Source organism: Paeniglutamicibacter sp. GQ140 (assembly GCF_059759235.1).
Window position 1 is genome coordinate 57,523 of record NZ_JCAXDW010000015.1, and the last position, 50,401, is coordinate 107,923.

Annotated in this window: 50 protein-coding genes; 20 read left to right on the forward strand and 30 right to left on the reverse strand. The window is 67.4% G+C overall.

What is annotated here, in order from left to right:
• Positions 1 to 31: 31 nt before the first annotated feature.
• Positions 32 to 1,489, forward strand: coding sequence for a benzaldehyde dehydrogenase (locus AC6CHY_RS17635; RefSeq protein WP_498227579.1), 1,458 nt, complete (start codon positions 32 to 34; stop codon positions 1,487 to 1,489).
• 77 nt (positions 1,490 to 1,566) lie between these two features.
• A complete protein-coding gene (locus tag AC6CHY_RS17640; protein ID WP_217387037.1) occupies positions 1,567 to 2,364 on the forward strand; it encodes a dioxygenase family protein in 798 nt (265 codons plus the stop codon).
• Positions 2,365 to 2,391: 27 nt separating this feature from the next.
• On the opposite strand, the gene AC6CHY_RS17645 is transcribed toward AC6CHY_RS17640, so the two are convergent.
• Positions 2,392 to 2,985: a GNAT family N-acetyltransferase gene (locus tag AC6CHY_RS17645; RefSeq protein WP_498227580.1), complete on the reverse strand. Its 594-nt coding sequence runs from the start codon at positions 2,983 to 2,985 to the stop codon at positions 2,392 to 2,394.
• A 104-nt stretch (positions 2,986 to 3,089) separates the two neighbouring features.
• Between AC6CHY_RS17645 and AC6CHY_RS17650 the strand changes: the two genes are divergently transcribed.
• Positions 3,090 to 3,731 carry an NADPH-dependent F420 reductase gene (locus AC6CHY_RS17650; protein ID WP_498227581.1) on the forward strand — a complete coding sequence of 214 codons (642 nt, stop codon included), beginning with the start codon at positions 3,090 to 3,092 and terminating at the stop codon, positions 3,729 to 3,731.
• 118 nt (positions 3,732 to 3,849) lie between these two features.
• Here AC6CHY_RS17650 and AC6CHY_RS17655 read toward each other — a convergent pair whose 3' ends face one another.
• From AC6CHY_RS17655 to AC6CHY_RS17665, 3 genes are read right to left on the reverse strand one after another with little or no spacing between them, the layout of a single operon-like run.
• A complete protein-coding gene (locus tag AC6CHY_RS17655; protein WP_498227582.1) occupies positions 3,850 to 5,394 on the reverse strand; it encodes a tripartite tricarboxylate transporter permease in 1,545 nt (514 codons plus the stop codon).
• Position 5,395: 1 nt separating this feature from the next.
• On the reverse strand, positions 5,396 to 6,037 hold the full coding sequence (locus tag AC6CHY_RS17660; protein WP_498227583.1) for a tripartite tricarboxylate transporter TctB family protein: 642 nt from the start codon (positions 6,035 to 6,037) through the stop codon (positions 5,396 to 5,398).
• Positions 6,034 to 7,017: a Bug family tripartite tricarboxylate transporter substrate binding protein gene (locus AC6CHY_RS17665; protein WP_498227584.1), complete on the reverse strand. Its 984-nt coding sequence runs from the start codon at positions 7,015 to 7,017 to the stop codon at positions 6,034 to 6,036. The genes AC6CHY_RS17660 and AC6CHY_RS17665 overlap by 4 nt, the downstream gene beginning before the upstream one ends.
• 163 nt (positions 7,018 to 7,180) lie before the next feature.
• Between AC6CHY_RS17665 and AC6CHY_RS17670 the strand changes: the two genes are divergently transcribed.
• The 4 genes from AC6CHY_RS17670 to AC6CHY_RS17685 all read left to right on the forward strand — a co-directional run bounded on the left by AC6CHY_RS17670 (position 7,181) and on the right by AC6CHY_RS17685 (position 11,831).
• Positions 7,181 to 8,785 (forward strand): sensor histidine kinase, encoded by a 1,605-nt coding sequence (locus tag AC6CHY_RS17670; RefSeq protein ID WP_217387042.1) that lies wholly within the window; start codon positions 7,181 to 7,183, stop codon positions 8,783 to 8,785.
• Complete coding sequence (locus AC6CHY_RS17675; protein WP_217387043.1) at positions 8,782 to 9,516, forward strand: response regulator; 735 nt, start codon at positions 8,782 to 8,784, stop codon at positions 9,514 to 9,516. Before AC6CHY_RS17670 ends, AC6CHY_RS17675 begins: the two co-directional genes overlap by 4 nt.
• Before the next feature lie 117 nt (positions 9,517 to 9,633).
• Complete coding sequence (gene tcuA / locus AC6CHY_RS17680; RefSeq protein ID WP_217387044.1) at positions 9,634 to 11,127, forward strand: FAD-dependent tricarballylate dehydrogenase TcuA; 1,494 nt, start codon at positions 9,634 to 9,636, stop codon at positions 11,125 to 11,127.
• A 50-nt stretch (positions 11,128 to 11,177) separates the two neighbouring features.
• A complete protein-coding gene (locus tag AC6CHY_RS17685; RefSeq protein WP_217387045.1) occupies positions 11,178 to 11,831 on the forward strand; it encodes a GntR family transcriptional regulator in 654 nt (217 codons plus the stop codon).
• A gap of 94 nt (positions 11,832 to 11,925) precedes the next feature.
• On the opposite strand, the gene AC6CHY_RS17690 is transcribed toward AC6CHY_RS17685, so the two are convergent.
• Positions 11,926 to 12,726 carry a 3-hydroxybutyrate dehydrogenase gene (locus AC6CHY_RS17690; protein ID WP_217387046.1) on the reverse strand — a complete coding sequence of 267 codons (801 nt, stop codon included), beginning with the start codon at positions 12,724 to 12,726 and terminating at the stop codon, positions 11,926 to 11,928.
• Positions 12,727 to 12,773: 47 nt separating this feature from the next.
• The gene (locus AC6CHY_RS17695; protein ID WP_217387047.1) at positions 12,774 to 14,147 is read right to left on the reverse strand and encodes an MFS transporter; all 1,374 of its coding nucleotides are present in this window, start codon (positions 14,145 to 14,147) and stop codon (positions 12,774 to 12,776) included.
• Positions 14,148 to 14,302: 155 nt separating this feature from the next.
• On the opposite strand from AC6CHY_RS17695, the gene AC6CHY_RS17700 reads away from it, so the two are divergent.
• A complete protein-coding gene (locus AC6CHY_RS17700) occupies positions 14,303 to 15,235 on the forward strand; it encodes a LysR family transcriptional regulator (RefSeq protein WP_217387048.1) in 933 nt (310 codons plus the stop codon).
• A 25-nt stretch (positions 15,236 to 15,260) separates the two neighbouring features.
• Here AC6CHY_RS17700 and AC6CHY_RS17705 read toward each other — a convergent pair whose 3' ends face one another.
• Complete coding sequence (locus tag AC6CHY_RS17705) at positions 15,261 to 16,220, reverse strand: D-2-hydroxyacid dehydrogenase family protein (RefSeq protein ID WP_498227585.1); 960 nt, start codon at positions 16,218 to 16,220, stop codon at positions 15,261 to 15,263.
• A gap of 82 nt (positions 16,221 to 16,302) precedes the next feature.
• Here AC6CHY_RS17705 and AC6CHY_RS17710 point away from each other — a divergent pair, with 82 nt between their 5' ends.
• Entirely contained in the window at positions 16,303 to 17,436 is a 1,134-nt protein-coding gene (locus tag AC6CHY_RS17710; protein WP_498227586.1) for a hypothetical protein, read from the forward strand.
• Positions 17,437 to 17,797: 361 nt separating this feature from the next.
• Here the strand turns inward: AC6CHY_RS17710 and AC6CHY_RS17715 are convergent, their stop codons facing one another.
• Complete coding sequence (locus AC6CHY_RS17715) at positions 17,798 to 18,676, reverse strand: SDR family oxidoreductase (RefSeq protein ID WP_498227587.1); 879 nt, start codon at positions 18,674 to 18,676, stop codon at positions 17,798 to 17,800.
• Positions 18,677 to 18,779: 103 nt separating this feature from the next.
• Between AC6CHY_RS17715 and AC6CHY_RS17720 the strand changes: the two genes are divergently transcribed.
• On the forward strand, positions 18,780 to 19,151 hold the full coding sequence (locus AC6CHY_RS17720) for a winged helix-turn-helix transcriptional regulator (RefSeq protein WP_217387052.1): 372 nt from the start codon (positions 18,780 to 18,782) through the stop codon (positions 19,149 to 19,151).
• A gap of 335 nt (positions 19,152 to 19,486) precedes the next feature.
• On the opposite strand, the gene AC6CHY_RS17725 is transcribed toward AC6CHY_RS17720, so the two are convergent.
• Both AC6CHY_RS17725 and AC6CHY_RS17730 read right to left on the reverse strand, forming a co-directional pair.
• A complete protein-coding gene (locus tag AC6CHY_RS17725; RefSeq protein WP_498227588.1) occupies positions 19,487 to 19,909 on the reverse strand; it encodes an arsenate reductase ArsC in 423 nt (140 codons plus the stop codon).
• A gap of 54 nt (positions 19,910 to 19,963) precedes the next feature.
• Complete coding sequence (locus tag AC6CHY_RS17730) at positions 19,964 to 20,638, reverse strand: metalloregulator ArsR/SmtB family transcription factor (RefSeq protein WP_498227589.1); 675 nt, start codon at positions 20,636 to 20,638, stop codon at positions 19,964 to 19,966.
• Between the two features lie 46 nt (positions 20,639 to 20,684).
• Between AC6CHY_RS17730 and AC6CHY_RS17735 the strand changes: the two genes are divergently transcribed.
• Positions 20,685 to 21,425 carry an aquaporin gene (locus AC6CHY_RS17735; RefSeq protein ID WP_498227590.1) on the forward strand — a complete coding sequence of 247 codons (741 nt, stop codon included), beginning with the start codon at positions 20,685 to 20,687 and terminating at the stop codon, positions 21,423 to 21,425.
• 109 nt (positions 21,426 to 21,534) lie between these two features.
• On the opposite strand, the gene pcaC is transcribed toward AC6CHY_RS17735, so the two are convergent.
• The 17 genes from pcaC to AC6CHY_RS17820 all read right to left on the reverse strand — a co-directional run bounded on the left by pcaC (position 21,535) and on the right by AC6CHY_RS17820 (position 37,042).
• Positions 21,535 to 21,942 carry a 4-carboxymuconolactone decarboxylase gene (gene pcaC / locus AC6CHY_RS17740; RefSeq protein WP_498227592.1) on the reverse strand — a complete coding sequence of 136 codons (408 nt, stop codon included), beginning with the start codon at positions 21,940 to 21,942 and terminating at the stop codon, positions 21,535 to 21,537.
• Positions 21,939 to 22,754: an alpha/beta fold hydrolase gene (locus AC6CHY_RS17745; protein WP_498227594.1), complete on the reverse strand. Its 816-nt coding sequence runs from the start codon at positions 22,752 to 22,754 to the stop codon at positions 21,939 to 21,941. Before AC6CHY_RS17745 ends, pcaC begins: the two co-directional genes overlap by 4 nt.
• Positions 22,751 to 24,160, reverse strand: coding sequence for a lyase family protein (locus AC6CHY_RS17750; protein ID WP_498227596.1), 1,410 nt, complete (start codon positions 24,158 to 24,160; stop codon positions 22,751 to 22,753). Before AC6CHY_RS17750 ends, AC6CHY_RS17745 begins: the two co-directional genes overlap by 4 nt.
• Before the next feature lie 172 nt (positions 24,161 to 24,332).
• The gene (gene pcaG, locus AC6CHY_RS17755; protein ID WP_498227598.1) at positions 24,333 to 24,926 is read right to left on the reverse strand and encodes a protocatechuate 3,4-dioxygenase subunit alpha; all 594 of its coding nucleotides are present in this window, start codon (positions 24,924 to 24,926) and stop codon (positions 24,333 to 24,335) included.
• A 1-nt stretch (position 24,927) separates the two neighbouring features.
• Positions 24,928 to 25,761: a protocatechuate 3,4-dioxygenase subunit beta gene (gene pcaH / locus AC6CHY_RS17760; RefSeq protein ID WP_498227600.1), complete on the reverse strand. Its 834-nt coding sequence runs from the start codon at positions 25,759 to 25,761 to the stop codon at positions 24,928 to 24,930.
• Positions 25,762 to 25,819: 58 nt separating this feature from the next.
• Positions 25,820 to 27,016: a 4-hydroxybenzoate 3-monooxygenase gene (locus AC6CHY_RS17765; protein ID WP_498227602.1), complete on the reverse strand. Its 1,197-nt coding sequence runs from the start codon at positions 27,014 to 27,016 to the stop codon at positions 25,820 to 25,822.
• A gap of 239 nt (positions 27,017 to 27,255) precedes the next feature.
• Positions 27,256 to 27,891: a TetR/AcrR family transcriptional regulator gene (locus AC6CHY_RS17770; RefSeq protein ID WP_498227604.1), complete on the reverse strand. Its 636-nt coding sequence runs from the start codon at positions 27,889 to 27,891 to the stop codon at positions 27,256 to 27,258.
• A complete protein-coding gene (locus AC6CHY_RS17775) occupies positions 27,881 to 28,627 on the reverse strand; it encodes a tyrosine-protein phosphatase (RefSeq protein ID WP_498227606.1) in 747 nt (248 codons plus the stop codon). The genes AC6CHY_RS17770 and AC6CHY_RS17775 overlap by 11 nt, the downstream gene beginning before the upstream one ends.
• A complete protein-coding gene (gene phnE / locus AC6CHY_RS17780; protein ID WP_498227607.1) occupies positions 28,627 to 29,460 on the reverse strand; it encodes a phosphonate ABC transporter, permease protein PhnE in 834 nt (277 codons plus the stop codon). The genes AC6CHY_RS17775 and phnE overlap by 1 nt, the downstream gene beginning before the upstream one ends.
• Positions 29,447 to 30,220 (reverse strand): phosphonate ABC transporter ATP-binding protein, encoded by a 774-nt coding sequence (phnC, locus tag AC6CHY_RS17785; protein ID WP_498227609.1) that lies wholly within the window; start codon positions 30,218 to 30,220, stop codon positions 29,447 to 29,449. The genes phnE and phnC overlap by 14 nt, the downstream gene beginning before the upstream one ends.
• Positions 30,221 to 30,291: 71 nt before the next feature.
• Positions 30,292 to 31,194: a phosphate/phosphite/phosphonate ABC transporter substrate-binding protein gene (phnD, locus tag AC6CHY_RS17790; protein WP_498227611.1), complete on the reverse strand. Its 903-nt coding sequence runs from the start codon at positions 31,192 to 31,194 to the stop codon at positions 30,292 to 30,294.
• 262 nt (positions 31,195 to 31,456) lie between these two features.
• Positions 31,457 to 32,503, reverse strand: a complete 1,047-nt coding sequence (locus AC6CHY_RS17795; protein WP_498227613.1) for a sulfate/molybdate ABC transporter ATP-binding protein — start codon at positions 32,501 to 32,503, stop codon at positions 31,457 to 31,459.
• The gene (locus AC6CHY_RS17800; protein ID WP_498227614.1) at positions 32,500 to 33,351 is read right to left on the reverse strand and encodes an ABC transporter permease; all 852 of its coding nucleotides are present in this window, start codon (positions 33,349 to 33,351) and stop codon (positions 32,500 to 32,502) included. Before AC6CHY_RS17800 ends, AC6CHY_RS17795 begins: the two co-directional genes overlap by 4 nt.
• Positions 33,329 to 34,123, reverse strand: coding sequence for a molybdate ABC transporter substrate-binding protein (gene modA, locus AC6CHY_RS17805; protein ID WP_498227616.1), 795 nt, complete (start codon positions 34,121 to 34,123; stop codon positions 33,329 to 33,331). The genes AC6CHY_RS17800 and modA overlap by 23 nt, the downstream gene beginning before the upstream one ends.
• Positions 34,120 to 34,530, reverse strand: coding sequence for a TOBE domain-containing protein (locus AC6CHY_RS17810; protein WP_498227618.1), 411 nt, complete (start codon positions 34,528 to 34,530; stop codon positions 34,120 to 34,122). The genes modA and AC6CHY_RS17810 overlap by 4 nt, the downstream gene beginning before the upstream one ends.
• A gap of 446 nt (positions 34,531 to 34,976) precedes the next feature.
• Complete coding sequence (locus AC6CHY_RS17815; RefSeq protein WP_498227620.1) at positions 34,977 to 35,810, reverse strand: PIG-L deacetylase family protein; 834 nt, start codon at positions 35,808 to 35,810, stop codon at positions 34,977 to 34,979.
• Positions 35,811 to 36,292: 482 nt separating this feature from the next.
• Complete coding sequence (locus tag AC6CHY_RS17820) at positions 36,293 to 37,042, reverse strand: IclR family transcriptional regulator (protein WP_498227622.1); 750 nt, start codon at positions 37,040 to 37,042, stop codon at positions 36,293 to 36,295.
• A gap of 300 nt (positions 37,043 to 37,342) precedes the next feature.
• On the opposite strand from AC6CHY_RS17820, the gene betT reads away from it, so the two are divergent.
• A complete protein-coding gene (betT, locus tag AC6CHY_RS17825; RefSeq protein ID WP_498227643.1) occupies positions 37,343 to 39,547 on the forward strand; it encodes a choline BCCT transporter BetT in 2,205 nt (734 codons plus the stop codon).
• An 18-nt stretch (positions 39,548 to 39,565) separates the two neighbouring features.
• Here betT and AC6CHY_RS17830 read toward each other — a convergent pair whose 3' ends face one another.
• Positions 39,566 to 40,126, reverse strand: coding sequence for a CGNR zinc finger domain-containing protein (locus tag AC6CHY_RS17830; protein WP_498227624.1), 561 nt, complete (start codon positions 40,124 to 40,126; stop codon positions 39,566 to 39,568).
• 14 nt (positions 40,127 to 40,140) lie between these two features.
• On the opposite strand from AC6CHY_RS17830, the gene AC6CHY_RS17835 reads away from it, so the two are divergent.
• The 5 genes from AC6CHY_RS17835 to AC6CHY_RS17855 all read left to right on the forward strand — a co-directional run bounded on the left by AC6CHY_RS17835 (position 40,141) and on the right by AC6CHY_RS17855 (position 44,014).
• Positions 40,141 to 40,362, forward strand: a complete 222-nt coding sequence (locus tag AC6CHY_RS17835) for a hypothetical protein (RefSeq protein WP_498227626.1) — start codon at positions 40,141 to 40,143, stop codon at positions 40,360 to 40,362.
• A gap of 140 nt (positions 40,363 to 40,502) precedes the next feature.
• Positions 40,503 to 41,714 carry a thiolase family protein gene (locus AC6CHY_RS17840; protein ID WP_498227627.1) on the forward strand — a complete coding sequence of 404 codons (1,212 nt, stop codon included), beginning with the start codon at positions 40,503 to 40,505 and terminating at the stop codon, positions 41,712 to 41,714.
• A 61-nt stretch (positions 41,715 to 41,775) separates the two neighbouring features.
• Positions 41,776 to 42,447 (forward strand): 3-oxoacid CoA-transferase subunit A, encoded by a 672-nt coding sequence (locus tag AC6CHY_RS17845; protein ID WP_498227629.1) that lies wholly within the window; start codon positions 41,776 to 41,778, stop codon positions 42,445 to 42,447.
• Positions 42,447 to 43,103, forward strand: coding sequence for a 3-oxoacid CoA-transferase subunit B (locus AC6CHY_RS17850; RefSeq protein WP_498227631.1), 657 nt, complete (start codon positions 42,447 to 42,449; stop codon positions 43,101 to 43,103). The genes AC6CHY_RS17845 and AC6CHY_RS17850 overlap by 1 nt, the downstream gene beginning before the upstream one ends.
• A 113-nt stretch (positions 43,104 to 43,216) precedes the next feature.
• Positions 43,217 to 44,014 carry an IclR family transcriptional regulator domain-containing protein gene (locus AC6CHY_RS17855; protein ID WP_498227633.1) on the forward strand — a complete coding sequence of 266 codons (798 nt, stop codon included), beginning with the start codon at positions 43,217 to 43,219 and terminating at the stop codon, positions 44,012 to 44,014.
• On the opposite strand, the gene AC6CHY_RS17860 is transcribed toward AC6CHY_RS17855, so the two are convergent.
• Positions 44,011 to 45,189 (reverse strand): FAD-dependent oxidoreductase, encoded by a 1,179-nt coding sequence (locus AC6CHY_RS17860; RefSeq protein ID WP_498227635.1) that lies wholly within the window; start codon positions 45,187 to 45,189, stop codon positions 44,011 to 44,013. The genes AC6CHY_RS17855 and AC6CHY_RS17860 overlap by 4 nt on opposite strands.
• 196 nt (positions 45,190 to 45,385) lie before the next feature.
• Between AC6CHY_RS17860 and AC6CHY_RS17865 the strand changes: the two genes are divergently transcribed.
• Positions 45,386 to 46,816: an MFS transporter gene (locus AC6CHY_RS17865; RefSeq protein WP_217387649.1), complete on the forward strand. Its 1,431-nt coding sequence runs from the start codon at positions 45,386 to 45,388 to the stop codon at positions 46,814 to 46,816.
• 83 nt (positions 46,817 to 46,899) lie between these two features.
• Here the strand turns inward: AC6CHY_RS17865 and AC6CHY_RS17870 are convergent, their stop codons facing one another.
• Positions 46,900 to 47,778: a LysR family transcriptional regulator gene (locus tag AC6CHY_RS17870; protein WP_498227637.1), complete on the reverse strand. Its 879-nt coding sequence runs from the start codon at positions 47,776 to 47,778 to the stop codon at positions 46,900 to 46,902.
• A gap of 132 nt (positions 47,779 to 47,910) precedes the next feature.
• Between AC6CHY_RS17870 and mmsB the strand changes: the two genes are divergently transcribed.
• Entirely contained in the window at positions 47,911 to 48,831 is a 921-nt protein-coding gene (gene mmsB, locus AC6CHY_RS17875; RefSeq protein WP_498227639.1) for a 3-hydroxyisobutyrate dehydrogenase, read from the forward strand.
• A gap of 2 nt (positions 48,832 to 48,833) precedes the next feature.
• Positions 48,834 to 50,342, forward strand: coding sequence for a CoA-acylating methylmalonate-semialdehyde dehydrogenase (locus tag AC6CHY_RS17880; RefSeq protein ID WP_498227641.1), 1,509 nt, complete (start codon positions 48,834 to 48,836; stop codon positions 50,340 to 50,342).
• The last annotated feature ends 59 nt before the right edge of the window (positions 50,343 to 50,401 follow it).

Genomic DNA, 50,401 nt, shown 5'->3' on the forward strand with positions numbered 1-50,401 from the left:
CGGACAGCCACCGACCCGAAAAGGAGTCACCGTGTCATTGCTCGAGGAATCACTGTGGAGCTCAAAGATCAACATCAACGGCTGGGTGCAGGGGACGGCCGGAACCCGCGATGTCATGGAGCCGGCCACGGGAAACGTCCTGGGCAGCCTGGGCGTCGCCTCGGTCCAGGACGTGTTGCGTGCGGCAACCGCGGCCGCCCGGGCGCAGGTGGCGTGGGCGGCCAAGAAGCCCGAGGAGCGGGCCGCGGTACTGCGCCGGGCGGGGGATCTTTGGGAGGAGCACGCCCAGGAGATCCAGTCCTGGCTCGTCCGCGAGGCCGGAAGCATCCCGGCCAAGGCAGGACTTGAAACACATACCGCGGCCCAGGAATGCTGGGAGGCCGCCGCGCTTCCCTCCCACCCCCACGGCGAGGTGCTCACCTCCAACGAGGACCGCTGGTCCTTCGCCCGGCGCCGCCCCGCCGGCGTCGTCTCCGTGATCGCGCCCTTCAACTTCCCGCTGATCCTCTCCATCCGCTCGGTGGCGCCGGCGCTGGCCCTGGGCAACGCGGTGCTGCTCAAGCCCGACCCCCGCACGGCCGTCTGCGGTGGCGTGGCCTTGATGCGGATCTTTGAGGAAGCGGGCCTTCCCGCCGGCGTCCTCTCGTTGCTGCCCGGCGGCGCCGACGTCGGGGCCGCAGTGGTCGAGGCACCCGAGGTCCGGGTGGTGTCCTTCACCGGCTCCACCGCGGCGGGGCGCAAGGTCGGCGAGGCCGCGGCCCGGCACCTGAAGCGCGCCCACCTGGAGCTGGGAGGCAACAGCGCGCTGATCGTGCTTCCCGGCGCCGACCTGGCCAAGGCCGCCTCCGCCGGTGCCTTCGGTTCCTTCATGCACCAGGGACAGATCTGCATGAGCACCGGGCGCCACTTCGTCCACGAGTCGCTCCACGATGCGTACGTTGACGCGCTTTCCGGGAAGGCCCGGAACATCCCGGTGGGGGACCCGAACACCGGGCAGGTGGCGCTGGGCCCGGTCATCGACGAGCACCAGCTGGGAAACATCGACCACATCGTCCATGCCTCGGTGATGGCCGGCGGCCGGCTTGCCGCCGGCGGCACCTTCGACGGGCTCTTCTACGCACCGACGGTGCTGGCGGACCTGGCGCTGGACAATCCCGCCTTCAAGGAGGAGATCTTCGGCCCCGTCGCGCCGGTCGCGGCATTCGCCGATATCGACGAGCTCATCGAGAAGGTCAACGCCAACGAGTACGGCCTCTCGGTCGGCATCCTGGGCGAGGTGGGGATGGCCATGCGGATCGCCGACAGGCTGCACTCCGGCAAGATCCACATCAACGAGCAGACCGTCTCGGACGAGGCCAATGCCCCGTTCGGCGGCGTGGGCGCCTCGGGCACCGGGTCGCGTTTTGGCGGGGCCGCGGCGAACATCGAGGCATTCACCGAAACGCAGTGGCTGACCATGCGACCGGAGATTGCCGACTACCCGTTCTGACCGGATCTACTCCCGGCCAGAGATACCCACCCCGACATTGCTTGAAGCATCAACTAAATTTGGTGTATGCTTGTCGCATGACCACTGCAGCCGAACGCCCACCGGTACTCTTCCTCTCCCACGGCGCCCCGCCACTCGCTGACGACGCCACCTGGACCTCCCAGCTGGCCGGCTGGTCGGCGACCATGGAAAAGCCCAAGGACATCCTGATGATTTCCGCGCACTGGGAGAACGCGCCCGTTTCCCTGAGCGCCACCCACCAAAAGCAGGAGCTGGTCTACGACTTCTGGGGTTTCCCGCAGCACTACTACGACGTGCGCTACGACGCGCCCATGGCACCGGAGCTGGCCGACGAGGTCGCCCGGCTGACCGGCAACCACGGCCACCACGTGGAGCGCGACGAGACCCGCGGCCTTGACCACGGCGCCTACGTCCCGCTCAAGGAGATGTTCCCCGACGCGGACGTCCCGGTCGTGCAGATGTCGATGCCGACGCTGGACCCGCAGGGATTGTTCGAGCTCGGCCAGTCCCTGGCACCGCTGCGCGACCGCGGCACCATGATCATCGGCTCCGGCTTCACCACCCACAACCTGCGCTGGTTCAACCCGGCCGGGGGACCCGACACGACGCCACCGGCCGCCTCGAGCGAATTCGACCACTGGGCCGAAGAGGCCATGGCGCGCGGGGACGTGGATTCCATCCTGGACTTCCTGCACAAGGCCCCGGCCGCCCGCGAGGCGCACCCGCGCTCCGAGCACTGGGCGCCGCTCTATGTCGCCCTCGGCGCCGCCTATGCCTCCGGTGGCATCGAGGCCAAGACCGCCATTGACGGTTTCTGGTTCGGGCTGTCCAAGCGCTCCTGGTCGCTCACCTAAAGACGGGCTGCAGGGCCCGGTTCACCGTCAGAGGTCGCGGCGCATGATGAGCCGCGTCATCCTGCTGGCCACCGCGTCGGTGGTGCCGATGACGCGGAACCCTGCCTGTTCGAACATCGCCCGGGTTCCGACGAACGCCATGGTGGTGTCCATGCGCCCGTCCGGATCCACGGGGTGCGCCTCGATGGCCGGTGCACCGCGGGAAGCCGCGTACTCCACGGCCCCCTCCAGCAGGTGGGCCGTCACTCCCTGCCGCCGGTGACCGCTGCGCACCACGACGCAGATGATGCTCCACACCGGGACCTCGTCCACGGGACGGATCAACTTCGAGGCGGCCAGGCGGGGGATCTCGGCCCGCGGCCCGATGCTGCACCATCCGACGGGTTCGCCGTCGCGATAGGTGATGACCCCGGGCGGGTGCTCCCGCTCGCAGAGCCTGCGCATGGCGTGCTCGCGACTGCCGCCGCCGAGCTCGTTGATGTCCTTGACGCCCAGGCGGTGCGAGAGGCACCAGCAATGGGTGTCCCGCCGGGTCGGATTGATGACGTCGGCGAAATCCTCGAAGTTCTCCGGCGTGACAGGGTGGGTTTCCCACCGCGGACTCGTTGCGGTCTCGGCCATGGGACCATTCTGTCGTTTTACTTCGCGACCCGCCAAGTAGAGTCCACCGCGCAACCTGGAGACGCACGGGAATGTGACGCCCAGAGGGCATCGTTGGAACCCACATGACTGTCATCGGAATCATCGGAGCAGGACACATTGGATCCCAGGTCGCGCGCAAGGCCGTGCAACTGGGATATGACGTGGTCATCGGCAATTCGCGTGGGCCACAAACCCTCATGAACCTGGTGGCCGAACTGGGACCGCGGGCCCGTGCCGCCACTGCGACCGAGGCCGCGGAGGCGGGCGACTTCGCGGTGGCCACCATTCCGCTGGGGAACTACACGGACCTTCCCGTCGAAGCGCTGGCAGGAAAGATCGTGATCGACACGATCAACTACTACTGGGAGCGCGATGGCCGAATACCGGCGCTGGATGACGGTGAAGCCACGACTTCCGGCTTGGTCCAGGAACATCTGAAGGAATCCCGGGTGGCCAAGGGCTTCAACCACATCCTCGCCGCGGAAATCACGACCACCGGTGCACCGACCGGCATCGAAAATCGCCGTGCCTTAGCCACCGCGAGTGACCACGAGGACGCGGCGGCGCTCGTCACCCGACTGTACGACGAATTCGGCTTCGACACCGTCAACATCGGCCCGCTGGCCGAGAGCTGGCGGGTGGAGCGCGACCGCCCGTCCTACGTTGTGCGGCAAAACGCGGAAGAACTGACGGCCAACCTGGCCAAGGCGCCGCGGGTCATCTAGTTCGGCCCAACGCTTGGTTGTATAACGGTGGCCTTGTCTGTTAAGAAATGGGAGGTCGTCACAGTTGGACCGTGACGACCTCCCATTTCAGGATGTTTCTAGTTCGGGATCTGAGTGCCTAGACGCCGATTCTGTCGGAGTCGAATTTCGGTGCCTGGCTCCTTGCCGCCTTGCTGTGGCGCAGGTGCTGGATACCGGTGATCAGCAGGGCGATCACCAATAGTCCGTAGAGCACCAGGGTGACGGGGCTGCCGACCAGGATCGACAGGTCGCCTTCCGAGACGGTCAGCGCGCGGCGCAGTTCCGTTTCGGCCAGGGGGCCGAGGATCACCGCGATCAGCACGGGCGCGAGCGGGAACTTGTAGCGGCGCATCAGGAAGCCCAGCAGCCCGATGGCCAGCAGGATCCACAGGTCAACGATCGATGAACTGATCGCGTAGACGCCAAGTACCGAGAGCACGGTGATGCCGGCGTAGAGGTAGTGCCGGGGAATGAGCAGGAGCTTGGCCCAGAGCACGGCGAACTGCATGTTCAGGATCAGCAGGATGACCAAGCCGATGAACAGCGACGCGAGCAGCGTCCAGACCATCGGGCCACTGCGTTCGAACAGCAGGGGACCTGGCTGCATTCCGTACTGCTGGAAGGCCGCCAGCATGATGGCCGCCGTCGCCGAGGTGGGAAGGCCCAGTGCGAGAAGTGCGCCCATGGCGGTGCCGGCGGTCGCGTTTGCCGCCGCTTCCGGGGCGGCAACGCCCCGGATGGACCCGCTGGTGCCGAAGTCGGTGTCGCCGTTGCGGGCAGCGAGCTTCTTTTCGGTGCCATAGGCCAGGAAGGTGGGGATCTCGGAACCGCCGGCGGGGATGACGCCGAACGGTACACCGAATGCCGTGCCACGCAGCCAGGCCGGAAGCGCCCGCCGGATGTCCCGCAGGTCCAGGCGGGGCTTGCCCTTGGACTCGACCCGCGTGGCCGCATCGTCGCGGTGGATGCGCGAGGCAATGTGAAGGACTTCGCCGAGCGCCAGCAGCCCGACGGTGATTACCACGATTGACATGCCGTCGAAGAGCTGCGGCAGGCCCAGCGTAAAGCGCGCCGTTCCCGACGGTCCGTCAACGCCGACCAGTGCGAGGACCAGACCCAGTCCCAGGGACAGCAGGCCCTTGACCACCGAGTCGGAAACCACGGAGGAAATCGCGAGGAACGCGAAGACTGCCAGGGCGAAGTATTCGGCGGGGCCGAACGCCGTTGCCATCTTGACGAGCACCGGGGCGAAGAAGACCACGACCGTCGTGGCGATGAGTCCGCCGATGAAGGCACCCATGGCGGCGGTGGCCAATGCCTTGGCAGCCCTGCCGTCGAGGGCCATGCGGTGGCCTTCGAAGGTGGAGGCGATGGCCGATGAGTTGCCGGGCGTGTTCAGCAGGATGCCGGAGGTTGAATCCCCGAAGAGCCCGCCGTAATAGACGCCGGCGAACATGATGAATGCCGCGGTTGGATCCAGTGAAAACGTGATGGGCAGCAGGAGGGCAACGGCCATGGCCGAGCCGAGACCTGGCAATACGCCCACCGCGGTGCCGAGGACCGCACCGATCAGCACCCACAGGAGATTCATGGGTGTCAGGGCCGAGGCGAACCCCTCCATGAGCATGGTTATGGATTCCATGTCAGATCAGTCCTTCCAAGAAGCCGGAGGGCAGGTTGAGGCCGAGGCCGGCGTTGAAGGCCAGCTGGATGACCGCGGAAAACAGGATCGAGATGCTGATGTCGAAGAGCGGGCGCTTGCTGCCCAGTGCACGGCAGACGACCCAGAAGAGGCCGGCGGCGCTGAGAATCCAGCCCAGGACGGGCAGCGCCACAATGAATGCGGCCACGCCGCCGATGACCGTGCCCAACGTCTTCCAGTCCGAATAGGCTTTTCGCTTGCCGGTGGCGGAGGGCGGTGCGGTGGGGCCATAGATCGACTTGCCCTCGGTGTCGCCCAGGTCTCCGAGCATGTCGCTGGAGAAATCGGGGTTGTGCCCCTCGCTGTCGGCGTGCGGGAAACGCCTGGTGCGCAGGATCTGGATCGTGTGGATGGCCGCCATGAGGAAGAGCAACACGCAAACGATGGTGGGGAAGAACTGCGGCCCCGGAACGCTGGTGCCCATCACCTCCATGGTGGCGGTTCCGTAGCTGAGGAAACCGGCAAGGGTGAAGACCAGTGCCGGGACGATCAGTTCGCTGCGACCCGACCAGAAGCCGGTGATTCGCACCGGGTAGTCCTCTGTCTTCCGCCCGGTAGCGGGGGAATCTTCTATCGTCTTCACAGTCCCAGCCCTTCCACGATGTCCTTGGTGATGGTGACCTCGGAGTCGATGAACTCCTCGAATTCGTCGCCGGTCATGAAGCTGTCCGTCCAGCTATTGCGTTCAAGCGCTCCCTGCCAGTGCTCCGTCTGGCGATACTCGGAGACGATGTCCACGAATTCCTGCTTTTGCTCCTCCGTGATGCCCGGGGCAGCGGCAACGCCGCGCCAGTTGGCCATCGAGGCGTCGACGCCCTGTTCCTTGAACGTGGGAACGTCGACCCCGGGGAGGCGTTCCTCCGAGGAAATCGCCAACGCGCGCAGGGTTCCGGCTTCGATCTGGTCGGCAACCTCGTTGTAGCCGGAGATGCCGCCGACGGTGGTCCCGGAAAGCATGGAGGTCAGCGCCTCGCCGCCGCCGGAGTAGGCGATGTAGTTGGTCTTGAGCGGATCAATGCCGACCTTCTGCGCGACCAGACCCGTCAGCAGGTGGTCGATGGACCCCAGCGAACCGCCGGAAATCGATGTTCCGCCCGGATCTTCCTTCCAGCGCTTGATGAAGTCATCCAGCGTCTGGAACTCCGATTTGGCCGGTACCACCAACACGGCGTAGTCATCTGCAAGCCGGGCGATGGGAACGATGTCGTCGAAGGTGGACTCGGAGTCGGCGAGTTCGATGGCGCCGACCATGACGCCGCCGGTGACCATCAACATGTCGTGGCGACCGTGCATCTGGACGAACTGGCTCAAGCCGATGGTTCCGCCGGCACCCGGCACATTGACGACCTGCGCGTTGTTCACCACGCCACCGGACTTCAGGGCCTGCTGCGACTCGCGGGCGAACCCGTCCCAGCCGCCGCCGGGTGCCGCCGGGGCCATGAGGACGAGTTTCGAACGCGCGGTCGCCTCGCCTCCGCTTGCGGCCGCATTGACCAGTGCCAGACCCGCCACGACAGCGACGACGGTGCCGTATAGCGTCTTCTTGATTATGCTCTTGCTCATTTTCATCCGTAATCTCATGGGTGGTGGACCGGGTGTCATTGGCGGGTCCCTCGACCACAAAGGTGCCAGAGAAGTGATCTGAGGCACAGCGAAAATGTGCTTTAGTTCATAAGAACAGTAAAGAAAACAAAGTCAACGAGACCTGGAAGAGGCCTGGATCGACGTGCATTCCCTATCGAAAAACCGCCGCCGTGCGCAGCTGCTGGCGTTGCAGTTGGGGATCGTGCTGGGGCTGATGGGCGCGGTCTCGATTGTGGTCCTGGCTTTCGAGGACCACCGAACACAAGAGGTGGCCTTCGACCGTGTCCACACCGTGGCCGTGCAAATGGCAGCCCAGGAGACTGTCCAGGAGCATCTGGGGAAGCCCCGGGCCACGGAGGTGATAGCACCCATCGCGAATCTGGCGACGGCGGTCTCGGGCGTCCGGTATGTGACGGTGGCGGATCTGGCAGGAATTCGGGTGGCACACCCGGATCCGGACCGCATCGGGGAGCCCGTGTCGTCGGACCATGACCCGGTGCGCGCCGGCGAGTCCTTCCGGGGAACGGAGGACGGCCCGCAGGGCGTTACTTTGCGGGCCAAGGAGCCTGTGTGGTTCGACGGTGAAGTGGTCGGTACTGTGTCCGTGGGGATCCTGCAGAGCGATATCCGCGGTGAGCTGCTCGACGTCGTGGGAACGGTTGCACCTTGGATCCTTGGGGCCGCGGCGCTGGGAACAATTGCCTCGGCGTTGACCGCGAGAGTGGTACGCCGACGGATCTACGGAGTGGAGCCGGAGGCCGTCGCGGGCTTGCTGCAGTCCCAGCAGGCGCTGCTTTTCAGCGTGCATGACGGTGTCGTGGGTGTTGACACTGAGGGAAGATTGACCCTGGTGAACGACGAAGCGCGGCGGTTGCTGGGGCTGGAGGGCGAGGTTGTGGGTGCAAAGGCCGCCGACGTGCTCGACCCGACCGTCCACGCCCAGCTCAGCAGCGAGGCCCCGGAAGCAGAGGAAACGCAATTCGTCCTCTCGGGGGAACGCATCCTGGTGGCAACCCGCCGAGAGGCGTTGGCCAACGGCAAATCGCTGGGCCGGACCTTGACCCTGGTGGATCGGACCGAAATGGAAGCCACCTTGCGCGAGCTGAAGGGCCAGCGAAGCCTGGCCGATGCCTTGGCGTCGCAGGCCCACGAATTTTCCAACCGATTGCACGTGCTGTCCGGCTACCTGTCCTTTGGCGAACCGGGGGAGGCGGCGGAATACCTGCAAAGAATCAGCGGCGCGACCCTCGGCGCCGAGGCCGGTAGCCTTGGGGACCCGGCCCTCTCGGGACTCGTTGGCGCCAACGCGGCCAACGCGCGGGAAGCCGGGGTGCGATTGGTGGTCGATCCGGAGTCCGGCACCGAGCCGGATTGGCGCGCCGATGAGGACGCCCTGACGGTGGTGGGCAACCTGCTGAGCAACGCGATCGAGGCCGCCGGCGACGGGGGGCAGGTGCGGCTGTTGCTGAATGCCGGGGCGAAGGGACTGCGGATCTGTGTGGAAGACAGCGGCCCGGGCATCGCCCCGAGCGCGGTCGAGGAGGTCTTTAGGCGCGGGGTGAGCAGCAAGCCGGGGGCCGGAGTGCAACACGGTATCGGGCTGGCGCTGGTCGACCGGGTCATCAGGCGCCGTGCCGGCTCGGTTGAAGTGTCCTCGGGCGACCTGGGCGGGGCCATGATCACCGTCGAATGGAACTGGCTGGCAGCAACGGTGCTGCCGGGAAGCGAAGTGGGGGAAATTGCATGATCAGGACGCTGATTGTCGACGACGATCCGGATATCGCACGCCTGCACGCCCGCTACGTTGACGCGCTGGACGGTTTCGAGGTGGCGGGCGTGCTCGAGCGCGGCGGGCCGGTCCTGGCGTTCCTCGAGGAGCAGCCCGTTGACTTGGTGCTTCTCGACGTGAACCTCCCCGACATGGATGGCCTGCAGGTGCTGGAGGACCTGCGCGGCAGCGGGCACGAGACGGGAGTCATCATGATCACCGCCGCCAGCGAACGCGACACCGTGCGGTTCGCCGTGGGTCGTGGAATCGACGACTACCTGGTCAAGCCCTTCACCGTGACCGACTTCAACCGTCGGCTCGAGGCATTCCGGGTCGCCCGATCCGAGGCCGCCCCCGAAGTCGGACCCATTCTGGACCAGGGGGATATCGATTTCATGCTACGAGCGGGCGAGCCGGAAGGCCGGGCCGCGAGCCGCGGCGCGGCGGCCCCGGTCGACTCCGGCGCGCCGCTTCCCAAGGGATTTTCCCAGCCAACGGTCCAGTTGGTGGGCCAGGCGCTGCGCGAGGCGGCAGGCAGGGGCGGGGCCGGCGACATGTCCGCAGCCGAGGTCTCCGAGGGCTGCGGAATCTCGCGGGTGAGTGCGCGGCGGTACCTGGAGATGATGACTGGCCGCGGGCTCGCGGAGTTGCGGCCCAAGTACGGCGCGCCGGGCCGCCCGGAACACCGCTACCGCTGGATCGGGGAATAGCCGGGCTGAACCGGACGAGCACCTGGAGGATGTCGACCCTCTGGCGCACTCTGTATATTTGTGTATACACTCGTATCCAGAAGGCTCCGGACGGGGTCGAAGACAGGGAGGCTCGCGATGAGCAGCACGGTAAACGAAGCAGGCAACGAACACGTGGCAGATGTCATCGTCGTGGGCGGCGGCAACGCCGCCTTCACCGCGGCACACGCCGCGGCGGTGCGCGGACGCAAGGTGCTTCTGCTCGAGAAGGCGCCGCAGGAGCTCTTCGGCGGAAACAGCTACTACACGGCGGGCGCGACCCGCATCGCCCACAACGGCATCGATGACCTGCGCGACTTCATCGAATACGACGACCGCCACGCCGTCAGCGAGGTCCCGCCGTACTCGGCCGCCGAGTACGCCGCCGACCTCGTGAAGGTCACCGAGGGGCGCAACGACCCGGAACTGACCGAGGTCCTGGTCAATGAGGCAGCACCGGGCCTGCGCTGGCTCCAGGGTCTGGGCCTGAAGTACCGCCTGATGTACGAGCGCCAGGCCTACGAACGCGAGGACGGCAGCTACCTCTTCTGGGGCGGCCTGCATGTCGGAAACGTTGGCGGCGGCGAGGGCCTGATGGCCGACCACGTTGCCGTGGCCGAGAAGCTCGGCACCGAAGTCCGCTACGGACAGGACGTCTTTGACCTGATCCTCGAGGGCGGCGCCGTCAAGGGCGTGAAGGTCCGCGCCGAGGACGGAAGCGTGCAGGAACTGCGCGCCGAATCCGTGGTCCTGGGGGCCGGAGGCTTCGAATCCAACCCGGAAATGCGCCGCAAGCACCTCGGAGAGGGCTGGGAGAACGCCAAGATTCGCGGCACCGCCTTCAACAACGGCGACATGATCACCGCCGGCCTGGCCGCAGGAGCGGCCAAGGGCGGGGACTGGGGAACCTGCCACTCGGTGCAGTGGGATGCGTTCACCGCCAAGAACGAGTCAAACCGCGAGCTGACCAACCGCTTGACCCGCCAGAGCTACCCGCTGGGCATCATCGTGAACAACCGCGGCGAGCGCTTCCTGGACGAGGGCGAGGACTTCCGCAACTACACCTATGCCAAGTACGGCAAGGTCATCCTGCAGCAGCCCGACTCGATCGCCTACCAGATCTTCGACGCCACGCTGCGCCCGATGCTGCGCACCGAGGAATATGACATGCCCGGCATCTCGGTGGAATCCGCCGACACCGTAGAGGAACTGGCGGCGAAGATCGGCGTGGATCCCGCGGCCCTGGCCAAGACCATCACCGACTACAACGAATCGATCGATACCTCCAAGCCGTTCGATCCGAACGTCAAGGATGGCCGCGCGGCAAACACCGTGCCGCGGAAGTCGAACTGGGGCCACCCGCTGGTCACCGGTCCGTACTACGCCTACGGGGTCACTTGCGGCATCACCTTCACCTTCGGCGGCCTGAAGTCCGATACCCACGGCCGCGTGCTGGACGAGGCGGGCGAGCACCTGCCCGGGCTCTATGTCTGCGGCGAAATGCTCGGTGGCCTCTTCTCCGCGAACTACCCCGGTGGTTCCGGGCTTGCAGCCGGCGTCGTGTTCGGGCGCCGTGCCGGTACGCTGGCCTAGGCAAGAAATTACGACGGAGCCCCCTTGACGTGGGGCGGAGATGGGTTGAGATGGCGGCAAAGGTGGACTCGGAGACGATCCATGCCGAACTGCGTGCCGAAATACTGCACGGCTCCCACGCCCCGGGCACCGCGTTCAAGGAAGTGGCCCTGGCCGAGCGCTTCGGCGTCTCGCGCACCCCGGTGCGCGAGGCGCTGGGCCGGCTGCAGCAGGAGGGGTTGCTCGAGCGCGGGGTCCGCGGGCTCCAGGTGCGCAACATCGACCCCGAACAGCTCATGCAGGTCTACGACCTGAGGATTTTGCTGGAGGGGCAGGCCGCCCTGGAAGCGGCTGCCACGCGGACCGAGATGGACCTGATCCGCCTCGAGGGCCTGGTTGAACGGGACAGGGCATTGCCGGATCCGGATGACCAAACGCGCCTGCGGACCAACATCGAGTTCCACTCCGCACTCTGGACGGCGGCGCACAACCCGATCCTGAAGGACCTGCTGGACCGCCTGTCGACCCACCAGATCCATGCGCCCTCCTCGACGCTGTCGGTCGGCGCCAGGTGGGCGGATTCCCTGGACGAGCATGCCGAAATGGTGCGGCTCATCCGGAACCGCGATGGCGCTGCGGCGCAGGAGGCCATGCGCCGGCACATGGGCGAGGCGCGCAGGATCCGGCTCTCGCTCTTTGGGCAGATAGGTCTGCCCCAAGGCTGAGCCCGCCGGGAAAGCCGAACGCAAAACCGTCCCCGGGCGGGCGCTTGATGCGCCCGCCCGGGGACGGTTTTGTTGCTGGAACGGAAGGCTGGAACTAGCGGGCCGACCAGCCGCCGTCCATGGTGTAGCTGGCACCAGTCACCATCGAGGCCTCGTCGCCGGCCAACCAGGCCACCAGCGAGGCTACTTCCTCCGGCTCGACCAGGCGCTTGATGGCGCTCTCGGTCAGCATGATCTTGGCCAGGACCTCGGCCTCGGGGATGGAATGGACCCGGGCCTGGTCCGCCAGCTGCTTTTCCACCAGCGGGGTCCGCACGTAGCCGGGGTTGACGCAATTGCTGGTCACCCCGAACTCCCCGCCCTCCAGCGCGGTGACCTTGGACAGCCCCTCGAGCCCGTGCTTGGCCGTCACGTAGGCGGACTTGAACGGGGAGGCGCGCAACCCGTGCACGGAGGAGACGTTGATGATCCGCCCGAATCCCTGCGCGTACATCTTGGGCAGTGCCGCGCGGATCAGCAGGAACGGGACCTCCACCATGAGGGTCATGATCCGGCGGAAGTCAGCCGGGTCGAAGTCCTGGATCGGGCTGACGTGCTGGATCCCGGCGTTGTTGACCAGGATGTCCACCCCGTCGAGCGCTGCATCCAGCGTGTCGTCGGCGACGGAGGCCGGGTCGAGCAGGTCCACCGCCCAGGCGGTGCCGCCGACTTCCGCGGCCACCGCCCCGGCTCCCTCCGCGTCCCTGTCGGCGACGACGACGTGGGCGCCGCGGGCGGCCAGCGCGCGCACCGCGGCCAAGCCGATCCCGCTGGCGCCGCCGGTGACCAGTGCCCGCCTTCCCGAGAGCGGCTGCAGTGCGGACTTGGCCGCCCGTTCGGTTTCCTGGTTCGTCATGTGTTTTCCCTTGGGTAGAACGTGTCGGATGCGGGGCGCGGGGACGCTCAGCCGTTGACCCGGGCGGTGTTCAGCCCGTGCTTGCGGGCATCGGCGTCGTCGATGTCGTGGAGCGAGGCGCCCCGGGTTTCCTTCAGCGTAACCACCGCGACGGCGGTGACGGCGCAGGCCGCGGCGACGTAGATGGCCACCGGCAGCCAGGAGCCGAAGTCCTTGAGCAGTGCCGTCGCGATGATCGGCGCCATCGAGCCCGCCACGATCGAGGTGACCTGGTAGCCCAGGGAGACCCCGGAGTAGCGCATGCGGGTCGGGAACATCTCGGCCATGATGGCGGGCTGCCCGGCGTACATCAGCGCGTGGAAGCACAGGCCGATGGTGACGGCCAGGATGATGACGACCGGGTTGCGGGTGTCGAACATCGGGAAGGCGAAGAACGCCCAGCTTGCCCCGAGCACCGCTCCGGCCAGGTAGACCGGCTTGCGCCCGAAGGCGTCGGAGAGCCGTCCGACCTGCGGGATCACCAGGAAGTGGATGACGTGGGCGACCAGCAGGGCCAGCAGCAGCTGGCTCGTGTCGTAGGCGTGGACGGTCTTGAGGTAGACGATGGTGAAGGAGACGATGATGTAGTAGAGGATGTTCTCGGCAAAGCGCAGGCCCATGGCGCCGAAGATGCCCTTGGGGTACTTGCGCACGACCTCCAGCACGCCGTAGCTCACGGCCTTGTCGGCCTCCACCTGGGCGCGGGCCTCCAGGAAGATCGGCGCCTCGGAGACGTGGGTGCGGATGTAGTAGCCGATGATGACGATGAAGGCCGAGACCCAGAAGGCCACGCGCCAGCCCCAGGACAGGAATTGGTCCGCCGGCAGGATCCAGCTCATGCCCAGCAGCACCAGCGTGGCCAGCAGGTTGCCCACCGGAACCGCGGCCTGCGGCCAGCTGGACCAGAAGCCGCGCGACTTGTCGGGGCTGTGCTCGGCCACCAGCAGCACGGCACCGCCCCACTCGCCGCCCACGGCGAAGCCCTGGACGAAACGCAGGATCACCAGCAGTGCCGGTGCCCAGTAGCCGATGGAGTTGAAGCCGGGCAGGCAGCCCATCAGGAACGTTGCCACGCCGACCATGATGATGGTGACCTGCAGCGTGTGCTTGCGCCCGAGCTTGTCGCCGATCTGCCCGAACACGATGCCGCCCAGCGGCCGGGCGATGAAGCCCACCGCGTAGGTCAGGAAGGCGGCGATGATGCCGTCCAGCTCGCTGTCGGCGTTGGGGAAGAAGAACTTGCCGAAGACCAGGGAGGCGGCGGTGGCGTAGAGGAAGAACTCGTACCACTCCACCACCGTGCCCACCATCGAGGCGGCGACGATCTTTTTTAGCCCCGAGTCCTCTTTTGTGCCTACATCCGTCGGCTGGTTGACGCTCATCGGCGCTCTCCTTTGTTCTGCCGGTGTCGGCGTCGACCTCGGCGTTGCGGGTGGTCCTGTGACCCATCGCACAGGAAGACTCCACCCAGTATGGACACGGACCCACGTGTGCATCAATGACCACTTAGGCAGAGATCGGGTGCAGAATTGCAGATATGAAATCCCCGTCACCCGGCGGCACCGCCGCAAACCCCGATGACCTGCTGATCCTGCTCGCCGTAGCGCGTACCGGGCGCTTCACGACCGCGGCCGAAAGCCTGGGCCTGAACCACACCACCGTCTCGCGCCGGATCGCCGCCCTGGAAAAGGCCCTCGGCGGCCGGACGCTTGCCCGCACCGTGGGCGGGTGGGAGCTGACGGACCTGGGCCGAAGGGCAGTGCGCGCGGCGGAGGACGTGGAAACCGCGGTCGCCACCATCGTCGAGGGCGAGCAGGACGCGGACAAGATCGCCGGCGTCGTGCGCATTTCCGCCACCGACGGCTTCAGCGCGTTCATCATCGCCCCCGCCGTGGCCCAGCTGCGCCTCAAACACCCGAACCTCAGCGTGGAAATTGTCAATGTCACCCGCCGGGCGCTGCAGCACCGCTCCGGACTGGACCTTGAGGTGGTGGTCGGCGAGCCCCAGGTGCATCGGGCGGAGGCGATCCGGCTCGGCGACTACACGCTGGGGATGTACGCCTCGCGCCGCTATCTGGAGGACTTCGGCACGCCCGCGGGCGTCGCCGAACTGGGCGCGCACGGGCTGGTGTACTTCGTCGACTCGATGCTGCAGGTCGATGACCTGGATGCCCCGCGCCGGCTGGTTCCCGGGATGTCGGATGCGCTCAGCTCCACCAACGTTTTCGTCCACGTCGAGGCCACGCGTGCCGGGGCCGGGATCGGCTTCCTGCCCTGCTACATGGCCGACCGGCACCCGGATCTGGTGCGGCTGCTGCCCGGGGACTTTGCCGAACGGCTTCCGTACTGGATGGTGCTGCGCCCCGACTCGCTGCGCCAGCCCGCCGTCGCCGCGGTGGCCCAAGCGCTGCGGAACCGCACGGCAGCCGTCCAGGAGGCGCTGTTGGGCAGGGAGATGCTGGACTACTGAGGCCCGTGCGGGCCCCGCCGGCGGGTCAGGCCAGCAGGTTGACCGGAGTCCCCGCCGCCCAGGCGGCGATGTCTTCGACCGCCCCCGCGTAGAAAATCCGGAACTGGTCCTCGGTCACGTAGCCCAGGTGCGGGGTGGCGATCACCCCGGGGGTGTGGGCCAGGCGGTGGTTGGCGGGCAGCGGCTCGATGTCGAACACGTCGACGGCGGCCAGCCCCGGGGCGCCGGAGTCCAGCGCCGCCACCAGGGCGTCCTCGTCGAGAATCGCGCCGCGCGAGGTGTTGACCAGGATCGAGCCGTGCTTCATCAACGCCAGCTGTCGCGCGCCCACCGCGCCGGTCGAGCGTTCGGAGAGCTTGAGGTGGATGGAGAGCACGTCGCTTTGGGCAAAGAGCGCCTCCTCGCCGACCAGCGCGACCCCCTCGGCCGCGGCGCGTTCGGCGGTGAGGTTCTGGCTGTGGGCGATGACCCGCATCCCGAAGGCCTGGCCGATGCGGGCGACTTGGCTTCCCAGCTTGCCCAGGCCATAGACCCCGAGGGTCTTGCCCGACAGCTCGGTGCCCAGGCTTTGCTGCCACGGCTGGTCGGCGGCGCGTGGCCGTGCGGCCGAGAACAACTCGACGTCCAGGCGGCGGGCGGCCGCCATGACCAGGGCCCAGGTGTGCTCGGTCGCCGCCGCGGCGCTGCCGGCGGTGCCGCACACCGTGATGCCCAAATCGCGCGCCGCGTCCAGGTCGATGGACGCATTGCGCATGCCCGTGGTGACCAGGAGCCGCAACGAGGGGAGCCGGCGCAGCCGCTCCGCGGTGAAGGGGGTGCGTTCGCGCATGGCCACGATGACGTCGAAGTCCCGCAGCGCGGCGGCAACCGCGGAATCGTCGTGCCCCAGGAATGCGGTGAAAAAAACGACCTCGCCGGGCAGCGAATCCCAGTCGGCGAGGGAAGAGGCAAGGTCTTGGTAGTCATCGAGGACGGCTATGCGCATGGCCCCAGTCTAGGAGCCGCGGGGCGGGTACCGTGGAGACACGGCCGCGGTTGGCCGGATGACCACAGGCGGGGGAGCGGACATGGAATTGGCGGAGGCCTTGCTCGGCGGCCGGCGGGGACGGCGTGCGTTACTGGAGTTTGCGCTGGAATCAGAGGCGGTCCTGCTGCAGGGACAAACCGAACACCCGCTGCATGGGGGACTCTTCGACGCCTCCTATCGTGTGGAAGCGGGGCGCGGGGACGCCGTGGTGCTCTTCGGGGCGGGTGCGGGGGAGGGCGGGAAAGACGTCCTCACGGATGAGGACATCGCCGACTTGCTGGCCGCCACCCAGCTGGTGCCGGTGACCTTCGAGAGGTTGCGCAAGGCACTGGTCCGGAGTGTTTCCACCGCCCGATACTGGCAGGAGCCCGACGGCCACGACGTGATAGCTGACGCGGCGCCGGTGCGGGCGGGCCTGGTTCGGGTCGCGGACCATATCGTCGCTTCCGGGCAGGCGGCGGGCTGGATGTCGCCGGCCGAGCCGTCCCGGCAGTGGCGCGTCGAGTGGGAGCAGAAAGATGCCCCGGGCCTCTGGACGCTGGGCGGCGAGCCCGCTGCCGCGGTGTTGGCGTCCTGGCGGGAGGCGATAGGGAACGCGGAGCGCCGCGCAGCCATCGATCGCCCGGCCGATCCGCGGGCAGCCTGGGGCGGGGAATGGTGGTCGATTCCGCCGGCGAGCCTGGTGCACTCCACCGGCGTGTTCGGGGACGGTTCCCCGGTGGGGCTGTGGTGCGTTGAGGACGGCTTCGGGTGGGATCGGGCCGAGACGCGGGCGGTGGCGGTGCCCGGATCGGCACGCATCTTCGAAGTCGCCGGCGCGTCGGACTGGGCGCGGTTGTGCCGCCGCTACCCGCTGGAGGTCACCGCGCAGAAACGCCACGACTGGTACCGCACCACCGGAAGGGCGGGGCGTTGGGTCATGCCGGATTTCTCGCTGGTGGCCCGTGAGTACGACGCCGTGCACCTGACAACCGCCGCATACCTCGCGACGGCGGGCGAGATCATCGAGGTGGATTCCGAAGGTGCCAGTGTGGTTGCCGGGTGGAACCCGGATGAGACATATTGGTTCACCGACGGGGTGCGGCTGCACGGCGATCCCGTTGCGTGGGAGTGCGCCGACGCGAACTCCGGAGATGCCGCTTGGTCGCGCCGCCGAAATGACCCGAAGGACTGACCGGCGCATGAACGGCCGGCGGGGCATTCCTTGGAGGAAGCCCTGCCGGCCGTTTGGCCCGGGGTCAAGAGGTGTCAGTCGCCCATGAAGCGGCGATCCCAGCGACGTTTGCGCCCGAGGGCGCGATTGACGCGCCACGGGGATTTGCGGGCCTTGCCCTGGCCGCGCCACTGGTGCGGCTTGCACAGGGCGCACCCCCGATTGCGGCGGTGAGGTGAGTGTGCCAATTCTTGTTTCCTTCCCGGATCCTGCCCCGCCCGGGTGGGCGGGGTTTGCATCGGGAAGGCAACGGGGCTGGCATATTTGGAGCGTACTTGAGACGGGCGGACGTGTCGACTATTCGCTCGTCACCCCTGCCGGATCAGGCCTGTTGGGTGGCCAACTCGGCGGCGGCGGCATGAACCGCCTCGCCCAGCGTCGTGGCGGGGCGTCCGATCAGGGTGCTCAGGGCGTTGCCCTCCACCAACAGGTCGCCCCGGGCGATGCCGCGGTCGCTGTCTGCCAGGATCTTCGCGAAGAAGTCCGGCACCCCGGCGCCCACGAGCACGTGCGAGAAGTCCTCCTCCGGCAGGTCCTGGTAGGTCACCGTCTGGCCCGTGGCCGCGCTGACTTCGCGGGCCAGGTCGCCCAGGGTGAAGGATTCCTCGCCGCCCAGCTCGTACACCTGGCCGGCTTGGTCCTCGGCGAGCAGGACTGCTGCGGCGGCCTGGGCCAGGTCGGCCCGGGTGGCGCCGTTGAGCCTGCCCTCGCCGGCGCTGCCGAAGACCGAGCCGTGCTGCAGGTATCCCTCCAGCTGTTCGGTGTAGTTCTCCAGGTACCAGCCGTTGCGCAACAGCACGTGGGGGATCCCGGAGTTGCGCAGTGCCCGCTCGGTTTCCTGGTGGTCGGAGGCCAGGGCCATGGTGGTCGTGTCGGCATTGGGGATGCTGGTGTAGGCCAGAAGCTGGACACCGGCATCCTTGGCGGTCTCGATGACGTCGAGGTGCTGGGCCACGCGCGGGCCCGGCTCGTTGCCGGAGACCAGCAGCACCTTCTCGATCCCGACGAAGGCCTCGCGTAGCGAGGCCGGGTCGGAGTAGTCCATGGGGCGGACCTGGACCCCGAGTTGCGCAAGGTCCGCGAGCCTTGCCGTGTTCCTGCCCCCTGCCACAATCTGTTCTGCTGGAACGTTTCGCTCCAGGAGCGCTTCAACTACGAGGCGGCCGAGCTTGCCGGTGGCGCCGGTGACGAGGATGGTCATGGGGGTTTCCCTTCGTGGAAGAACTGTCTGTCCCCCATCACAACCGCGCGTCCGGATCAATACTTCCCAAAAGAGAGTACGCACTTTAAGGTAAGGTACTTTCATGTCGGCCCCCAGCAGTCTCCAGTCACCAGATGTTCCAGCAGCCGCCCTGGTCCTGCAATCCGGGTGCCCTAGCCGGACGGTGCTCGACCACGTGACCAGCAAGTGGGGCGTGCTCCTTCTCGTGGCGTTGGCGCAGGGCCCACAACGTTGGAGCGAACTGCGCCGCAGTGCGGAGGGCATCAGCGAGAAAATGCTTGCCCAAACCCTGAAGACCCTTGAGCGGGACGGCCTGGTCCATCGCGATGCGCAGCCGGTGATCCCGCCGCGTGTCGACTACAGCCTCACCGGCCGCGGCGAGGAACTTGTGGCCCTGCTCCGGCCGTTGGTTGACTGGATCGGCGTACACGCCGAGGACATCGTCAACGGATAGCCGCCCGCAGGATCCCCGGGGGATACCTGCATGCTCCCCTCATGCCTGCGCCGGGCCTCTTCCTTCCGGCTGGCGGCACCCGGTCGCGATGCGGCGAGGGTCTTGATGCGCTCTTGGATTTCGTCGCGGACTACCCTCGCCGCCTCCTGGGACCGGCGTGCGGGGTCGGTGGGATCCGGGGTAGTCCTTGGAGAGGTCCACGCCCAACTCGGACATGGCCGTCACGACGGTGGCGTCCGAGATGGGCACGGACCCGGCGGAGCGGACCCGGATCCAGCCCTTGGCCTCGACGTTCAGCAGGGCGGCCGCGCGTCCGCTTCCGGCAGCGGGGCGTACTACTTGGCGGCCGGTACGAGGGACTCGATGAGGCCTTCGATCCGGGTCTTGATTTCGTCGCGGATCGGGCGGACCGCGACGACGCCCTGGCCGGCGGGGTCCTCGAGGACCCAGTCCTCGTAGCGCTTGCCGGGGAAGTACGGGCACTCGTCTCCGCAACCCATGGTGATGACGACGTCGGATTCCTTGACGGCCTCGGTCGTGAGGACCTTGGGGATCTCGGCGGACATGTCGATGCCAAGTTCGGCCATGGCCTCGACGGCTGCCGGGTTGACCGCGTCCGCGGGCTGCGAGCCGGCCGAGCGGACCTCGATGGTGCCCTGGGAGAGCGTGGTGAGGAATGCGGCGGCCATCTGGGAGCGGCCGGCGTTGTGCACGCAGACGAAAAGGACGGAGGGCTTCTTGGCGGTTTCGGTGCTCACGGGATTCTCCTGTGTGGGGTGAGTTGGAGTCGGATGGGGTTGGCGAATTCGGGGCTAGGCGGCGTGCAGTCGGGATGCGAGGTCGTTGATGCGCCGGGCGAGGTCGAGATAGGCGTCTTCGAAGGCCGCACCGGTGTCCAGACGCAGGGGATCCGGCACCGACCAATGGATGCCGTCCAGCTCGGTCAGTTCCTCGTGGGCGTTGTCGCACACCGTCACGATGAAGTCCCCGTCGCGGGCCACGTGCTCCAGGCTTCGGGGCGCAAGGCCCGCAAGCTCCAGGCCATGGCGAAGGGCAACCTCGGTGGCGCCTGGGGCGATGCTATCCGCCGGATGCGTCCCGGCCGACGCCGCGGGAACCTCGCTGACTTGCCGCCACAACGCGGTCGCAAGTTGTGAACGGGCGCTGTTCTTCGTGCAGACGAACAGGACGCGGCGGGCGGCGTGCTCGCGCCCGGGCACCAGGTCATCCAGTGCGCCGGTTGCCAGCCGGAAATAGCTGCGGCGCTTGTCGGCCTCGGAGCGTTGGCGCATGATGAGGCCGGCCCCTTCCAGCGAGCGCAGGTGGTGGGAGAGCAGGTTCGAGGGCATCCCGAGCTCGGCCTGCAGCTCCTTGGGGGAAAGGTCGCCCAGGGTCAGCATGTCCACGATGCGCAGTCTCGCAGGATCCGCGAGGGCGGCGTGCCTTGCGGCGCGCTCCCGAAGGGAATCCGTTAGCTCAATATTCATTGGTTCAACTTTGACTGAGATAAATTATTCTGTCAAGCTGGTGTCCATGAATTCAAACCAACCGCCATTGTGGCGCCGCGCCATCGCCGAATTGCTCGGAACCGGCCTGCTGGTGGCCATCGTCGTCGGGTCGGGAATCGCGGCGCAGCAGCTCTCCCCGAACGACATCGGCCTGCAGCTGCTTCAGAACAGCACCGCCACCGTGCTGGGCCTGACGGTGCTGATTCTCGTGTTCGGACCGGTCAGCGGTGCGCACTTCAACCCCGTGGTTTCCATGGTCGACTGGATCCTGGGCAGACGCAGCGGCACCGGACTGAGCGTGCCCGAGCTTGGAACCTACGTGGTTGCGCAGACGGTGGGCGGAATCGGCGGCAGCGTCTTGGCGAACGCCATGTTCGAGGTGGGCACCTCGATTTCCACCAAGGACCGAGCCACCCCGGGGCATCTGCTGGCCGAGGTCGTTGCCACCGCCGGGCTCGTCCTGCTGATCTTCGCCCTGGCCGCCACCAACAGGGGCGTGCTGGCCGCGCCGGCCGTTGGCGCATACATCGGGGCGGCGTACTGGTTCACCTCCTCGACGTCGTTCGCGAACCCGGCCGTGACGGTGGGACGTATCTTCAGCGACACGTTCGCCGGCATCGCCCCCGCATCGGCCCCCGGCTTCATCGTGGCGCAGCTGATTGGCGCGGCGGTGGGCTTGGGCCTGCTCCTCGTCCTGTTTCCGTTCGCGGGGCGCTCCGCAGACGACGTGGTGCTCCCGCACGGCGCCGAGAGCTCCAACCCCTAGCAGTTCTCCCCGACGGCCTGTGGATGACCGGACGGGCACCAAAAAGCGACGGACCCCGACGATTCACCTGAATCGATCGGAGCCCGTCGCTTTGTATTTGGCTAGATGCCTACTTGGCGTCCTGTGCGGCGTATTCGGCCAGCACCTTCTTGCCGATCTTGAACGCGGTGTTGGCCGCGGGCACGGAGCAGTAGATGGCCGACTGCAGGAAGACTTCCTTGATTTCGTTTTCGGTCATGCCGTTGCGCAGGGCTGCGTGGACGTGCATTTCCAGTTCTTCCCAGTAGCCGCCGGCGATCAGTGCGGTCAGCGTGATGGCGCTGCGGGTGGTGCGCGGCAGTCCGTCGCGGGTCCAAATGGTGCCCCAGGCGTAGCGGGTGATCATTTCCTGGAACTCGTCGGTGAAGTCCGTGGAGTTCTCGGTCGCCCGTTCCACGTGTTCGGTGCCGAGGACCTGCTTGCGGACCGTCAGTCCGGCGTCGTAGGTGTCGCCGGGCAGGCGGGAGGCGGCGGTCATGCGATTTTCTCCTGGGAGATCGAGGCGAAGAATTCGTTCAGCAGTGCGGCGGTCGCCTCCGGGTCCTCGGCCGGGGCTAGGTGTGCGACGGTGTCGATCGTCGCCGCCTGGGCGTTCGGCGCGTGTTCGGCGATGAACTGCGCGTCGGCCGGAGGGCAGACGGCGTCGTGGGCGCCGGCGATGGCAAGGATCGGGTCCTTCATGGAAGAAAGCGCCTCGCGCAGGTCGAAGCCGGCCAGCGCGCCACAGACGTGGGCGTAGGCGAACCTGTCGGCGTCCTGCAGGTTGTGCAGCAGGTCGGTGGACACCACCGGGTTGGCCTCGATGAAGCCGGGGGCGAACCAGCGCGCGGCCGAACCGGCGAGCACCACCGGCGTGCCGGCCTTGGCCACGAGCTCGGCGCGTTCCGTCCAGCCCTCGGGGGTGCCGATCTTTGCCGCGGAGCAGATGACCGACAGCCCGGCAAAGGCGCCGGGGAAGTCGTTGGCCAGCTGCAGGGCGATGGCCCCGCCCACGGAAACGCCCGCGTAGAACAGCGGGGCGGCGGGGGTGAGGACCTTGTCGGCCTCCAGCGCCTGGACCATCGAGATGACACCGGCGGCCAGCTCGGCCATGGAGAATTCCTCGGTGGAGGGAGCGGATTCGCCGTGGCCGGGCAAGTCCCAGGCCACGAGCTGGAAGTGCTCCTTGAGGAACGGCACGGCCGGACCCCACAGGGCCAGCGAGCCGGTGCCCAGCGAGGGGCCCAGCACCAGGGTGGGGAGGTCGGCTGCCGAATGCAGCAGGGACGGGGTCAGGGTGGGGATGCTCATGAGTCCTTCCAATCTGTGAAGTCTTCGCGGATACGGGTGATGAAGTCGGTGGCCGAGCCCAGGTAGCCGGCCGGGTCCAGCAGGTCATCGAGGAACAACTGGTTGTCCATGTCGGAGGGCAGTGCGCCCTGCAACAGGGTGCGCAACGGGGTGCCCGTGCGCAGGGATTCAAGGACCAGCTCCTGTACAGCCGCCTTGCCGCCGGCAACCAGGGGTGCCACCACGGTGGAAATGCGTTCGGAGACCAAAAGCTCCCCGGACAAGGCCATGTTCCGGGCCATCGCCTCGGGGTGCACGCCCAGTCCCGCGGCCAGGGTTGCCGCGTGGTGTGCGGCACCGCCGGCCAGGCGGACCAGCTCGCGCACCGAAGCCCATTCGGCATGCCAGCCGCCGTCGGGCCGTTCGTCCACGGCGGTGCCGGCGGCGGTGTAGAGCGCGGCGACGTGGGCGGGGGCGGAGAGTGCCGCATTGCGCAGCAGTACCGAGTGCACGGGGTTCTGCTTTTGCGGCATGGCCGAGGACCCGCCCTTGCCGGCCTCGCGGGGTTCGGAGAGCTCGCCGATTTCCGGTCGCGACGCGGTGAGCACGTCGGCGCCGAAGGTGCCGGCGGCGGCGATGACCGAGCCCAGCGCGGAGCCGAGCCCCAGCACGGGTTGGCGCACGGTGTGCCACGGGGCGATCGGTGCCGCCAGGCCGAGTTCGGCCGCCAGCGCCGCGGTGAGCTCGTGGGCGCGTTCGGCCAGGCGCTTTTCGGACTTGTAGGGCAGAGCGGAACCCAGGCGCTGGTGCAGCGAGGCCAGGGTGCCCACGGCCCCGCCCCACTGCAGCGGCAGGGAAGCGGCGACGGCATCGAGCTGGCGCCCGGCGGCGGTGAGGGATGCCAGCCAGTTGGCGGCGCGCAGCCCGAAGACTGTCGGCAGCGCGTGCTGGGTCAGCGAGCGCGCCGCGCACAGGGTGGAGGCGTGCGCGGCACTGATCTCGGACAGGGCGCCGGCGGCGGCGAGCAGATCCGTGCGGATGGCCGCGATGGAACGGGAAGCGATGAGCATCAGCGCGGAATCGATGATGTCCTGGCTGGTGGCCCCGCGGTGCAGGGCGGTGGCGGCGGTTGCCGGGGCGCCGGATTCGGCGAGCTGCTTGCGCATCATGCCCAGCAGCGGGATCAGCGCGTTGGCGCCGTCCGGGCCCGCGGCGGCCAGGGCGCCCAGGTCGTAGAGCTCGACCTTGGCGATCCGCTCCACGGCCTGCGCATCCGCGGAGCTGCACAGCCCGGCCTCGGCCTGGACCTTGACCCAGGCTGCCTCCACGTCGAGCATGCCCTGGGCGAAGGCGGCGTCCGAGGCGGTCTTCGCCACGGGCGTCGCCGCCCATGCCGGGGTCAACAATCCGTAATCGGCCGGGTACATGGGCGGTGCTTCTCCTGTGGGTCTGTGGTTACGGGGGTGGTGCTGGCGGTGGGGGGCTTGAACCCCACAAAACCCCCGCAGCGCGGGAGCCCGCCTTTTCCATCATCCCGGTTTGGGAGGGGATCGGCGAGTTCCGTGGCGCACGGGGGTCACATGCGGGATGCGGCGTTGGCTAGCTCTCGCGCGGGTAGGAGAGGAACACGGTTTCGTCCTCGCCCTGCAGCGAAATGTCGAAGCGCAGCGAGCCGTCGGCCTCGCGGGTGGCGATCAGCGTCTTGCGCTGTGCCTCGTCCAGCGAGGAAAGCAGCGGATCCTTGGCCAGCGCCGCGGTGTCCTCCGGCAGGTAGATGCGGGTGAACAGGCGGTTGAGCAGGCCACGGGCGAAGACCGTGAGCATGATGAACGGCGCCTTGCCCTCCTCGGTGGCCCCGGGGTTCAGGGTGGTGAAGGTGTAGTGCCCGACGTTGTCCACCGCGGTGCGGCCCCAGCCGGTGAAGGTGTAGCCGTCGCGCACCAGCGAGCCGTCCTGGGAGACCACGTTGCCGTGCTCGTCCGGCTGCCAGATTTCCAGCAGCGCGTCGGGGATGACGGTGCCGGCGCCGTCGGTGACAACGCCGTGCAGGCGCACCGCTCCGGGGCGGGCCTGGTTGACCAGCTCGTTGTCCTTCGTAAAGGGCAGGGCATAGCCGTAGAACGGGCCGATGGTCTGCCCCGGCGTGGCGGCGAGCTTGAGTGCGGGGGCCTGGGTGTTGGGTGCCTGTGCCATGTTAGTGATCTTCCTCTTCGTCTTCCATCCAGGTCCGGTTGCTGCCGGTGAGTACGATGTCCCAGTTGTAGCCGGTGGCCCATTCGTGGGACGTGATCGAGTGGTCGTAGGTGGCGACCAGGCGGTCGCGGGCGTCCTTGTCCGTGATGGCCTGGTAGATCGGGTCAAGGGAGAAGAGCGGGTCGCCCGGGAAGTACATCTGGGTGATCATCCGCTGGGTGAAGTCGGTGCCGAAGAGCGAGAAGTGGATGTGCGCCGGGCGCCAGGCATTGTGGTGGTTCTTCCACGGGTACGGTGCCGGCTTGATGGTGGTGAAGGAGTATTCGCCGTTGGGGCCGGTGATCGCACGTCCCACGCCGGTGAAGTTCGGGTCGATCGGGGCCGGGTGCTGGTCGCGCTTGTGGATGTAGCGTCCGGCGGCGTTTGCCTGCCAGATTTCCACCAGCTGGCCGGCGACCGGGCGGCCGTCTCCGTCGAGCACGCGCCCGGCCACCACGATGCGCTCGCCGATGGGCTCGCCGTTGTGCTGGATGGTCAGATCCGATTCCAGGGCGTGCACGTCGCGCTCGCCGAAGGCGGGGGAGTGCAGCTCGATGGTCTCGGGGTCCGCGTGGTGCAGGTTCTTGGTGGGGTGGCGCAGCAGCGAGGAGCGGTAGGGGGCGAAGTCGATGCGCGGCTGCGTCTCGGCCTTCATCCCGTCGACGACCGACTGGCGGTAGGCCGCGTGGGTGTCGGTGATTTCCTTGCTGATGGATTCCTGCGAGACGGTCGTGGCGGCGGGGTCCAGGACGTGCGAATCGTTGAACGTCTCGTTCGCGGTGGTTTCGGTGCTCACTGCGTGCTCCTTTCGGTGGGGCGTGCGGGGGTGGTGAAGGGGATGAACGGGGGCGGGGCTAGGCGTGCGGCCAGCCGGTGTAGGACTCGGCCAGGTATTGCTGTCCGTAGCGCGAGGAGGTGACGGTGTCGAGCTCGCCCAGGGCGCGCTTGGCCATGAACGGGTCGGCGTTCACCGGGGTGTGCAGCATCGAGGTCATCCAGTAGGAGAAGTTCTGCGCCTTCCACACGCGCTTGAGCGCCTTGTCCGAGTAGCCGTGCAGCAGCTCCTCGTTTCCGCTGGAGTAGAAGGAGTCGAGGGCCTCGAAGAGCACCTTGACGTCGGCGAACGCGAGGTTCAGGCCCTTGGCGCCGGTGGGCGGGACGGTGTGCCCGGCATCGCCGATCAGGAAGAGCCGGCCGTGGGAGAGCGGCTCGCGCACGAAGGAACGGAACTTCAGCACGGTCTTGTCGAAGATGTTCCCGGTCTTCAGGGTGAAGCCGTCCGGTCCGTCGACGCGGCGCTGCAGCTCGTTCCAGATGCGGTCCTGCGACCAGTCGTCGACGTTCTCGTTCGGGTCGCACTGGAAGTACATGCGCTGGACGGTCTCGGAGCGCTGGGAGATCAGCGCGAAGCCGTGCGGGGAGTTGGCGTAGATGAGTTCATGGGCGGACTTGGGTGCCTCGGTGAGGATCCCGAACCAGGCGAAGGGGTATTCGACCTTGAAGTCCCTGCGGTTGGTGTAGGGCATCTGCCGGCGGCAGAAGGAACGCGAGCCGTCCGCGCCGACCAGCACGTCGCAGTGCACCTCGAACTCGGCGCCCGAGTCATCGGTGAAGCGGAACTTCGGGGTGTCGGTCTGAAGATCCAGCAGCTCGGTGACCTCCGAGGAGTAGCGCACGTCCCCCGCGTCGCGCTTGCGTGCCGCGGCGAGGTCGACGAAGACCTCGTTCTGCGCGTAGAGGGTGACGGTGGCGTCGACCAGGTCGCGGAAGTCCAGCGGGTGGGATTCGCCGTTGAAGCGCAGGTCGATTCCTGCATGCTCGTCCCCGTGGGTGAGCACGCGTCCGTCGACACCCGAGTCCACCAGCATCTTCACGGCCTGGGACTCGAGGATTCCGGCGCGGTGGGTGTTGCGGATGGTCTCGTGGTCGCGTGACTCGACGACGATGTTCTCGATGCCGGTCTTGGAGAGAAGGTGCGAGAGCATCAGGCCGGCGGGGCCGCCGCCGACGATGCCTACCTGGGTCTTGAGGATGGTGCGCGCTGTTGCCATGGGGGGATCGCGTTCCTTCGGTGCGGGGGATCGGAGGGCGGCAGCGGCACGTCATTGTGCGGTGTGCGCCCGGCAACGATCCCTGGGAGTGGGGTCTCTGCATCCAGTCTGTGGGCGCGGCCACCAAACAACCACGACCATCCCATTGAATGAGAATTCCTCGGTGGGGATGGCGACCCCGGGCCGATACCTCGGAGGAACCGGAACCAGCCGGCCCCGGCAAGGGGTCCGGCTGGTTCCTAGGTCGCGGCTAGGCCGCGGAAGAGCATGCGGATGGCCTCGCCGACCCGGGCCCGGCTTTCGTCACTCCCGCCATCGGGGCGAACCACGGTCTGGTAATAGGTGGCGCCGTTGATGAGGTCCAAGGCGACCTCCAGGTCGGCATCGGCCCGGATTTCCCCGGTTTCCTTGCCTCGTTCAAGAAGGGCGAGGGAGGCAGACCGGCGCCGGCGGACGTGCCGTTCCCAATAGGCCTGCTGCAATGCCTTGTCCCGCAGGCCCAGTGCCAGGCGCTGGTTGATCAGCCGATTGCCCTCCACGGAGGCATCGATCTCCAGCATGACCTGTTCGTAGGTTGCGACCATGGTCTCCAGGACGGTGTCGCGCATGACGTGCTCGATCGACCGACGGTCGGCGTCGAGGGCCGCGACGACGACGGCCTGCCGGTTCTCCCAGCGCCGGTAGATCGCGGCGCGGCTGGCGCCGCTGCGCTCAACCAGTTCGGAGAGGGTGAAGTCCTCTCCCACAGGTTTCTCGCGCAGCAGGTCGACGGCGGCGCGCAGAACCCGTTCCTCGATGGCCGAGTCGCGTGGGCGTCCCACGGGTCGGGAATCGTTGACGGCTTGGTCCGCTGCGTTCGCGGTATCAGTCTTCAACGAGTCGCTCCCGCAGCCGATGGGTGGTGTCGGCATTGAGTCCCGCACGCTGCAGGATGGCGACGGGGCCGCCGTCGCGTTCCAGCTCGGCGAGCATGCCCGCCATGCTGCCGGCGTGCGCCCCGAGCATCGGGTGGCCGGCGGCCCGCTCCGGGTAACCGTCGAGGGCGACAGCACTGCGCATGGCCTCCAGGCGGGCCAACACCGCCGGGACATTGGCGTGGGTGGCGGCGTAGTCCTCGATGATTGTTTCCGGTTGTGCGCCGAGCACCGAGAGGATGGCAGCGGCCAGGACTCCGGTGCGGTCCTTGCCCGCGGCGCAGTGGAAGAGCACGCCCCCGGCGGCGTCGGCGATCAGGGTCAGCGCCTGAACCAGCTGCGGCGCGCGGCTGAGGAACAATCGTGCGTACCAGGAGCCGACGTCCTCCGGGGTCTTGGTGGACGCGAACAATGCCGCCAGTGCCTGCGGGTCGGCGGAATCATCGGTGAGCGGCAGGTGGTGCCGGGCCAGCAGGGGTCCGTCCGCGGGGCCGCTGCGCTCCACTTCGCCGGCCGAACGCAGGTCCAGGATGGTGCCCAGCCCGGACGCGGCGAGAGCGGCGATCTGGTCGGCCGGGGCGGACGTGATGTCATCGGCGCGCCACAGCATCGCCGGGCGCACCCGGCCGCCGGCCACGGGCAGGTGGCCGAGGTCGCGCAGGTTTGCCAGGGGGGAGACCAGGGGTGTGAGTGTCATTAGCTCAGCTTCTTTCTGACCATTGCGCTGGCGCGGTCGATGATGGTCACCAGGACCACGATGGAAATGATGATGGCGAACATGTGGCCGTAGTCGTACAGCCGCATGGCGTTGGTCAGTTCCAGGCCGATGCCGCCGGCGCCGACCAGCCCGAGCACCGTGGCACCGCGGACGTTGCCCTCGAAGAGCAGCAGGGTGTAACTGACCAGCAGCGGCGAGGCCTGCGGCAGCACGCCGTAGCGGATCACCTGTCCGCTGGTGGCCCCGGAGACGCGCAGTGCATTCAAGGGGGCCTCGGGCACCGATTCCATGGACTCGGCGTACATCTTCCCGATCGAGCCGATCGAGCCGAGGATGATCGCCAGGATTCCGGCGAACGGGCCCAGGCCCACGGCCGAGACGAACATGAGCGCGAAGATCAGGTCGGGTATCGACCGCAGGATATTCAGCACGCCGCGGGTGAGTGTGTAAAGCCAGGCGGGTGCGATATTCGAGGCCGCACCGAATGCCGCCAGCAGAGACAACAGGGCACCGATCAGGGTGCCGACGACTGCCATCTGCACCGTCTCGGCCAGCAGGTCCAGCACGATGTCCATCTTGTCGAAGGTTGGCGGCCACATCCGCACGAGGTAGTCGCCCATCTTGGGCAGACCCTCGGCGAGGCGTTGCAGGCTGAATCCGGATCCGGCCATGGACCACCAGACGGCGCCCGCGGCCACGGCCAGGGAGATGATTCCCGAGGCGCCGGGGGCCTGGAAGGGGCGGGCGAGCCGCAACCTGTCCCGCTCGTCAAGGGCCGGGAGCCGGGCGGGCTTGCTGTCAGTGCTCTTCATCGTCTTCGCGTTCCTGCCCATAGATGTCGGTGACCATGTCCTGTGTCAGCGCCTCGACCGACCCGGTGTGCCGTACCTGCCCCGCCTCGAGGGCGATAAACCTGTCGGCGAAGCGGACTGCCAGATCCACGACGTGGAGGCTGACCACCACGGGAATGCCGTCCTCGCGCGCAATGCGGCGCATCAGCCGCAGCACGGATCCGGCCAGCCGCGGGTCCAGCGACGCCACGGGTTCGTCGGCCAGGATGATGCGCGGCTCCTGCGTCAGTGCCCGGGCAATGGCCACGCGCTGCTGCTGTCCGCCGGAGAGGCTGTCCGCCCGTTGGCGGGCCTTGTCGGCCAGTCCAGCCCGGTCCAACAACTCCAGGGCGCGTTCGCGCTGCCGCCGCGGGAAGATTCCCAGGGCGTTGGCCGGGCCGGCGTCGTGGAGCCCGCCGGTGAGCACGTTGGTCAGTGCGCTGAGCTGCGGAACCAGATTGAAGTGCTGGAAGACGTAGCCGACCTTGGAGCGAAGCCGCCTCAGATCGGCCCCGGATGCCCCAATCACGTCCTGCCCGTCGATGGTCAATTGCGTGGCTGAGGCCGGGGCCATGCCGGTGGCGGCCTTCATGAAGGTGGATTTGCCGGAGCCCGAATGCCCAAGCAACGCCACGACCTCGCCGGGGCGCACGTCCAGGGTGAAGCTCTCAAGGGCGGTGAAGCCGTTGGGATAGGTGACGCGCAGGTCCTTGGCGACCAGCACGGGCGCGGGCAGATGCATCCCTTTCCCTGCGCTGGAATCGAGGCCGGGGCGCTTTGCTGCCGGATGTTCCGCCGGGGGAAGGTCGAGGGTCACCGCATGTCCTTGAGGTCAACGCCGACGTTCTCTGCAACCTTCAGCAAAGGCTCATAGGGTGCGATGCCGGGGTTCTTGACGTACTCGGTGGCTCCGCCAAGCGTGAGGATCTCCGGGTTGTTGGTCATCTTTTCCGGCAGCGTATCCAGCAGCTGCTGGCGGGTTTCCTCGGGCAAGTCGGGGCTGACCACAATGCCGATGCCAACAGGGATGGGGGCGGTCTCGCCGATCAGCTGCAGGTCGCTCTTCTTCAGGGCGCCGGATTCGATGATCCGATCCGCGATGGAGGAGCAGGCGACGTCAACGGAGCCGTTGACCATGGCCAACAGTGCCGAGTCGTGGCCGCCGGCGAAGGCGGATTCGTAGTCTTCCCCGTCAACCAGGCCGTTGTCGGCCAGCAGGGACTTGGGCATGAAGTAGCCGGTGGTGGATCCGGGGTCGACGAAGGAGACGGTCTTTCCGGCGACGTCAGCGATCGATTCGTTGCCGCTTCCGGGCTTGGCATAGCAATACGATGCAGGCTTCGTTGCGTCCTTGTTCCAGACGATGAGCGGATCCACCGAGCCGTTCTTGACGGCCAGGGCGGTGGAGAACGGGCTCATGACCGCCACGTCGACGTGGCCCTGGCGCACGGCCTCGACTACCCCCAGGTAGTCGGCAGGCATCTCGCGAGAAACTTCCTTTCCCGTGGCCTCTGCGATGAAGCCCTGGATGACCTTGGCTTCGGAGAGGATGTCAGGGTCGTCGGTGCCCGGGGGCATTGCAAAGACCAAGGTGTTGTCGGCGGCGGCTGCATCGGCGGCGGATGTGGCACTGCCGCAGGCGGAAAGGGCGAACGTGCCGGCAGCGAGTATGGCTGCGGCGCAAGCAAGGCGTTGGGCGCGTTTGGCGGAGGACATGAAAGGGCCTTTCTCGAGTGTGGGGTGTCGGGCCGTGGTGATGCCTGGGCCCGAATCGCTGCCGGCGGGGAACTGCCGGCATTATCGAGAATGGCGGTCCGATATTGCCGAGAATTACGAGAACGGAAGACCCGAAATGTCGTTGAGGTGAACATTCAACGACACTGATCCAAGCGACGCTTTCGAAGTCCGTTTCTTGCCTGTTGCGGCGGTTCCCGCGGACCCATTTTCAGTCCCGGCGTAGCGGGTGGGCTCCGGAAAATCAGGCGGCGTAGATGGTGACAGCGGTGGCCTTGAGCACGAAGTAGGCGCGGGTCCCGGGCACCAGTCCGAGGTCGGCGAGTGCGGCCGGGGTGATGTCGGCGGCCAGCTCCCCGGCACGCACCCGGATGGCGTCGCCGTGCGGCTCCAGGTCGGTGACGGTTGCCTCGAGCATGTTGCGCGGGCTGCCGTGCGGTGGATCCAGGTATACCGAAACGGCGGAAGCGGGGAATGCCGCTGCCGCTGGCTCGCCGTGGACCAGCTCGGTTTCGCGGGTGCCGAAGATCCGCCCGAAGGCCGTGTCGATTCCTTCCCCGTGGGCGGTGCCGGTGACCAGGTTCAGCCCGGCGAGCCCTGCGGCGAAACGGGATCGCGGCCGGCCAAGCACGTGGCGGGTCGGGCCCGCTTCGGTGATGCGTCCGTTCTCCAGGATGACGACCTTGTCGGCCAGCATCAGCGCATCGAGGATGTCGTGGGTGATGATGATGGCGCTGCGGTCGGCGAGGACATGTTTGAGCAGCCGGCGCATCAAGGGCGCGGCGTGGATGTCCAGGGCCGCCATGGGCTCGTCGAGCAGCAGCAGGTCGGGTCCCGCCGCCAGCGCCCGGGCGACCGCGACCCGCTGCGCCTGTCCGCCGGACAGTTCGCCGGGCTTCCGTGCGGCCAGGGTCTGGGTGTCCGTGGCTTCAAGCCACCGGCGGGCCACCACCCTGGATTTGGCCGCGCCGGCGCCCTTGCTCCGCGGCCCGAACGCGACGTTCTCGAGCACGCTCAGGTGCGGAAAGAGCAGGGGTTCCTGCGCAAGCAACGCGGTGCCCCGCGCGTGCGGCGCCACCCAGTGCGGGCGCGCGGAGTCGAGGTCAAAGAGCGTGCGCCCGCCGATGGATGCCGTTCCGGATTCCGGGCGCAGCAGGCCGGCCATGATGGAGAGCAATGTCGACTTGCCGGCCCCGTTCGGTCCCAAGACCGCGAGGGTCTCGCCCCGGGCAAGGTCCAGGGAGACGTCGAAATTCCGTTCGGTGAGTGTGGCCTCGAAGTGGATCGTCACCCTGCCGCCCCCGGCCTGGCCATCTTCGAGCGGGTGCTGCCATAGGACAGGGCCACCACGATGACGGCCACGGCAACCAGGACCAGGGACAGCGCCACCGCTGCATCGGCGTCGGTCTCGCGCTGCAGGTAGATCTCCAGGGGCAAGGTCCGGGTAACACCCTGCAGGGATCCGGCGAAGGTCAGCGTGGCCCCGAACTCCCCGAGACTGCGCGCAAAGGAGAGGACCGCGCCCGAGGCCAGGCCAGGCAGCACCAGCGGAAGGCTCACCCGGCGCAGTACCGTGGTCGGCCGTGCACCCAGCGTTGCTGCAACGGCCTCGTACTTTCCGCCCGCGCTGCGCAGCGCGCCCTCGAGGCTGACGACCAGGAAGGGCAAGGCAACGAAGGTCTGGGCCAGGATGACGGCGGTGGTGGAGAAGGCGATCTGGATTCCCGCAATCTCAAGGCTGTGGCCCAGCAGGCCCTGGCGCCCGAAGGTGTAGAGCAGGGCGATGCCGCCCACCACCGGCGGCAACACCAGCGGCAGGAGCACGAAGGCGCGTAGCACCCGCTGGCCGGGGAAGTTCCCGCGGGCCAGCACCAGCGCCAGCGGGACGCCCAGGACGATGCACAGGGCGGTGCTTGCCGCCGAGGTGCGCAGGCTCAGGCCCAGCGCCGTCAGCGAGGATTCCGAGGTGATCAGGGGGATGAATTGGGACCACTTGACCTTGGCGAGCATGGCCACCAGCGGGAGCAGGACGAACAAGGCGCCGACACACGCGAGGGCATAGATCCACGGGGGAACTGCGGTGTACCCGGCCCCGCAGCTTCTGAACTTCGAGCGACTACGGAGTTCCGAAACCGGCATCGGTGAGGACCTTCCTGCCTTCGGGTCCGGCCACGAATTTCGTGAACGTATTGGCCAGATCCTTGTTGGGGCTGGTGGCGACAGTGGCGATGGGGTAGGCGTTGATCGCCGTCTTGGACTCGGGGAACTTGATTCCCTTGACCTTATTGCCGGCGGCCAACACGTCCGTGACATAGACCAGCCCGGCATCCGCTTCGCCGCTGGTCACCTTGCCCAGCACATCGGTGACCGAGGATTCCTCGCTGACGGGTGCAAGGGGCGTCTTCGTGGATTCTTCCACGGCCTTGGCGGCGATTCCGCAGGGCACTTGGGGCGCGCAGATGACGACCTTCACCCCCTGGCGGGCAAGGTCGGCAAACGTGGATATCGAGGCCGGATTGGACGGGGGAACCACAATCTCCAGGGTGTTGGACGCGAAGTTCGCGGGGGAGCTAGCCGCGAGGCCTGCTTCGGAGAGCTTTGCCATGTTCGTCGCGTCAGCGGAGGCAAAGACGTCCGCTGGCGCTCCGGCGGCGATCTGTGTGACCAGATCGGAGGACCCGGCGAAGCTCAGGTTGATCCTTGTGCCCGGGTGGGCGTGCTCGAAGTCGCTGGCCAATTGCGTGAACGGGGCCTTCAGCGAGGCGGCTGCGAACACGGTGATGTTCCCGGAGAGAGCGTTGGAAGGGTTCGAATCCGCGGTGCCGGGCGACCCGGCGGAGCAACTGGCAAGCCCGATGCCCAACGCCGAGGCCATGATGAGGAGCGCCGGCATTTTGCGTAGCTTGCTCATATCGCGCTCTTGCCTTGCGGGGATTCTATGATGACGGTGGTTGCCTTGACCACGGCCGTGGCAATCGAGCCCAGCTCGAGTCCCAATTCCCGGGCGGCTTCGCTGCTCATCAGGGAGACGACGCGGAAGGGGCCGCATTGCAGCTCGACCTGCGCCATGACGGTGTCCATCGTGATGCCCGTGACCAATCCGACGAATCGGTTGCGCGCGGAAGAACCGGTCGGCGAGGGATCGTCCGGCAGCTGCGCCTGGTTTCGCGCGATCTGCGCGAGCTCCAGCCCGTCGACGGCCAGCCTGCCGGAATTGTCCTTGTGCGCGGTGAGGTTCCCGTTCTCAGTCCAGCGGCGGATTGTGTCGTCACTGACCCCGAGCAAGCGTGCGGCTTCTGCGACTCGAATTTTCGGCATATCCCCATGATTCCTCATTTGCGGAACTTTTGGGCGTTTTTCGTCTTAGTTTCGGACCGATCCCTCTTTGTACGAATCCTGGAAACCAAGAGCGAAGGGGGAGGGTCAGGAACATTGCGTCGATATCCGCGAGACCTGCGCAGGCCCGCTTCCGCGCATGTGTGGAGTGCGGATTGGTCGCGGAAGGCAACATTCCCCAGCAACTCTCGAAGGTTCCCCTGTCCGGATTTGCTTAGACCGTCAATTCTGCATACCCAATGGACGCGACGTCGTTCGGGCAGGGTGCCTCCCCGACGGCAGCCCGTGCAAAAACATTCCACCGCGGAACCTGCCCCTGTTGTCACGGACGGTGCTACGGACTCCCGCCAAATTCCGTACGAGGAGGCCTCGGGATCGACCCGGATTTTCTCGATCCCGGAAATACATCGACGGCGGTGCAGCCTGGGTCAAGCCATCTCGATAGACCGCACACCCAGCGCATAATCGCTCCCGGCCGCCTTGCCGGTCCGGCGGAGGATTGCCGTGACCAGTTTTTCAGGCGGTTCGTGGTCCGGGAGGGCGGCAAGATAGGCCTTGTGCGCGCCGAGCGAGGCGACTGCGCGGTCCACCGACTGCTTGCTGACGGGTATGGCGTGGGTGTCTTGGGAACCGGCGACCAGCAGCAACGGGACTGCCCACGCTTCGGACCCCTCCTCCGTGCGCTGGGTGCGAAAAAGCCAGGGGTTGTCGGCGTCCCGGATTGCGTCCACGACGGAAAGGCCCGCAACCCTGTGGTCCACGTGGTTGATCCCCCACGGGGTCTCCAGGTCCCAGGTCATGGTCACGACCACATCGGGTTTGAACCGGCGGATGTGGTGGACTATCCGCTCCCTCAGAGCAAGCCCCGGTTCCAGCAGCCCATCGGGAAAATCCAGGATGGCCAGATCGGCAACCCCCACGATTTCGCAGGCGCGCTTTTGCTCTTCGGCACGCAGCGGGCCCGCGATTCCCGGGGCCATCGTGCGTATGCCTGCTTCGCCCGAGGTCAGCAAAAGGTAGCCCACCTCGATGCCCCTGGAAGTCCACTCGGCCACGACGGCCGAGGCGCCGTACTCCATGTCGTCGGGGTGCGCCACCACGCACAGCACGCGTTTGACGGCTGAATCGTCCAGGATCGGAAGCTGTCCAGCCGGTTCAAGATCTACCGGAATTTCGGAATCGTTGCCCATTCCTTGAGTGTAGGTGCTTTGTGCACCGGGCGGACGGTCGTCGGGGGATCGCCGCTTTCGGGTGACGGTCATGACGGGCAGTTACCTCCACCTGCGGAGGCGTGGGCACCATTGTTCAATAGGTACACAAAAGTGCGCCAGGTACACAGGAACTTCCATGGGTGAACGGATTCCAACGAGGAATCTTTTTCGGCCAACTGCCAGAGCCGAGTCGCCGCAGCTGATCGGCCGGGCTGCTCGATGAGTTCGCCTACGGTCTGCCGATCCGACCTGGCGCTCCCGGCCTGCTCACCATCTTTACCGGTGCTCGCGGCATCGGCTAGACCGACATGCTCGGCGAGGCCGAGGATGTCGCCCGCGCCCAAGAAAGGGTGGTGGTGTCAGAGACTGCCACGACAGGGCTTCGTGGCTGAATCGGCGAAGCGATGCGCGGCGGCCGAAGAATTGGTGTTCCCATCCGTAGTCCGGAGGCACCGTTGGTTCCCACTGCCCTACGGCCGTTGAGCGCCGTCGTTCGGCCAAGTTCATGGACTCCCGGGTGCGCTGCCTGCGCGTCAGTTTTCCGTGGCAGGGCCGAGCGCGCGCGAAATGCCGCGTGCCGCGGTCTGCAACGCCATGACCGCCGCCGGCAGCAGGTCGGACCCGAGGGGGACCACCACGGCCAGCACCGCCAGGGCGTGGCCGCGGTCGTCGAGGATCGGAACCGCCGCACCGGTGGTGTCGGTGTCGATGAACCCGTCGAAGGTCGCGTATCCGGTGCGCCGGATTTCGGCCAGTTCATGCCGCAGCCTGGGGTGCTGGCCATGCATGGTGTCCCCGTGGCGTTCCAAATACCCTTCCAGCACATTGGCGGGGGAGTGCGCGAGCAGTGCCATGCCCATGGAGGTCAGGTGCACCGGCATGCGTCCGGCCACGTTGGCCTGGTTGACCACCGAACCGGGGCGGGAGAGCCGCTCGATGACCAGCACGTCGTCCTCGTGCAGCACGGCGAGCTGGGTGTTTTGCCCCACCAGCTGGTTGATGTCTTCCATGAAGGGCAGCGCGGCCTGGCGCAGGTTCAGCGTGGAGGCGCTGCGGTTGGCCAGTTCCCACAACCGCAGCCCGAGACGCACCTGCCCGTCGGAATCGCGTGCCAACAGTCCGTGGGACACCAGGTTCTCCAGCAAGCGGTAGGTGGTTGCCCGGGGCACGTCGGCCCGGCGGGCCAGTGCATTGACGGTCAACGTGGGGTTTTGCGCGTCAAAGGCATCAAGGATCCGCACGAGGCGGTCCAGCATCGAGTCCCCGCTCGGCGAATTGGCCATGAAACCACTGTAGAACAGTTGGAATGGACCGTTGGCCGCAGAAAAGCGGACCCGTGGCGGTACCGCGTGGAGATTAAGATAACCGCGGCCAATGTTCCGGATTCCGGCGGACAATGCCTACGATGAGCACAGCAGGCAATCAGGTGCAACAGGTCCATCCGGTCCCGCTTCCTACCGTTTGACTAGCGGTTCCTCAATTCGTGGGCGGACATGTGGCGACACCTGGTCCACAGATCAAAGGAGAACCACGTGGCTGAGCCAGAAGACGGACCGAGGCAATTGCCCGAACGTCCCGAGTCCATGCCGGAGCGGAGCCGCTTCGGCGTCAGCGAACGGCGCAAGGACCCGGTGGCCGAGGAATTCCGTGCCCCGATGACCAGCACCGAGCTGAGCAAGGGGCCCTCCGAGCTCGTCGAGCATCCCGGCCCGAAGGTCAACTGGCGCGTCTTCCTCATCTCCGCCGGCGTCATCCTTGCCTTCTCCATCTGGGCCATCGTCGTCCCGGACAACGCCGCGGCCACCATGCGTTCGATGGTCTCCTGGATCTCCATCAACCTGGGCTGGTTCTACGTCGTCACCGTCACCCTGGTGGTGTTGTTCGTGCTTTGGGTGGCCTTCTCCAAGGAGGGCAGCGTCCGGCTGGGCCCGGACCACTCGCGGCCGCAATACAACCTCTTCACCTGGGTCGCGATGCTCTTCGCCGCGGGCGTGGGCATCGACATGCTCTTCTACTCGGTGACCGGGCCCATCACCCAGTTCATCACCCCGCCCTCGGTCGACCCCGAGTCCGCCGCCGCGGCGCAGGATGCGGTGGTGTGGACGATGTTCCACTACGGCATCGCCGGCTGGTCCATGTATGCGCTGTTGGGCATGGCGATGGGCTACTTCGCCTACCGCTGGGGCATGCCGCTGTCGATCCGCGCGGCCCTCTACCCGTTGCTGGGCAAGCGCGTGCGCGGGGTGACAGGCGACGTCATCGACATCTTCGCGCTGGTCGGCACCGTGTTCGGCGTGGCAACCTCGATGGGCATCGGCGTGGTGCTGCTGAACGTCGGCTTCTCCTGGCTCTTCGGCCTGCCCGAGGGCCTGGCCCTGCAGATCGCCCTGGTGCTGGTGGCGGTCATCATGACCATCGCCGCCTGCACCTCCGGGGTGGACAAGGGCATCCGGCTGGTCTCCGAGCTGAACCTCTGGTCGGCCGCGGCCATGATGCTCTACATTCTGGTCACCGGCAAGACCTCCTTCCTGCTCACCGCCCTGGTGGAGAACATCGGGCGTTTCATCTTCACCCTGCCCGAACGCACCCTGCAGACCTTCGCCTACGAGGACGGCGGGGCCGAGTGGATGGGCAGCTGGACCCTCTTCTTCTGGGCATTCTGGCTGGCCTGGGGCCCGTTCGTGGGGCTCTTCCTGGCCCGCATCTCGCGCGGCCGCACGCTGCGCGAGTTCGTCATTGCCGCGATCACCGCCCCGGTGCTCTGCGACTTCTTCATCGTCTCGATCTTCGGCAACAGCGCCATGAACGAGGTCCTGGGCGGCAACCGGGAGTTCGCCGAGCAAGCGATCTCCAGTCCCGAACACGGCTGGTACGCGTTGCTGGAGATGTTCCCCGGCGCCCCGTTCCTGATCGGCCTGGCCACGCTCTCGGGCCTGCTCTTCTACTTGACCAGCGCCAACTCCGGCGCGATGGTCATGTCCAACTTCTCTTCCTCCATCCCGGACCCCTCGCAGGACGGGGCCAAGTGGCTGCGCATCTTCTGGGCCCTGGTCACCGCTGTGCTGACCGTGGCGATGCTGATTGCCGGCGGGGTGACGACCATGGAGCACGCGACGCTGATCTTCGCGCTGCCGGTGACGATCATCGCCTACCTGGTCATGGCGTCCTTCTCCAAGGTCCTGCGGATGGAGCGGGCCGAGCGCGAGGGCCACGTGATGCGCCGCCGCGCGACGGCGGCGCACGGTGGCGCCGCGCCGGAGAAATCGTGGCGCCAACGTCTGGGACAATTGCGCGCCTATCCGTCCAACAAGGCGGTGGCCCAGTTTGTGGAAAGGACCATCCATCCGGCCCTGGTGGACGTGAAGGACGAGTTCAGGGAGCTGGGCTACGACGCCGTGCTGAGCAGCACGCCCAATGCCAAGACGCACATCGACGAGCACACCCTGGTGGTCCACATGCACGACCACCGCAATTTCCACTACCAGGTGGCAGCGGTCGAGGCCCCGGTGCCCGCGTTCGGTGCCCGCACCATGTCCCGCGAGGTCGACGTGTATTACCGCCTCGAGGTCTTCACCCAGACCGGCACCGAGGGCTACGACCTGATGGGCCTGAGCAAGGAGCAGGTCATCAACGACGTGCTGGACCGCTACGAGGCGCACCTGTCGTTCCTGCAGTACTCCTCCGAGCACGACTATGCCTCGATGCTCACGCCCCCGCGCCCGGCCACCGGCATGATCCCGCAGGTGGACGCGGCTGCCGACGAGGAGGAAGGCAAGGGCCGGGAGTAGCGGGACGCCGCGGGGGACTCAGCCGTTCCGGGCCGCCGCGGCACCCGACCCGGCGCGGGCCCGGTGCCGGCGCACGGCAGCCCGGTTGGCGCAGCGCACCGAGCAGTAGCGCTGGCGGCCGTTGCGGGTGACGTCGATGACCACCCGGGTGCACGGATCCCCGGGATCCTCCCCGGCGGCGCAGCGCCCCATGCGGTGCATGCCGCGGGTCGAAAGGTGCAGTGCCGTGCCGACGCCGATGACCGCCCGCAGCACACGGGGAAGGACCTGGTTCGGATCGCGGTAGTGCAGGTGCCAGCCCTCGTTGTTGTGGTCCACCAGCCGGGGGTAGGCGGCGGCGGCCGCCATCTGCTCGTTGAGCAGGGTCGCCCGCCGGCCGGGGTCGGTGGCATCCACCACGCGCAGCCAGTCCTCGACGACGCCGCGGGTGAGCTCAAAGTCATCGGGTGCCGGGGTGAAGTCCATGGTCATGCCGAACTTGCGCGCCCGGTCGATGATGCCGTCCCGGTTGACTGGCGGGTCGTTGGCCAGCGAGGCCGCGAGCAGGACCGCATATTCGCCGTAAGGGTTGAGGTGCATAAGGACATTACAGCATGCTGGACAGCATGATGCCTATGGATGCCGCCCAAACCCTTGAAGCCACCCGCCAGGTCCCTGCCCACGAACACGCATGGCTGGTCGATTCCGCACACGACACCTCCGACGGGCGGGTGCTGTATGTGCGTTGCGGCGCCGGTTGCGGTGCCCGGCGCATCGACCTCCAAGGCCCGTCCACGCTCCCGCCGAGCGCGCTGAGCAGGGAGTTTGGCAGGTAGCGGGAAGTCCCCGGCCATGTGGGGCGGCGCAGGCAATGTGGCTCGATCCCTTGATGGCCGACCCTCTCGGTGATAAAGTTCATTTAGTGAACAAGCGTTCGCGATGCGAACAAATTGACCAGGAAGCCAGGACCCACACCATGAAGCAGGCGTACCTCTACGACGCGATCCGCACCCCCTTCGGCAAGATCGGCGGAAGCCTTTCCTCCCACCGCCCCGACGACCTGGCCGCGCACGTGGTCCGCGAACTCGTCGCCCGGGCACCGCAGCTGGATCCGGCTTCCATCGACGAATCGATCTTCGGCAACGCCAACGGCGCCGGCGAGGAAAACCGCAACGTGGCCCGCATGGCCACCCTGCTCGCGGGCCTGCCCACCTCTCTGCCCGGCACCACCATGAACCGCCTCTGCGGCTCCTCGCTGGACGCCGCCATCGCCGCCTCCCGACAGGTCAACACCGAGGACGCGGACCTGGTCCTGGTCGGCGGGGTCGAATCCATGAGCCGCGCCCCGTGGGTGCTGCCCAAGACCGAGCGCCCCTTCCCGATGGCCAACCTCGAACTTGCAAACACCACCTTGGGCTGGCGCCTGGTAAACCCGGCCATGCCCAAGGAATGGACAGTGTCCCTGGGCGAGGCCACCGAGCAGCTGCGTGAAAAGTATGAGGTCACCCGCGAAGACCAAGACGAATTCGCCGCACTTTCGCACAAGCTGGCGGCCGAGGCCTGGGCCAACGGCAAGTACGAGAACCTCGTGGTCTCCGTGCCGCCGGCCAACAAGCGCGGCACCGAGGTGACCATGGATGAAACCATCCGCCCCGGCACCACCGCCGAGACCCTCGCCGGACTGCGCACCGTCTTCCGCGACGCAGCCACCGGAACAGTCACCGCCGGCAACGCCTCGCCGATGAACGACGGCGCCTCCGCCGCCTTCATCGGCTCCGAGCGCGGCGGCGAGCTGCTGGGAGCGGCGCCGCTGGCCCGCATCGCCGGCCGCGCGTCCTCCGCCCTTGACCCGCAGTACTTCGGCTTCGCCCCGGTCGAGGCCGCCAACAAGGCGCTGGCCAAGGCAGGCATCTCCTGGTCGGACGTCGCCGCCGTCGAGCTGAACGAGGCCTTCGCCGCCCAGTCGCTGGCCTGCGTCCGCGCCTGGGACATCGACGCGTCAATCGTCAACGCCTGGGGCGGCGCGCTGTCCATCGGCCACCCGCTGGGTGCCTCCGGCCTGCGCATCCTGGGCACCCTGGCGCGCCGCCTGCAGGAGAACAACCAGCGCTGGGGCGTTGCCGCGATCTGCATCGGCGTCGGCCAGGGCCTGGCAGTCGTGCTGGAAAACCCGAACGCCACCGCCTAAGCACCCTCGGGGGAATCGAGCCCCCATCCCCTGACCGAACAGATTTAGGAGAGAACAACCTATGGCACCACGTATTGCCACCTCCGCCGCGGACGCCGTTTCCGGCATCCAGACCGGCGCCACCGTGCTCATCGGAGGGTTCGGCAACGCCGGCCAGCCGATGGAACTCATCGACGCCCTGATGGACTGCGGCGCCACGGACCTGACCGTCGTGAACAACAACGCCGGGCAGGCCGACGCCGGCCTGGCCCTGCTCATCAAGGAACGTCGCGTCAAGAAGGTCATCTGCTCCTTCCCGCGGCAGTCCGACTCCTGGCACTTCGATGAGGCCTACCGTGCCGGGGAAATCGAGCTCGAGCTCGTCCCGCAGGGCAACCTCGCCGAGCGCATCCGCGCCGCCGGCGCCGGCATCGGCGGCTTCTTCACGCCCACCGGCTACGGCACCATGCTCGCCGAGGGCAAGGAAACCCGCGTGATCGACGGCAAGGGCTACGTGCTCGAGACCCCGATCAGCGCCGACTTCGCCATCATCAAGGCGCTGCGCGCCGACACCCTGGGCAACCTGGTCTACCGCAAGACCGCCCGCAACTTCGGACCCATCATGGCCACCGCCGCGAAGAAGTCCATCGTGCAGGTTTCCGAGATCGTTTCCGCCGGTGCGCTGGATCCGGAAAACGTCGTCACCCCCGGCATCTTCGTCGACACCCTCGTCACCATTGGAGGCACCAAGTAATGAGCGAATACACCTCCACCGAGGCCGCGCTGACCCGCGACGAGATGGCCAAGCTGGTCGCCGCCGACATCCCGGCCGGCGCCTTCGTGAACCTGGGCATCGGGCAGCCGACCAACGTGTCCAACTTCCTCACCTCGGAGCAGGGCGTCACCCTGCACACCGAGAACGGCATGCTGGGCATGGGCCCTGTCGCCACCGGCGATGACATCGACGAGGACCTGATCAACGCCGGCAAGATCCCTGTCACCGAGCTGCCCGGCGCCAGCTACTTCCACCACGCAGACTCGTTCGCGATGATGCGCGGCGGCCACCTGGACGTCTGCGTCCTGGGTGCCTTCCAGGTCTCCGGCGGCGGCGACCTGGCCAACTGGCACACCGGGGCACCGGGCGCGATCCCGGCCGTCGGCGGTGCCATGGACCTGGCCATCGGCGCGAAGCAGACCTGGGTCATGATGGGCCTGTTCACCAAGACCGGCGAGTCCAAGCTGGTCGAGGCGCTCACCTACCCGGTCACCGGACTGGGCTGCGTCTCGCGCATCTACACCGAGTCCGCGATCTTCGTCATCGACGACTCCGGGGTGACGGTTCGCTCGACCCACGGCATCAGCTTCGAGGAACTCGACGCCAAGATCCCGGTGGACCTGATCAAGGCATAGCCGGCAAGTCTGAAAGAATGGGGGCCGTCGAAGGATTGCCCCCATTCTTTCGCTTTCCCCGTCCATGAGTTTTTGGGCGTCCACATCCGATGAACACACAGGAGCCCCACGCCATGAGCCAGGATGCAGGAACCGCCGCAGCGGGCGGCTCCACCTCGGTCCAGTCGCTGGCCCGCGGCCTGGATGTCATCTGCGCCTTCGACGCCGAGCACCCCTCGATGACCCTGAGCGACGTCGCCAAGCGCACCAACCTCTCCCGGGCCACGGCCCGCCGCTTCCTGCTCACCCTGCAGGAACTGGGCTACGTGCGCGGGGACGGGAAGTTCTTCGAGCTCACCTCCAAGGTCCTGCAGCTGGGCTACTCCTACCTCTCCAGCGCCACGCTGCCGCAGCTGATGGAACCCGTCCTCGAGGAGCTTTCCTCGACGGTCCATGAATCGGCCTCCGCCTCGGTGCTCGAGGGCAGCGACATCCTCTACATCGCCCGGGTGCACACCCGCTCGATCATGCGCGTGGGCATCAGCGTCGGTACGCGCTTCCCCGCGGCCAACACCTCGATGGGCCGGGTGCTGCTGGCCTACCAGGCACCCGGGGTGCTGGAGCAATTGCTGGCCGCGGGCGTCAGCGCACCGACCGGCCACGGCATCGGCTCCGTCGCAGAGCTGCGCGCGGAACTGGACCGGGTGCGGGCCCAGGGCTACGCGATCGTCGACCAGGAACTGGAGATCGGGCTGCGCTCGGTCGCCGTCCCGGTGTTCGCGGCCGACGGCAGCGTGGTTGCCGCCATGAACGTGTCCATGGGCGTGGGTCCGCAATCGCACGTCAGTGCCCGGGACGCCGCCGCGGAGGTGCTCCCCGCGTTGCAGCGGGCCGCGCGCCAGGTCCAGGAAGCACTGGCCGCCAGCCGTTAGGCGGAATCCCCGGGCATTGCGACGCCGGAGCCCCGCGCCGGCACGGCAAGGGTGCGCCGCGCGGCAAACTTCGCCGGTGCAGGTCCACTGCCATCTGCCAGGTCGGCCAGGATCCTCCCGATGACCGGGGTGAACTTGAACCCGTGGCCGGAGAACCCGGCGCCGATCACCAGCGGTCCGATGCGGTCGAGCACAAAATCCTCGTCCGGTGTGGTGGTGTAGGTGCAGCTCACCTCGGTGAACGAATCCGGGTCGACGCCCGGGAGCCACTGCCGGGCATATTCCTGCAGGGCGCGGAGCTGGAGCGGCTCGGCGGCGAAGCTCCGCCGGTCGGGATGGGTCAATGCGCCGGTTCCGTGCCAGCCCGCCTTGATCCCTTCGCCGGGCGTCAGCATTCCATAGACCGGGGAATAGGCATTTTCAAAGCCCCGGGAGCCCGGAACCAGGGTGTGGTTGAAGCCGGGCCAAACATCCTCCTGACGGCGCCGGGCAAAGTGCACCGGTTGTTCCTGCGTGACGCGCAGGGCCGGAAGGCGGACCGATCCGGGGAGCAGGTGGCCGGTCCAGGCGCCCGCAGTGACTACGACGCTGCGGGCCTCCACGGATTCACGGCCTTCCGCGGTTTCCAGGGTCAGGAGGGCTTGTTGGTCTCCGACGATCTTCATCTCGATGACCCGCACCCCGTGGCGGATGCGGGCGCCATGCTGCGTTGCCACCCGCTGGAAGCCCGGCAGGGCCACGTCGGGGTTGAGCTGCCCGCCGTCGGGCATGTGCAGCGCCGGACCCGTGAACCGAAGGCCGTTCCAGCGCTCACCGGCCTCCGCGGCCGAAAGCCCCTCCGCCGCGATGCCCGCAGCCGTCAGGGACGCCAGCACCCTGGCCTGTTCCCGCGGGGCGCCATGGTTGACGATTCCCGTCCGCGTCACCTGTGCCTGGCCGCTTTGTTCGCCGAGCAGTTCCCAGAGCTTGAGTGATTCGGCGAGCATGGACACGTAGACCGGATCCGCATACCCGAGGTTCAGGTTCCGGGTGCTCCCGTGCGACGCGCCAAGGGTGTGGCCGGGGGCGAACTGCTCCAGCAGTGTGACCTCGCGGTCGCGTGTCGCCAGCGCCCACGCGGTGGCCGAGCCCATGGCCCCGCCGCCAACAACAACCGTATCCAAGCGCGCAACCATGTCGCGTGTTCCTTCCGTCAGACCGTCGACCAGTCTATGCAAGGGAAGGTGCTGCCGTTCGCCGCGGCGCACGCCCTGTGCATTGCCGCACGGCACATGTGCCCAAACGGGCCACGTCATGCCGGGTGCAACCGCTTCCAACTTCACTGTGATCTGGGCCATACTCGGAGGCGTGATCGGCAAGCGGCAATTGCCCATGTGCCATCCGTGGAACCTTCGGAGGTTGGAAGTGGCTTCATCTCGCCCCAGCAGTGCCAGTATCCAGGAGCGCAAGGGACTTAAGCGCGTGGTCGTCGCCTCGATGGCCGGGACGGTCGTGGAATGGTACGAATTCTTCCTGTACGCAACGGCTGCAACGCTGGTCTTCAACAAGATCTTCTTCCCCGAGGCCGCCAATGAGCTGGACAACATCATCAAGGCGTTCCTGACCTACGCCGTGGGCTTCATTGCCCGTCCGATCGGCGGCATCGTCTTTGGCCACTTCGGCGACAAGTACGGCCGCAAGCACCTGCTGCAGGTTGCCATCATCCTGGTGGGCGTCACCACCTTCCTGATGGGCTGCCTGCCGACCTTCGACGCCATTGGCTATGCGGCGCCGATCCTGCTGGTGGTCCTGCGCTTCTTCCAGGGCTTCGCGGTCGGCGGCGAATGGGGCGGGGCGGTGCTGCTGGTCGCCGAGCACGCGCCGGACAAGGAACGCGGGTTCTGGGCATCGTGGCCGCAGGCCGCGGTGCCGGCAGGCAACCTGCTCGCCACCGTCGTGCTGCTCGTGCTCTCCTCAACCCTTTCCGAGGAGGCGTTCCTGGCCTGGGGCTGGCGCATCGGCTTCTGGCTCTCGGTGGTCATCGTGGCCGTGGGCTACTACGTCCGCACCCGGATTTCCGACGCGCCGATCTTCCAGGAGGCCAAGGCCGAGCTGGAGCAGAACGCGGAGGCCGGCTACGGCGTGGCCGAGGTCTTCCGCCGCTACCCGCGCGGCGTGTTCACCGCCATGGGGCTGCGGCTGGGCGAGAACATCCTCTACTACATGGTGGTGACGTTCTCGATCACCTACCTGAAGACGCAATTGAAGATGGACACCTCGACCATCCTGATGCTGATGCTGGTGGCGCACGCGATCCACTTTGCCGTGGTTCCGGTGATCGGACGCTACACGGACAAGCTGGGCCGCCGGCCGGTGTACGCGCTGGGCGCCTCGCTCATGCTGGTGTGGGGATTCGTTGCCTTCCCGCTGTTCAACACGCAAAACGACTTCGTGATCCTGCTGGTGGTCGTGGCCGGCCTGCTGGTCCACGGCCTGATGTACGCCGGGCAGCCGGCCATCATGGCGGAGATGTTCCCGACCCGCATGCGCTACTCCGGGGTCTCGCTGGGCTACCAGGTGACCTCGATCGTGGCCGGTTCCATGGCCCCGATCATCGCCACCTTCCTGCTGAGCATCTACGGGTCGTGGGTGCCGGTGGCCATCTACATCGGCATCGCCGCGATCATCACCCTGGCCGTCGTGTACTCCATGCGTGAAACCAACGGCATCTCGCTGCACGACATCGACGAGGCCGACCGGGCCAGGACGGTCGTGATCAACACCGAGGCTTCCGAGGCCGCCGCACGCGACAGCGTGAAGTAGCCGCACCGGCGAAGGGGCCGCGATGCAACCATGCCCGGGGGAGCGGCGATCGCCGCCTCCCCGGGCAGGTGCGTGCCCGGGCCCTAGGCCGCGGCCTGCGCCATCGCGGCAACCGCCGCCAGGACCGCGGGATTGCGCAGCGCCTCCTCGCGTCCCACCACCCAATATGTGGCGGCATGCGCGTAGTCGCCGGGCAACAGGCGGACCAAATCGTCCTCGAGGTCGGCGAGGAAGTCGGGCAGGATCCCGATCCCGGCCGCGGCCTTGGTCGCCGCGATGTGAGAGAACACGCTGGTGGAGGTGATGCCCCGGGGCATGGGCGGCAGCGATTCGGTCGCGCTGTCCAGCTCGTCGATGGTCAGCGCGGATTCCACGTAGTAGTTCAGCCGGTGCGCAACGAGCTCGGCAATGGCCTGCGGCTCCCCGTGCAGGGCAAGGTACTCGCGGGAGGCATAGAGCCCCAGGTGGTAGGTGAGCAGCTCGGTCGCCACGGCCTTGTGCACGTGGGGCTTGCCCACGACCACTTCCAGGTCGACGCCCGAGCGGGTCTGCCGGGCGCGCTGGGTGGCGCTCATGAGTTCGACTGCCAGCCGCGGGTGCTGGCGTTGCAGCGCGGCCATGGCCGGGGTGGCAAAGTGCGCGGCAAAGGCGTCGGGCACCCCGATGCGCACCGTGCCGGCGAGTTCGCCGCCGGCCCGTGTCTCGGTGAGGCCCGCGACCGCCCGTTCGATCTCCTCGGCCGCGCCCAGGGCGCGCCGCCCCAGGTCGGTGACCTCCCAGCCGGCCGGGGTGCGCGTGAGCACGCGGCCGCCCATGGCCTTCTCCAGCGCCGCGATGCGGCGCGACACCGTGGAGTGGTTGACGCCCAGCACGTCGGCGGCCGCCGTGTAGCGGCCCAGGCGCGCCACCGAGAGAAAGGTGATCAGGGATTCGAGGTGGTGGTGGTCGATGCTGCGTTCCATGCACTCATTGTGCGTTGATGCACATGAATGGTGCAAACGTGGGCCCGTGATGTGCGTTGAACGCGAGGATATTCGCCCCTAGTGTGGTGCCTATCACGGCCCGAGCGGGCAGGGAACGGCACAGGAGGAATCATGGCAGTTTACGGCTGGATCGGACTCGGAAACATGGGAGGCCCGATGACCGCGAATCTCGTGGCGGCCGGGCACCAGGTCAAGGGCTACGACCTGAACCCGGACGCCTGCATCGCGGCCAAGGAACGCGGCGTCGAGATCGCGGGCAGCATCGCCGAGGCGGTGCAGGGATCCGACGCGGTCTTCACCATGCTGCCCAAGGGCGAACACGTGCGCGCCGTGTACGAGGGCGAGAACGGGATCTGGGCGCACGCCGGTGCCGACACCCTGCTGCTGGACAGCTCGACGGTCGACATCGAGACCTCGCGCTTCTGCCACGAGGGCTCCAACGCCCGCGGCCTGAAGTTCGTCGACGCCCCGGTTTCCGGCGGGATCTCCGGAGCCGCCGCGGCAACCCTGGCCTTCATGGTCGGGGGCCTGGCCGAGCACACCGCCGAGGCGGTCGGGCACATCGAGCCGATGGCGGGCAAGACCATCGTCGCGGGCGCCGCGACGGCGGGCATCGCCGCGAAGATCTGCAACAACATGATGCTCTTCATCGACCTGATGGCCTCGGCCGAGGGGTCCCAGCTGGCCGAAAAGCTCGGGCTGGACCCGAGGGTCTTCTGGGAGATCGCCTCGGTCTCCTCCGGGCGCTCGTGGGCGCAGCAGACCTGGTACCCGGTGCCGGGGGTCATCGACAGCGCTGCGGCCAACAACAACTTCGACGCTACCTTCCGGGTGGACCTGGCCCGCAAGGACGTGGGCCTGGCCCTGGACGCCGGGGAGATGACCGGGGTCAAGCTCCCCGCCGCGACCCTGGCGCGCGAGCACTTTGATGCGCTGATTGCCGAGGGACTCGGGGAGAAGGACTGCTCGCTGATCGTCAAGAACGTTTCACCCGACGGCACCGTTGCCGGCTACACCCAGGAGAAGAAGTAACCATGTCGCAGACCCTTGAACAGCTGGCCGTGACCACCATCGGCCACCGCATCGGCGGCACGTCCGTCACCGATTCCGAACGCTTCGGCCCCGTCTACAACCCCGCAACCGGCGAGCAAACCGGACAGGTCGCCCTGGCCAGCGCGCAGACCGTGCGCGACGCGGTGACCACGGCCGCGGCAGCCCAGCGCGACTGGCGCCGGCTCGGACTGGCCAAGCGCAGCCAGATCCTCTTCAAGGTCCGCCAGCTCATCGACGAGCGCCGCGCCGAACTCGGCGCCATCATCACCGCCGAGCACGGCAAGGTGCTCTCCGACGCCGACGGGGAGATCGTCCGCGGCCTGGAGAACGTGGACTTCTGCACCGGGCTGATGCACCACCTCAAGGGCGAATACGCCGAACAGGTCGCCACCGGCGTGGACGTGCACCAGACCCGCCAGCCCCTGGGCGTGGTCGCCTGCATCACCCCGTTCAACTTCCCCGCCATGGTCCCGCTGTGGATGATCACCACCGCCATCGCCGCCGGCAACGCCGTGATCCTCAAGCCCAGCGAGCGCAACCCCTCGGCCGCGAACTGGATCGCCGGCGTCTTCGAGGAGGCGGGCCTGCCGGCCGGAATCCTCAACGTCGTGCACGGGGACAAGGAAGCCGTTGACGAGATCCTGGAAAACCCCGGCATCACCGGCGTCTCCTTCGTCGGCTCCACCCCGATCGCCAAGTACGTGTATTCCACCGCCGCGGCCAACGGCAAGCGGGTCCAGGCACTGGGGGGTGCCAAGAACCACATGGTCGTGTTGCCCGACGCGGACCTTGACGCCGCCGCGGATGCGGCGATCTCGGGCGCCTACGGCTCGGCAGGCGAACGCTGCATGGCCGTCTCGGTGGTGGTGGCGGTCGGCTCGATCGCCGACGAGCTCGTCGCCAAGATCTCCGAGCGCATCCCCGGCCTGAGGGTCGGCGACGGCACGGACCCGGACTCGGAGATGGGGCCGCTGATCACCGCCGCCTCGCGGGACCGCGTGGCAGGATTCATCGCCTCGGCCCACGAGGAGGGCGCCGCGGTGCTGGTCGATGGCCGCGAGCAGCGCTTTGACTCCCAGGGATTCTTTATCGGGGTCTCGCTCATCGACCACGTGAAGCCCGGCATGCGGGTCTATGACGAGGAGATCTTTGGCCCCGTCCTGGCCGTGGTGCGCGTTCAGGACTACGCGCAGGCGGTGGAGCTGATCAACTCCAACCGCTTCGCCAACGGCACCGCGGTCTTCACCCGCGACGGCAAGACCGCCCGCGAGTACGAGTTCGACATCGAGGTCGGGATGGTGGGCATCAACGTCCCGATCCCGGTGCCCATCGGCGCGTTCAGCTTCGGCGGCTGGAAGGACTCGCTCTTCGGCGACACCCACATGTACGGCCCGGAGTCCTTCAACTTCTACACGCGGCGCAAGGTCGTCACCAGCCGCTGGCCCGACCCGAGCGAGTCGCAGATCGAGCTGGGCTTCCCTACGCACTGAGAAGGGATCCCTCCCCGGAGGCGTCGGCGGCCCGCGGGGTTGCCGACGCCCCCGGCCTT

Excerpts from the sequence above, each read along its gene's own strand:
- AC6CHY_RS17640 (WP_217387037.1), top strand. The coding sequence starts at position 1,567 with ATGACCACTGCAGCCGAACGCCCACCGGTACTCTTCCTCTCCCACGGC.
- AC6CHY_RS17645 (WP_498227580.1), bottom strand. The coding sequence starts at position 2,985 with ATGGCCGAGACCGCAACGAGTCCGCGGTGGGAAACCCACCCTGTCACG.
- AC6CHY_RS17650 (WP_498227581.1), top strand. The coding sequence starts at position 3,090 with ATGACTGTCATCGGAATCATCGGAGCAGGACACATTGGATCCCAGGTC.
- AC6CHY_RS17655 (WP_498227582.1), bottom strand. The coding sequence starts at position 5,394 with ATGGAATCCATAACCATGCTCATGGAGGGGTTCGCCTCGGCCCTGACA.
- AC6CHY_RS17665 (WP_498227584.1), bottom strand. The coding sequence starts at position 7,017 with ATGAGCAAGAGCATAATCAAGAAGACGCTATACGGCACCGTCGTCGCT.
- AC6CHY_RS17675 (WP_217387043.1), top strand. The coding sequence starts at position 8,782 with ATGATCAGGACGCTGATTGTCGACGACGATCCGGATATCGCACGCCTG.
- tcuA (WP_217387044.1), top strand. The coding sequence starts at position 9,634 with ATGAGCAGCACGGTAAACGAAGCAGGCAACGAACACGTGGCAGATGTC.
- AC6CHY_RS17685 (WP_217387045.1), top strand. The coding sequence starts at position 11,178 with ATGGCGGCAAAGGTGGACTCGGAGACGATCCATGCCGAACTGCGTGCC.
- AC6CHY_RS17690 (WP_217387046.1), bottom strand. The coding sequence starts at position 12,726 with ATGACGAACCAGGAAACCGAACGGGCGGCCAAGTCCGCACTGCAGCCG.
- AC6CHY_RS17695 (WP_217387047.1), bottom strand. The coding sequence starts at position 14,147 with ATGAGCGTCAACCAGCCGACGGATGTAGGCACAAAAGAGGACTCGGGG.
- AC6CHY_RS17700 (WP_217387048.1), top strand. The coding sequence starts at position 14,303 with ATGAAATCCCCGTCACCCGGCGGCACCGCCGCAAACCCCGATGACCTG.
- AC6CHY_RS17705 (WP_498227585.1), bottom strand. The coding sequence starts at position 16,220 with ATGCGCATAGCCGTCCTCGATGACTACCAAGACCTTGCCTCTTCCCTC.
- AC6CHY_RS17710 (WP_498227586.1), top strand. The coding sequence starts at position 16,303 with ATGGAATTGGCGGAGGCCTTGCTCGGCGGCCGGCGGGGACGGCGTGCG.
- AC6CHY_RS17715 (WP_498227587.1), bottom strand. The coding sequence starts at position 18,676 with ATGACCATCCTCGTCACCGGCGCCACCGGCAAGCTCGGCCGCCTCGTA.
- AC6CHY_RS17720 (WP_217387052.1), top strand. The coding sequence starts at position 18,780 with ATGTCGGCCCCCAGCAGTCTCCAGTCACCAGATGTTCCAGCAGCCGCC.
- AC6CHY_RS17730 (WP_498227589.1), bottom strand. The coding sequence starts at position 20,638 with ATGAATATTGAGCTAACGGATTCCCTTCGGGAGCGCGCCGCAAGGCAC.
- AC6CHY_RS17735 (WP_498227590.1), top strand. The coding sequence starts at position 20,685 with ATGAATTCAAACCAACCGCCATTGTGGCGCCGCGCCATCGCCGAATTG.
- pcaC (WP_498227592.1), bottom strand. The coding sequence starts at position 21,942 with ATGACCGCCGCCTCCCGCCTGCCCGGCGACACCTACGACGCCGGACTG.
- AC6CHY_RS17745 (WP_498227594.1), bottom strand. The coding sequence starts at position 22,754 with ATGAGCATCCCCACCCTGACCCCGTCCCTGCTGCATTCGGCAGCCGAC.
- AC6CHY_RS17750 (WP_498227596.1), bottom strand. The coding sequence starts at position 24,160 with ATGTACCCGGCCGATTACGGATTGTTGACCCCGGCATGGGCGGCGACG.
- pcaG (WP_498227598.1), bottom strand. The coding sequence starts at position 24,926 with ATGGCACAGGCACCCAACACCCAGGCCCCCGCACTCAAGCTCGCCGCC.
- AC6CHY_RS17765 (WP_498227602.1), bottom strand. The coding sequence starts at position 27,016 with ATGGCAACAGCGCGCACCATCCTCAAGACCCAGGTAGGCATCGTCGGC.
- AC6CHY_RS17775 (WP_498227606.1), bottom strand. The coding sequence starts at position 28,627 with ATGACACTCACACCCCTGGTCTCCCCCCTGGCAAACCTGCGCGACCTC.
- phnE (WP_498227607.1), bottom strand. The coding sequence starts at position 29,460 with ATGAAGAGCACTGACAGCAAGCCCGCCCGGCTCCCGGCCCTTGACGAG.
- phnC (WP_498227609.1), bottom strand. The coding sequence starts at position 30,220 with ATGCATCTGCCCGCGCCCGTGCTGGTCGCCAAGGACCTGCGCGTCACC.
- phnD (WP_498227611.1), bottom strand. The coding sequence starts at position 31,194 with ATGTCCTCCGCCAAACGCGCCCAACGCCTTGCTTGCGCCGCAGCCATA.
- AC6CHY_RS17800 (WP_498227614.1), bottom strand. The coding sequence starts at position 33,351 with ATGCCGGTTTCGGAACTCCGTAGTCGCTCGAAGTTCAGAAGCTGCGGG.
- modA (WP_498227616.1), bottom strand. The coding sequence starts at position 34,123 with ATGAGCAAGCTACGCAAAATGCCGGCGCTCCTCATCATGGCCTCGGCG.
- AC6CHY_RS17810 (WP_498227618.1), bottom strand. The coding sequence starts at position 34,530 with ATGCCGAAAATTCGAGTCGCAGAAGCCGCACGCTTGCTCGGGGTCAGT.
- AC6CHY_RS17815 (WP_498227620.1), bottom strand. The coding sequence starts at position 35,810 with ATGACCGTCACCCGAAAGCGGCGATCCCCCGACGACCGTCCGCCCGGT.
- AC6CHY_RS17820 (WP_498227622.1), bottom strand. The coding sequence starts at position 37,042 with ATGGCCAATTCGCCGAGCGGGGACTCGATGCTGGACCGCCTCGTGCGG.
- betT (WP_498227643.1), top strand. The coding sequence starts at position 37,343 with ATGCCGGAGCGGAGCCGCTTCGGCGTCAGCGAACGGCGCAAGGACCCG.
- AC6CHY_RS17830 (WP_498227624.1), bottom strand. The coding sequence starts at position 40,126 with ATGCACCTCAACCCTTACGGCGAATATGCGGTCCTGCTCGCGGCCTCG.
- AC6CHY_RS17835 (WP_498227626.1), top strand. The coding sequence starts at position 40,141 with ATGCTGGACAGCATGATGCCTATGGATGCCGCCCAAACCCTTGAAGCC.
- AC6CHY_RS17840 (WP_498227627.1), top strand. The coding sequence starts at position 40,503 with ATGAAGCAGGCGTACCTCTACGACGCGATCCGCACCCCCTTCGGCAAG.
- AC6CHY_RS17845 (WP_498227629.1), top strand. The coding sequence starts at position 41,776 with ATGGCACCACGTATTGCCACCTCCGCCGCGGACGCCGTTTCCGGCATC.
- AC6CHY_RS17850 (WP_498227631.1), top strand. The coding sequence starts at position 42,447 with ATGAGCGAATACACCTCCACCGAGGCCGCGCTGACCCGCGACGAGATG.
- AC6CHY_RS17855 (WP_498227633.1), top strand. The coding sequence starts at position 43,217 with ATGAGCCAGGATGCAGGAACCGCCGCAGCGGGCGGCTCCACCTCGGTC.
- AC6CHY_RS17860 (WP_498227635.1), bottom strand. The coding sequence starts at position 45,189 with ATGGTTGCGCGCTTGGATACGGTTGTTGTTGGCGGCGGGGCCATGGGC.
- AC6CHY_RS17865 (WP_217387649.1), top strand. The coding sequence starts at position 45,386 with ATGTGCCATCCGTGGAACCTTCGGAGGTTGGAAGTGGCTTCATCTCGC.
- AC6CHY_RS17870 (WP_498227637.1), bottom strand. The coding sequence starts at position 47,778 with ATGGAACGCAGCATCGACCACCACCACCTCGAATCCCTGATCACCTTT.
- mmsB (WP_498227639.1), top strand. The coding sequence starts at position 47,911 with ATGGCAGTTTACGGCTGGATCGGACTCGGAAACATGGGAGGCCCGATG.
- AC6CHY_RS17880 (WP_498227641.1), top strand. The coding sequence starts at position 48,834 with ATGTCGCAGACCCTTGAACAGCTGGCCGTGACCACCATCGGCCACCGC.